This is a genomic window from Streptomyces sp. KR55 (assembly GCF_052245645.1).
In the GTDB taxonomy this organism is placed as follows: domain Bacteria; phylum Actinomycetota; class Actinomycetes; order Streptomycetales; family Streptomycetaceae; genus Streptomyces; species Streptomyces flavusporus.
In genome coordinates, this window is the sequence record NZ_JBQQCE010000018.1 from 1 (window position 1) to 40,672 (window position 40,672).

Here is a 40,672-nt window from a genome sequence, read left to right on the forward strand (position 1 = left end):
GGCGGACGGGGTGGCCGCGGGGGTTGCCTCGGCCACGTCGGCCGCTGCCTCCGCGGGAGCGGCCTCCACCGACTTGCGGGTGCGGCGGCGGCGCGGCTTCTCCGGCGTCTCGGGGGCATCCACGGTGGCCGGGCCCTCGGCCGTCGCCACGGCGGTCTCCGCGGCCTCGGGCGCCGTGGGCTCGGCCGCTGCTATGGCCGTCGCCTCCGCCGGGGCGCCGCTACGGGTGCGGCGCCGACGGCGCAGGGTGCGCGGCGCGGCGGCCTCCTCGGCGGGGGTGTCCGTCTCCGGCGTGACCCCGGTGGTCTCGGTCGCGTCCAACGGGGTCCCGCTGCGCGTACGGCGGCGGCGTCGCGGCGTACGGGAGGGACGCTCGCGGTCGGCGGAACGGGACTCGTCCCGGCCACCCCGGCCACCGCGACCGCGCGGACCGCGGCCGCCCGGCTCGCCCAGGTCCTCCAGCTCCTCCGCGTCGAGCCCGGCGCGCGTACGCTCCGAGCGCGGCAGGACGCCCTTGGTGCCCTCGGGAATGCTGAGGTCGGCGAACAGGTGCGGGGACGTCGAGTACGTCTCCGGCGGGTCGTTGAAGTTCAGCTCCAGCGCCTTGTTGATCAGCTGCCAGCGCGGGATGTCGTCCCAGTCGACCAGCGTGATCGCCGTACCGGACGCGCCCGCGCGGCCCGTACGGCCGATGCGGTGCAGGTACGTCTTCTCGTCCTCGGGAGACTGGTAGTTGATGACGTGCGTCACGCCCTCGACGTCGATGCCGCGGGCGGCGACGTCGGTGCAGACGAGGACGTCGACCTTGCCGTTGCGGAAGGCGCGCAGCGCCTGCTCGCGGGCGCCCTGGCCGAGGTCGCCGTGGACCGCGCCGGAGGCGAAGCCGCGCTGCTTGAGCTGGTCGGCGAGGTCGGCCGCGGTGCGCTTGGTGCGGCAGAAGACCATGGCCAGTCCGCGGCCGTCGGCCTGGAGTATGCGGGCGACCATCTCGGGCTTGTCCATGTTGTGCGCGCGGTAGACGTGCTGCGAGATGTTCGCGACCGTCACACCCTCGTCGTCCGGCGCGGTGGCGCGGATGTGCGTGGGCTGCGACATGTAGCGACGGGCCAGGCCGATCACCGCGCCGGGCATCGTCGCCGAGAACAGCATCGTCTGGCGGCGCGCCGGAAGCATGTTGATGATCTTCTCGACGTCGGGCAGGAAGCCCAGGTCGAGCATCTCGTCGGCCTCGTCGAGGACCAGGCACTTGACGTGGTTCAGGTTGAGCTTCTTCTGGCCGGCCAGGTCCAGCAGTCGGCCCGGGGTGCCGACGACCACGTCGACGCCCTTCTTCAGGGCCTCGACCTGCGGCTCGTACGCCCGGCCGCCGTAGATCGCGGTGACGCGCACATTGCGCACCTTGCCCGCGGTCAGCAGGTCGTTGGTGACCTGCGTGCACAGCTCGCGCGTGGGGACGACGACCAGGGCCTGGGGGGCGTCGGTGAGCGCCTCGGGCTTGGCACGGCCGGCTTCGACGTCGACGGGAACGGTGACGCGCTCGAGGAGCGGAAGGCCGAAGCCCAGCGTCTTTCCGGTGCCGGTCTTGGCCTGGCCGATGACATCCGTGCCGGAGAGGGCGACGGGGAGGGTCATCTCCTGGATGGGGAACGGGGTGACGATGCCGACGGCTTCCAGGGCCTCGGCGGTCTCGGGGAGGATCCCGAGCTCTCGGAACGTCGTAGTCAGGGTGCTGCCTCTTCTGTGTGTGCGGTGCGAGGCGAGCGCGGGGGTCGTGTCTGACCGTGCCGGGGACGTCGGCTGCCGCGGGGGCGAGCCGTAGGACACGGGACCTCTGCCAACGCTCAAGAGCCTGCGTACCGCTGAGGGCCCCTCCGATCGTCGTACGCACACTTGCGTACGGTCAGGGAGGGCTGTCGGGTCGGAGCCGATCGGGCCACCGACCGGGCATCCTCATACGTGCGGCCTGTCGAGGTACGACAAATTCGGTCGTACCAGCAGGCGCATTACCACCATACCCCGGATTCGCGCACATGCGATGGCCGATTCGGTCACGTAGTCGTCGTCACACCCGTGGACGCAGTCCTTCGCGTCGTCGTGGTCACACTGATTGACCAGGGACTTCCTCCGCGCGGCAAGCGGGCTATTGTGCGCTTCATGACGACCTCTGACAAGCCTGACAACGCAGCCGAGACCCCCGACGCCGCCGAACACACCGGGGTCGCCGCCCAGGACTGGGCGACCGCCTCCGCCGATCCGCAGTACCGGGCCGCGGTCGTGGACCTGCTCGGTGCGCTCGCCTACGGGGAACTCGCGGCGTTCGAGCGGCTCGCGGAGGACGCCAAGCTGGCGCCGACGCTGGAGGACAAGGCGGAGCTGGCGAAGATGGCGTCGGCCGAGTTCCACCACTTCGAGCGGCTGCGCGACCGGCTCACGGAGATCGGCGAGGAGCCGACGGCGGCCATGGAGCCGTTCGTCGCCGCGCTGGACGGCTTCCACAAGCAGACCGCGCCCTCGGACTGGCTGGAGGGGCTCGTCAAGGCCTACGTCGGCGACTCGATCGCCAGCGACTTCTACCGCGAGGTCGCCGCACGGCTGGACTCCGACACCCGCTCCCTGGTGCTGGCCGTGCTCGACGACACCGGGCACGCCGGCTTCGCCGTCGACCGGGTGCGCGCGGCCATCGACGCCGACCCGCGGGTGGGCGGGCGGCTCGCGCTGTGGGCGCGCCGGCTCATGGGCGAGGCCCTGTCGCAGTCCCAGCGGGTGGTCGCGGAGCGGGACGCGTTGTCCACGATGCTCGTGGGCGGTGTCGCCGACGGCTTCGACCTCGCCGAGGTCGGCAGGATGTTCTCCCGCATCACCGAGGCACACACCAAGCGGATGGCGGCCTTGGGGCTCGCCGCCTAGATCTGAGGCTCTGGGGCCGGCCGCCTGGGTGCGAGGTCGCCCGCGACCGCGACCGCGGCCTCGGCGTCGGCTCAGGCCGTCGCCGAGCGTCGGCGGAGTCTTCCCGCCGGGCGCAGCAGCAGCGACAGGGAGGCGGCGGAGAGGACCGCCGCGCCGACCAGGATCGGCAGGAAACCGCCGGCCTCCAGCGCGCTGTGGGTGACGAAGGCGCCGAAGAGGGCTCCGGCGACGCCGGTCGACAGGACGAGCGGGCGGGCGGGGAGGCGATGCGGCAGGCGCACGGCGTAGACCCATGCGAGGGCCAGGCCGAGGATCGCGGAGCTGAGCGCTTCCAGGAGCATGTCAGGGTCCTCCCCCATAGCCGGCCTGCCCGAAACGGTCGTAGCCCGTCTTACCCCTGACCTGCGGAATGCAATCCTCCCCTGTGAGCGAGATGTGCTCCGTTTGTGGAGGCGAACGCAGGGCGGAAACGACAGGGCCCGGCGGCTTCTGCAAGCCGCCGGGCCCTGTCGTTCGCGTCTGTCCGCAGCGTCCGCTACAGCGCGCCGAAGCCCACCTTGCGCGGGGCCGGCTCGCCGAGCTCGACGTAGGCGAGACGGTCGGCCGGGACCAGGACCTTGCGGCCGTGCTCGTCCACAAGGCTGAGCAGCGTTGACTTCCCGGCCAGCGCCTCGGCCACCACGCGCTCGACCTCCTCGGAACTCTGACCGCTCTCCAGAACGATCTCGCGCGGCGCGTGCTGAACGCCGATCTTGACCTCCACGGCTATGTCCCTCCGAACGGTCAGTGAAGTGCGCGGGCGTCCGCGCCGTACCAGCACACATTAGCCCGGCGAGGGGACGCGCACCCTCCGCGCAAGAACGCCAGGAGCGAACAGTGCACGGGAACAAAACGTCCCGCCCTCCGGCCGGCCTCAGTGCTGCTGCTGCTCGTTGCCGTGCAGCGGGAAGCCCGCGATACCACGCCAGGCCAGCGAGGCCAGCAGCTGAACCGCCTGGTCGCGCGGGACGCTGCGGTCGCTGTGCAGCCAGGAACGGGCCACCACCTGGGCGAGGCCGCCGAGGCCGGAGGCGAGCAGCATCGACTCGGCGCGCGACAGCCCGGTGTCCTCGGCGATCACGTCGCAGATCGCCTCGGCGCACTCGTTCGTGACCTTGTCGACGCGCTCGCGCACGGCGGGCTCGTTCGTCAGGTCCGACTCGAAGACGAGGCGGAAGGCGCCGCCGTCGTCCTCGACGTACGCGAAGTACGCGTCCATCGTGGCTCGTACGCGCTGCTTGTTGTCGGTCGTCGACGCGAGCGCGCCCCGTACGGACTGGATCAGGGACTCGCAGTGCTGGTCCAGCAGGGCCAGGTAGAGGTCGAGCTTGCCCGGGAAGTGCTGGTAGAGCACCGGCTTGCTGACGCCGGCGCGCTCGGCGATGTCGTCCATCGCGGCCGCGTGGTAGCCCTGGGCCACGAAGACTTCCTGGGCGGCGCCCAGAAGCTGGTTCCGACGGGCACGGCGCGGCAGGCGCGTACCCCGCGGGCGTGCCGCCTCTGTCTGCTCGATGGCTGTCACGCCGCCTCCCAAAATCGTCCACATGCGGTGTGCGCCGCGCGGCCATCGTACTTTTCGGTAACCGTGACGTGCGCGCTGAGAGCGCAGAATTTCACGGACCGGACGGCTACGAAAGCCGCATAGAAGGTTTCGAACCGGTGCAGAGCGGGCAAAAGTGCGCCTCGTTCCTCCTCAAGCACTGGGTGTCCGCACGGGTCACCGGTAGTCGTCCTCGTCGAGGGAGACGACCCGGGCCTGCTCCACGAGGTCGGCCTCGTTGGCCCGGGCGGGGTCGACGCCGGTCAGCGGGTCGTCACGGTCCGGGGTGACGTCCGCGTGCTGCTCGGCCGCGTCGACATCGGGGGCCTCGACGTCGTACTCCAGGGCTTCCTCGGTGTTCTCGTCCTCGAAGGTCTCGGGATCGGTCGGGTCAATGGCCATGGTGGGCTCCCTTTCTACGAACGTCCCTGGAAGAAGCAGGGGCCACACGCGGGTGCCCTCTCTACGAGCCTAGGAGACACCCGATCCGGACGCTATGCGATCCGCGTCCGGAACGTCACGCGCTGCGCATCCGCCGGTCTGTGCAGATACGGTGCCGTCCTGCGTGTCTGTGACGGCGAACACATGAACCACGACGTGATCACCTCGTAACATTGCCGCATGTCTTCGACCGAGCTGCCGTATGTGCCCAGCACCAACGTGCTCCCGAAGGTGGCGCCCGTCAGGGTCGCGGAGGGCGAGCGGCTGCGATCGGTCCAACTGCCCGGCATCACACTCACGGTGCGTTCGAGGCCTCCCGCGCGCGAGGGACTGCCACCCGCGCTCTACGTCCACGGCCTCGGCGGTTCCTCGCAGAACTGGTCGGCACTGATGGAACTGCTCGACGCGGACGTCGACTGCGAGGCCGTCGACCTGCCGGGCTTCGGCGACTCCCCGCCACCGGACGACGGCGACTACTCGGTCACTGCGCACGCGCGCGCGGTCATCCGTTACCTCGACGCTTCCGACCGTGGTCCGGTGCACCTTTTCGGCAACTCCCTCGGCGGCGCGGTCACCACCCGCGTCGCCGCAGTCCGGCCCGATCTCGTCCGGACGCTCACGCTGGTGTCGCCCGCGCTGCCGGAGATCCGGATCCAGCGCACCGCCGTACCGACCGCACTGCTGGCAGTGCCCGGCGTGGTCTCGCTCTTCACCCGGTTCACCACCGGCTGGACGGCGGAACAGCGGGTCCGGGGCGTTGTGACGCTCTGCTACGGCGACCCCGGGCGGGTGTCGCACGAGGGCTTTCGCAACGCCGTGGAGGAGATGGAACGGCGCCTGCTACTGCCGTACTTCTGGGACGCGATGGCGCGCTCCGCGCGCGGAATCGTCAACGCGTACACCCTGGGCGGCCAGCACGGGCTGTGGCGCCAGGCCGAACGCGTCCTGGCCCCCACACTCCTCGTCTACGGCGGCCGGGACCAGCTCGTCCGCTTCCGTATGGCCCAGAAGGCCGCCCGCACCTTCCGCGATTCCCGGCTTCTGACCCTCCCGGACGCCGGGCATGTGGCGATGATGGAGTACCCGGAGACGGTGGCGACGGCGTTCCGTGAGCTCCTTGCGGAGGTGGGGTCCGACGGCGCTCCCCCGGGGGCGTCCCGGGCGTCCGCCGACGGGGCCGAGTCCGCGAGCACGGGGAGCTGAGGCGCGAGGTGGGACGCCACAGCCGCCGCGGCCCGGCACCCAAGGGTGCGGCCGCGGACAAAGGGGCTCGTCGGCTGGCACCGGGGCCCTCGGGAGGTCGACAGACGCCGATGCCCGACGGTACGCCGGCGGGTGGGATTCCGCGGATGGCGGACGGCTCGGCGGGGTATGCGGTGCCGCGTTATGCCGAGGGCACGTTGGCGCATGGTGTGCCTCGTCTGCCCGACGGCACTCCCGCGCATGGGTTTCCCCGACTGCCGGACGGCACCCCCGCCCACGGCACGCCCCGTTTCCCCGACGGCACGCCCGCTCACGGCATCCCCCAGGTCCGTGGCGGCCACCCCGAGCAGCGTGAAGGGGGCGGTGGCTGGGGTGAGTTGAGGGGTGGGCCCGGTGGCGGTCAGGGGGTCGCCGTCGGACCGGGGGTTCCACGGCAGCGGTACCTGCCCCCGGGGCCGCGTCAGGAGTACGTCGACGCGTTCGACGAGGACGACGACGTCTTCACCCGTCGTACGCCCGCCTCCTCCACCCTCGCCGAGGACCCGTACGCGTCTGTCACCAGCTGGGACACCGACACCCGGACCGGCACCGACGCCGGCATCGACGACGACGCGCCGCCGACCGGCGAGCCCGTCCCGGCCAAGGGTGCCAAGGGCCGCACGTTCACCGGGATCGCGGCCGCCGCCGTGACCACCGTGCTGGCCGTGATCGTCGCCGGGCAGGTCACGGACGCGGGCGACGACACCGGCGTACAGTCGCAGTCCGCCGCCGACCAGGCCCGGGACGCCCGGGATTCCGCGTCGCGCGGGGACGGGCGGCCGACGCCCTCCGATTCGCCGAGCGCGGTGCCGCTGACGTACGAACAGAAGATGGGCAGGACGTACGAGCTGAGCGCGACGCTCGACGGCTCGGGGAAGTTCGACGCGATCGCCGGGATCGACAAGGCGCCGGGCGTGGGGCAGAAGTACACGTATCGCGTGGACGTGGAGCAGGGTCTCGGCCTCGACGGGGAACTCTTCGCGCAAGCCGTGCAGAAGACGCTCAACGACGACCGCAGCTGGGCCCACAACGGCGGCCGTACCTTCGAACGGATCCACTCCGGCACACCCGACTTCGTGATCACCCTCGCCAGCCCCGGCACCACCGCCGACTGGTGTGCCAGGTCCGGCCTGGACACCACGGTCGACAACGTCTCCTGCGACTCGGCCGCCACCGAGCGCGTGATGATCAACGCCTATCGCTGGGCGCAGGGTTCGAAGACGTACGGCGACGAGATCCACGCCTACCGGCAGATGCTGATCAACCACGAGATCGGCCACCGTCTCGGCTACCAGCACGTCACCTGCGACAAGGACGGCGAACTCGCCCCCGTCATGCAGCAGCAGACGAAGTTCCTCGATCACGACGGGATCAGTTGCAAGGCCAATCCATGGCCGTACCCGGGCAGTTGAGCACGCTCCGCGGAACGTGGCCCTCCGTGCCCGAGTGATCTCCTAGCGCGACGAAACGCGCCCTGCGCGGGAAAGTTACGTCCGTTCACCCCTTTTGGTGGCGCGATGGACAACCGTCCGTCGCGCCACCGGCTTGTCCGCATACGTTCGTCTCGCTGCGAGTCGCCGGACAACGGTGGCTCCCCATACGGGAGATCGGGGGTGCACATGCGCATCGGACTGCTTACCGAGGGTGGCTATCCGTATGTGAGCGGTGACGCCAGGCTCTGGTGCGACCGGCTCGTGCGCGGGCTCGCGCAGCACGAGTTCGACGTCTACGCGCTCAGCCGCAGCGAGCGGCAGGAGGACGAGGGCTGGATCCCGCTGCCGTCGCAGGTCGTCCGGGTGCGAACGGCACCGCTGTGGACTGCCGAGGAGGACCGGGCGGTGGTGGGCGACGGGCGGGCGTACGGGCGCCGCGCTCGCCGGCGGTTCGCCGAGTGCTACGGGGAGCTGGCGGGCGTCCTGTGCGCGGGCGCCCCGGGGGAGGCGTCGGCGGATGCGCCCGCCGCTGAGGCGGACCGTTTCGCCAACGCCCTGTACGGGCTCGCCGAACTCGCCCGCGAAGAGGGCGGCCTGGTGGGGGCGCTGCGCTCCGAAGCGGCCGTGCGCGCCCTGGAACGCGCCTGTCGCGCGCCGGGAGCGCCGCGTACGGCGCACGAGGCGCGGGTGCCCGATCTGCTCGCCGTCGCCGCGCACCTGGAACGCGCCCTGCGCCCCCTCTCGCTCGACTGGTACGAGGACGACGGGCTCGGCTCCGTCGACCTGTGCCACGCGGCGTCCGGCGGCGCGGCGGCCCTGACCGGGCTGCTGGCCCGTCACTTCTTCGGCGTACCTCTGCTGGTGACCGAGTACGGGGTGCAGCTGCGCTCGCACTATCTGGCCGCCGCCACGGAGTCCTCGCCCGCCGTACGGTCCCTGCTCGCCGCCTTCCACGGGCGGCTCGCCGCCGAGATCTACCGGCAGGCCGACTGCATCACGCCCGGCAACGCACACGCCCGCCGCTGGCAGGAACGCTGCGGCGCCGACCGTACGAAGCTGCGCACCGTGTACCCCGGCATGGACGCCGCGCCCTTCGCGGAGGCGGGGGAGTCGCCGGAGCTCGCAGAGCCCGACACGCTGGTCTGGGTCGGCCGCGTGGAACCGACCAAGGACCTGGTCTCCCTGCTGCACGCCTTCGCGGAGGTCCGGGCTCTCCGCAAGGGCGAGCCGGGCGCGCCCCGGACCCGGCTGCGGATCGTCGGCGCTCCTGCCGGTGCCGAGGGCGCGGACTACCTCACCCACTGCAGGGTCCTCGCCGCACAGCTCTTCCCCGACGAGGCGGAGGGCCCGCACGCCGTCGGCGACAACCCCGTCTCCTTCGAGGAGATCGGCGGCCCCGACGCCCCGACCCTCGCCGACGCCTACGCCTCCGGCGCGGTGATCGTCCTGTCCAGCGTCGTGGAGGGCTTCCCGATCGGCCTCGTCGAGGCCATGCTCTGCGGCCGGGCGACGGTGTCCACGGACGTCGGTGCGGTCGTCGAGGTCATCGGCGGGACGGGGCTCGTGGTCCCCCCGCGCAACCCACGGGCGCTTGCCGAGGCGTGCGTGGCGCTGCTGCGCGACCCCGAGCGCCGTGAGCGCCTGGGTGCCGCCGCGCGCGCCCGAGCGCTCGAACTGTTCACCGTCGAGCAGAACGTCGCGGCGTTTCACGGCATTTACCTGGAGATCGTCTCGCGCTGCCCCGTCCCCCGCGTCGTCCTCGGCGACACCGGCGAGCCCCAGCCGTTCGCCGTCCCCGCAGAGGCCCGCGTCGCCGGCCGCTGGACCGACGCCGCAACGCGCGTCGTGGCACGCGGTGGTCCCAGCTGGGCGGCCGGCCCCCCGGTACGCGCCACACTCTCCGTGCCCGCCACAGGAGCAGCCCGATGAACGACCTGGAGAACCTCGACCGCCCCCGCACCCCGGCCGGCCCCGGCGTCGAGGCGCGGCAGAAGGCTCGCGTCGGTGAGGCGCACGGTGGCGCAGCCGAGGGTGAGGCTGCCGCCCCCGGACGGGACGCCGTCGGCACTCCCGTCGCCCACCGTGGCGCCGCCGACCCCGTGAAGGCCCTGATGCACCGTCATCGTGAACTCTGCGAACGGGCCGTGGACCCCCTGGAGATCGCGGCCGGCCTGGAGGCACACGGTGTCACCGACCGCACCGCCGCACGCTTCCGCCACCGGGACGTCTTCTCCCTGGCAGAGGAAATGTACGCCCGTGTCCCGCGCGACGGAGACCCGTCTCGGCGCCCCACACCGACCACAGGTACCCGGCCGCGCGCGGACTGGATCGTCCGCACCCTGCTGCCCGGCACGCTCTGCGCCGCGACCCTGGCAGGCCTGCACCTCACCCACGGCCGGGCACGCCTCGTGCTGGCCGCCGTCGGCACCCTGGCCGTGGCCCTGGCCCTGCGCGCGGCTTTGTCCCGCGGCCCCCTGAGCACGAACCGCACTCCGCCGGGCCCGCACCCGGCACCCGGCGCCCGGACATGGACCTGCTGGCTCGTCGCCTATGCCGTCCTCGGCGACGGACTTCTGCAGGCCGCCGCCTCCGGAGGCCCCGACGGCCTTCCCACCGGCGCCGCGGACAGCCCCTGGCCCCTCACCACCGCCCCCCTCCTGGCCCTCACCCTGGCCTGCGCCCCCGCGGCCTGGAGCGCCCAGCTCTTCGCGGCACGGGCGCGCCACAAACTGACGGCCAGCCGTGGACTCGAGGAGTTCGCCGCCTCCGTACGCCCCCTGCTGCTCGGCACGTTCACGCTGTTCCTGGCCGCCCTGACCGGCCTCCTCGCCCTCAGCGCCGCCACCGTGGACGACCCCGCAGCCCCCTTCCAGACCCTCACCCTCGGCGCCCTCCTCTTCCTCGCCCGGCTCCTCACCATCCATGGCTTCACCTACGCCCCGGCCGTGCTCCTCACCGCGACGGCCACGGCCGAGGCCACAGCCCTGGCCACGCTCTTCGCCGGCCGCCTCCCCCACTGCGACGTCCTTGCCACCCCGGCCCAGACCCTCCTGGACACCTGGGGTCCCGGCAGCATCCCGACCCTCGCCTGTGGAGCAGCGGCCCTCGCCCTGCTGCTGCACGCCTTCCGCAGACTGACCCGCGCCTCGGCGCACGGACGAACGGACGGCCCGTCGTGACCCCGGCAGGCGCCGCATCCGCGCCCACCGCAGGCGGCCTCCCGCCGATGCCGCACGACAGACCCGCTTCACCCCTCGCCGCAGGCGCCCGGCCCGGACGCCGGAGGCAACCGCACCACCCCTTCGAAGGAGAACACCGCATGAGTACCTCCCGATCCGCCAACCTGGCCCCGGGAGCCGCCCGATGAGAGTTCTGCTGATCGGAGCCAATGGCTACCTGGGCCGCTTCGTCGCCGACCGTCTGCTCGCCGACCCGGCCGTCCAACTCACCGCACTCGGCCGCGGCGACGACGCCGACGTCCGATTCGACCTCGCGTCCGGCAGCCCCGGCGCACTCACCCGCTTCCTCGACGCTGTCCACCCCGGCGTCGTCGTCAACTGCGCCGGCGCGACCAGGGGCGGCGCCCGCGAACTCACCCGCCACAACACCGTCGCCGTCGCCACCGTCTGCGAGGCCCTGCGGCGCAGTGGCTGTGGCGCCCGCCTCGTCCAGATCGGCTGCGCCGCCGAGTACGGGCCCAGCCAGCCCGGTTCCTCCACGGCGGAGGATGCGGTTCCGCGGCCCGGTGGACCCTACGGAGTCAGTAAACTCGCCGCCACCGAACTGGTCCTCGGCTCCGGCCTGGACGCGGTCGTCCTCCGCGTGTTCTCCCCGGCAGGCCCCGGTACTCCCGCCGGCTCCCCGCTCGGCCGCCTCGCCGAGGCCATGCGGCGTGCCATGCAGACCGGCGACGGCGAACTCAAGCTCGGCGGCCTCGGCGCCCAGCGCGACTTCGTCGACGTCCGCGATGTGGCTCGGGCCGTCCACGCGGCCTCCCTCTCGGCAGCGCAGGGCGTCATCAACATCGGCTCCGGCCGCGCGGTCCGGCTGCGCGACGCCGCCGCGATCCTCGCCCGTGTGGCCGGCTACGGCGGCGCCCTGCACGAACTCGACGGCCCACCCGGCCCCCTGAGGCCGTCCATCGGCCACCCCAGAGAACCGCTCGGCCACCCCCGCCACGAACCCCTGGGCCACCGCAGCGACTCCGACCACACGGTCCACTCGGCCCCCGTCGCGTACCCCTATCCGGACGGCTGCGGCAGCTGGCAGCAGGCCGATGTACGCACCGCCCGCGACCGGCTCGGCTGGCGTCCCCGGATCAACCTCGAGGAGTCCCTCGCCGACATCTGGATGGAGGCGGCATGTCGTATCTGACCAGCACCAAAGCGGCCACGGCGGGCACCGATGTCCACACCGGCTTAGGCATCCCCGGCTATGCGCACCCCCTTCTCGCCCCCACCGAGTGGGGCGAACTCACGCGCCCCGGCGCCCCCTTGCACTGGGTCGTCCTCAATGTCGCCGACGGTCCCGGCGCCCGCCCCGACCCCCACTGCCTGGAGGCGGCAGGCCGCCTCCGCAATGCGGGGGTCCGCGTCCTGGGGCACCTCGACACCATGTACGGCGCCCGCGGCTTCGCCGAGGCGATCTCGGACGCCCGCCGGTATCTGGACTGGTACCAGGTCGACGGCTTCCTCCTGGGCCGCTGCCCGGCCGAACGCACCGGCCTCCCCGAGATCCGCCGCACGGTAACCACCCTGCGCGCGCTGCGTGACGATGCCCACATAGTCCTCGGCCACGGCACCCACCCGTATCCCGGCTACGCCGAGAACGCCGACCAGCTCGTCACGTTCTCGGGTCCCTGGAGCGGCTACCGCTGGTCGCAGGCGGCCGAGTGGACCGCCGACTATCCGCCCGAGCGGTTCTGCCACTTCGTGCACGGAGTACCCCGCGGCCACCTCGACGAGGCGCTGCGCGTCGCGCGCTGGCAGGGCGCCGCGACGATCTACTTCACCGACCGCACGGACCGCGGCGGCCGCATGGACCCCTGGGAGAGCATGCCCGGCTACTGGGACGAAATCGTCTCGCGGATCGGAACGGGTGTCTCGGAATGAAAAAGGCCGTGGCAGTGTTACGGGGAGAACAACCGTAGTGATTGACCGACCAACGGAGTCCCCGTGTCGCTGCCACCCCTGGTCGAGCCGGCTTCCGAGCTCACCGTAGACGAGGTTCGCAGGTACTCCCGCCACCTGATCATCCCCGACGTCGGGATGGACGGGCAGAAGCGGCTGAAGAACGCCAAGGTGCTGTGTGTGGGCGCGGGCGGCCTGGGCTCGCCGGCCCTCATGTACCTGGCCGCGGCGGGCGTCGGCACCCTCGGCATCGTGGAGTTCGACGAGGTCGACGAGTCGAACCTGCAGCGCCAGATCATCCACAGCCAGGCGGACATCGGCCGCTCCAAGGCGGAGTCGGCCCGCGACAGCGTGCTCGGCATCAACCCGTACGTGAACGTGATCCTTCACGAGGAGCGGCTCGAGGCCGACAACGTGATGGACATCTTCAGCCAGTACGACCTGATCGTCGACGGCACCGACAACTTCGCGACCCGCTACCTCGTCAATGACGCGTGCGTGCTGCTGAACAAGCCGTACGTGTGGGGCTCGATCTACCGCTTCGACGGCCAGGCCTCGGTGTTCTGGTCCGAGCACGGCCCCTGCTACCGCTGCCTCTACCCGGAGCCCCCGCCCCCCGGCATGGTTCCCTCCTGCGCCGAGGGCGGCGTCCTGGGCGTGCTGTGCGCGTCGATCGGTTCCATCCAGGTCACCGAGGCCATCAAGGTCCTCACCGGCACGGGTGAGCCGCTGGTCGGCCGCCTGATGATCTACGACGCCCTGGAGATGCAGTACCGCCAGGTCAAGGTCCGCAAGGACCCCGACTGCGCGGTCTGCGGCGATAACCCGACCGTCACCGAGCTCATCGACTACGAGGCCTTCTGCGGCGTCGTCTCCGAGGAGGCCCAGGCGGCGGCCGCCGACTCGACGATCACTCCCAAGCAGCTCAAGGAGTGGATCGACGACGGCGAGAACATCGACATCATCGACGTCCGTGAGATCAACGAGTACGAGATCGTCTCGATCCCGGGCGCCAGGCTCATCCCGAAGAACGAGTTCCTCATGGGCACCGCCCTGGAGAGCCTCCCGCAGGACAAGAAGATCGTCTTGCATTGCAAGACGGGTGTCCGCAGTGCGGAAGTCCTCGCGGTCCTGAAGTCCGCGGGCTTCTCCGACGCCGTCCACGTCGGCGGCGGCGTCATCGGCTGGGTCAACCAGATCGAGCCGCACAAGCCGGTCTACTGACCCGGCCCTGCTTCCCGTCCGGCGGGGGCTTCGCGCACCACGGGTGCCCGGAGCCCCCGTCGGCGTCATGAGCAGACCTTGCCGTCCTTCGGCACCGTTCCGTTCAGCACATAGGCGTTCACCGTGGAGTCGACGCAGTCGCTCCCGCTCCCGTAGGCACCGTGCCCCTCGCCCTTCCAGGTGAGCACCACACCGACCCCCTTGCCCAGCTCGTCCGCCATCCTGCGGGCGCCCTCGTAGGGAGTCGCCGGGTCGCCGGTGTTGCCCACCACGAGGATCGGCGCCGCACCCGGCGCGCTCACCTCCGGGCTGTCGAACTGCCCGGCCACCGGCCAGTCGTGGCACCAGCCCGCCGTGTCCCAGCCCAGGAACGCCCCGAACACCGGCGAGATCTTCTCGAACTCCGCGAGCAGCCCCTCCGCCTCGTCGGGCGTCGGCCGCTGCTTGTCGTCCAAGCACGATATGACCCGTTGTGAGTGGGTCGTCGTGGTGTAGCGGCCCGACGCGTCCCGCTCGTTGTAGGCGTCGGCGAGCGCCAGCAGCTCGGAGCCGTTGCCCTGCTCGGCCGCCTCCAGGGCGCTGGTCAGAGCGGGCCAGCTGGACTTGCTGTACAGCGGCAGGATGATGCCGGTGAGCGCGAGTGCCTGGGTCAGCTTCCGATCGGTCGACGTCGGCAGCGGCTCCGCGTCGATCCGCTCCAGCAGGTCGGCGATCTTCTGCGAGCCCTGCTGTGGGTCCTGGCCCGTCGACTCGAGGTAGTCGTCGAGCGCGCGCTGGAATCCCAGGGTCTGGTTCCTGGCGTGGCCCACCGCGTCGGCGCTGGGGTCGACGACCGCGTCCAGGACCAGTCGTCCCACGTTCTTCGGGAACAGGTGGGCGTAGACGCCGCCGAGTTCGGTGCCGTACGAGATGCCGAAGTAGTGCATCTTCCGGTCGCCGAGGACCTGCCGCATCAGATCCATGTCGCGGGCGGTGTCGGTGGTGGACACATGCGCCATCAGCTTCCCGGCGGACTCTTCGCAGCCCTTGCCGAAGGCTGCGGCGTCCTGGAAGTACGCCGTCTTCTCGGCCGGGGTGTCCGGGGTGGGGTCCACCGCCTCGGCGGCTTGGATCTCCTTGTCGCCGCGGCAGCGGATGCCCTCGCTGGCGCCCACCCCGCGCGGGTCCCAGCTCACCAGGTCGTACCGCTCGTGGAGCACCGAGACGGTGGAGGAGTACGCCGGCAACGTCGACACGCCCGAGCCGCCGGGGCCGCCGAAGTTGAACAGGAGGGAGCCGATGCGGTCGTCACCGGTCGCCTCGGCACGGATCAGCGCCAGATCGATCGTCGTGCCCTCCGGCTTCGACCAGTCCAGGGGCACCTTGAGTGTCGCGCACTGCCAGTCGTCGCCCGGCGGAGGGGCGTCGGCGGTGGCCTTGCAGTCGCCCCAGTCGAGTTCCTGCGCGGTGAGGGACGGGGGCAGCCCGGACGTGGATTCGCCCGACGAACCGGTGGGTGAGGCGGCCGTCCCCTTTCCGTCGTCGGACGAGCCGCTGCTGCAGCCCGCCGTGAGCAGCGCGGCGGCGACCGTCAGAGCCGTCCACCGTACGAAGCGTGCCATGAACACATCCCCCTCCAGGGCCGCCCGCACTTCGGTCGCGAACGGCAGTCCCGCCATGGTAGGCCGACCGCGCCGCGCCTGCCGCGACCTGTGGATAACCTTTTGACCTGCGGCTTTGTCGGGACCCGGGTCAGGTTCAGGAGCAGACGGTCCCGGCTGCCGGCACCTTCCCGTCCAGCAGATAAGCGTTCACGGCGCCCTGCACGCACTTGTTCTTGCTGTCGTACGCACCGTGCCCCTGCCCCCGGTACGTCAGCTCCACGCCGACGCCGTTGCCCAGTGCCTGGACCATCCTGCGCGCCCCCTCGTAGGGAGTGGCCGGGTCGCCGGTGTTGCCCACGACGAGGATCGGCGCCGCCCCGGGCGCACTGACGTCGGGGTGGTCGGCGGCGCCCTGCACCGCCCAGTCGGTGCAGCTGAGCATGCTCCAGGCCAGGAAGTCGCCGAACAGGGCGGAGGCGGCGCGGAACTCGGGCAGTTTCCGTTCCACGTACTCGGTGGTGTACCGCGGCTTGTCGTCGGCGCAGTTGATGGCGGCGTTGGCCGCGGTGAGATTGCTGTACTCGCCGTTCTGGTTGCGCCCGTTCAAGGAGTCCGACAGCAGGAGCAGGATCTGGCCGTTCCCGTCGTACGCCTGCTCGAGGCCCTCGGTGAGGTACTCCCAGAAGTCCTGCGAGTACAGCGCCTGGGCGATGCCGCTGGTCGCGGCGGTCTGGGTCAGCTCGCGGGGGAAGATGCCCGGGATCGGCTTGCTGTCCAGGTCCTTGAGCAGCTTCGCGATGCGGGCTTTGACATCCTGGGCGCTGTTCCCGACCGGGCAGTCCTCGACCTGTGACACGCAGTGCTCGGCGAAGTTGTCGAGCGCGAGCTGGAAGCCCTCGGCCTGCCCGAGGGAGCCCTGTTCGGGGGTCTCGGTCGGATCGACGACCGCGTCGAAGACGGCCCGGCCCACGTTCTCCGGGAACAGGTGGGCGTAGACGCCGCCGAGTTCGGTGCCGTAGGAGATGCCGAAGTAGTGCAGCTTGTCGTCGCCGAGGACCTGGCGCAAGAGGTCCATGTCGCGGGCCGCGTCCGTGGTGCGCACGTGCGGCAGTATCCGCTCGGAGTTCTTCTCGCAGGCGGCGTTGAACTCCTTGACGTTGTCGACGTGTTCGGTGCGCTCGGTGGCGTCGTCGGGGGTCGCGTCCTGCTGGAAGTAGACGTCGAGCTGCTGGTCGTTCTGGCACCACACCGGGGCGCTGCGGCCGACCCCGCGCGGGTCGAAGCTCACCAGGTCGTAGCGGGTGCGCAACGTCGCATAGTCCGCGCCGAACGCGGGCAGCGCGGTGACGCCCGAGCCGCCGGGGCCGCCGAAGTTGAAGATCAGCGAGCCGATGCGCTGGCTCTCCGCGCCGCTGGTCTGCGCCCGGATCAGCGCGATGTCGATGGTGTCCCCTTCTGGGTCGTCCCAGTCGAGGGGCGCCTTCATGGTCGCGCACTGCCAGTCGCCGCCGTCCGGCAGAGGCGAGGGGGCGTCGCCTCCGCCCTGGGCCTGGGCGGGCGCCGGGCAGGCCTTCCAGCTCAGCTCCTGGGCGGTGAGGTCCTCGTCCTGGGAGCCGTCGTCGCTGCATCCCGCCAGCACGGAGGACAGCAGCACGGCGGTGGCAGTCAGAGCGGCGGCGCGCAGACGGGAAAGGTTTGGCATGCATCCATCGTGCGGTCGCGTGGGGCCGGGCGCTCGGGGCGTGGGCCGTATGAGGGACGCGCGCGTGCGGGTGCGTTGTCGCGTACGCGCGCGTGCGTTTTGACTCAAAGGCGCGCGTGCGGGTGCGTCGTTGCGGTGCGGGACGCGCGTGAGTGTGCGCTGTGGCGTAGGAGCGCGTGCAGGGTTCCCCGCCGTGTACCCGCGATGTGGCCTACAGCGCGCCCTTGCGTGTCAGGTGGTTGAAGGCCAGCCAGCCCGGCAGCACCGGCAGCCACAGGGTCAGCAGGCGGAACAGCAGCACGGCCGGGGCGGCTACCTCGCTGGGCAGGCCGACGGCGATCAGACCGACGGTCAGGGTCGCCTCGACGGCGCCCACACCGCCGGGTGTCGGGGCTGCGGAGCCGAGCGCGTTGCCGGCGAGGAAGACCACGGCGACGCTGGCGATGCTGATGGAGGTGGTCTCGTCGCCGAAGGCGCGGATCGACGCGTCCAGGCACATCACGAAGCAGGCGGTGAGCAGCAGCATGCCGCCGATGCCGGTGACCAGCTTCTGCGGCCGCTGGAGCACGTCCAGCATGCGCGGTACGACACCAGCGAAAAGCGACCGCACGCGCGTGACGACGAATTTCCGCATGAACGGCACCGACGTCACCACGAGCACCAGCACTGCGACCGTCAGCAGACCCGCGATGACAGTCCGGGACGGCGACAGGGACGGTGTTTTTTCGGTACCGGTCAGATAACCGAAGGCCAACAGCATGAGGATGTGGCAGCCCAGCCCGAACAGCTGCGACGCGCCGACGCTGGCCACCGCCAGACCGGGCCGCACCCCCGCGCGCTGGAGGAAGCGCGTGTTGAGCGCGACACCGCCCACCGCGGCCGGCGCAACGATCTTCACGAACGACCCGGCGACCTGGGCCGCCACGGTCCGTGGGAACGGCACCCGTTCGGGCACGAACCCCAGCAGGCTCATCGCGGCGGCAACATAGCTGAGTGCCGAGAACAGCACGGCCGCGATGACCCAGCCCCACTCGGCGTTGGCCACGAGCGGCCCGAACTCGATGTGCGTGAGCTGCGTCAGCAGGAAGTACGCGCCGATGGCTCCGGCGATGAAACTGATCAGCGTGCGCGGTCGCACCCGCTCCAGCCGGGCCGGCTCGACCGGTGCCTGCGGCCTGATCCGCAGCACCTCGTGCCGGATCTGGGTGAGCAGATCGTCCTCGCGCGCCTCCTCCACGGCCTCGTCCATGGCCCGCTTCTCTGCCCTGGCCTGCGCGCGTACGGCCTTCTTGCCGGGCTTTGCCAGTACGACCGCGCTGTCGTCGTCCGCGGCCGCCCCTGCACGGGCCTGCCTGGACTGCCGCGACGCCTCCAGCACCGCCTCCCGCTCGCGCTCGGCGCGCTCCCGGGCCAGTCGCCGCAGGGTCGCGCGTGTGGAGCGGGTGAGCGCGATGGGCTGGAGCATCGGCAGGCAGTCGGCCACGGCGTCGGGGCCGAGCACCGCGACGGCGGAAGCCACTGCCCGCTCGGCGCCGACCCGCAGGGCGAGCGTCGTCATCAGCTGTGCGACGTCCATGCGCAGCAGCAGGTCCCCGGCCGCGATCTCGCCACCGCGCAGATCGGTGAGGATGACCGTGCCGGAACGATCCACCAGGATCGCGTCACCCGCGAGCCTGCGGTGTGCGATGCGCCGGGACTGCAGCGCCTGCACCTGGTGCCAGGTGCTGCGCAGCAGCTCGTCGGAGATCTCCTCCTCGGCCAGCGAGTCGAGGGTGCGGCCGCCGGTGTGCTCGTAGACGAGCATCACGGCGTCGGGGCCCAGTTCGGAGGTGGCGATCAGCTTGGGTGCGTTGGCGCCCGCCGCGATGGCCGCGTACGCCAGCAGTGCCTCCTGCTCCAGTGCCTGCCGCAGCGACTGGAGGCTGCGGCGGGTGGCGAAGCCGCGCAGCGTCAGGTTGCGCCACACCCGGTAGAAGAAGCCCTGTGCCTGTTGCTCCCGGTCGACCACTGTGACGTCCAGTGGTCGACCGTTCTCCAGGGTGACGAAGTAGCGTCGGCCGCGGTCGCCGTTGTCCGCGGCATCCGGGGTCTCCTCGCGCGACGCGCTCACCGGGTGGAAGCCGACCGTCCGCAGGCCCGCCATCAGGGTCCGACCGGTGGGACGGACGTTGGGCGAGCCGACCGCGTACAGCGTGCCGTAGGCGACGGTCCAGCCGATCAGCACCGTCAGGATGATCGAGAACGGTGTCGTGTAGCCGGTGACGAGCATGGAGAAGGCGTCGAGGAGCAGCACGATCCACAGCACGGCCCGCCAGCGCGGTCTGCGGGACATGCCGACGGCCGTCATGTACGCGATGACCGGGGCGAGATAGCCGTGCACCGGGTCGGTCAGGGCGTTGATGTCGCCGGGGGAGGGCTGGGTGAGCGCCTCCTGGATCGAGTCGGGGGCGGCCCGGGCGACCCACAGGTCGGTGGCGAGCGTCACCCCGTGTGCGAGGACCGCCGCGAGCACGCCGTCGGCGATGCGCAGTCCGTCCCGCTTGATCAGCCGTTCGATGGCGAACGCGACCGGAACCAGGAGGATCGCGATGCTGGACGCCAGTCCAGCGATCTTGATGAGCAGGTCGGGTGCCTGACCGGTGCCCTTGTTGATGTCCTGTTCGAGGCCCGAGGTGGTGCCGTGCGCGAACGCGGCGATGGCGATCAGCACGACGATGGCGAGCACGCCGACCAGGAGTCGCATCAGGTCGGAGGGGCGGTGCACGCGCGCGGGGAGCAGCGGTTCGTCGCCCTCGACCTCGTCGATGAGGGTCTCGTCGGCGCGGGCCGCGCCCTTCCCGCTCGGCGGATCGGCCTTCGTCACCGGCTTCTCGTTCGCGTCGGCGGTGTCCGGGCGCGCTGACGCATCAGAGGTGCTCTCCGCGTCCTCGGGCCGCACACCCTGCTGCTTCATCGTCTCTTCTTGATCTCGTATCACCAGTCACCGCCCGCACGATGGTGGCATGCCCCACCGACACACGGGGGCATCAGGGTGCAAATGCGGGAGCGCACAGTCTGCCCCACGGGCCGCTCCACGGCGAGGGTCACGCACAGTGGCGAGCAGGTCACCTTGTCGGTGCCGTGCGGCAGGATGGGGCGAATGAGCGAGGAGAGTCTTCCTGGGGACGCCCTGCCGGAGTACGCCGAGCGGGTCCTCGAGGTCGCCGAACTGATCCCGGCCGGGCGCGTCATGACGTATGGCGACGTCGCGGAGTGGTTGGAGGAGGGAGGCCCCCGCCAGGTCGGCCGCGTGATGGCTCTCTACGGGGGAGCCGTTCCGTGGTGGCGCGTCGTCCGCGCGGACGGCGTTCTGCTTCCCGGGCACGAGCTGGAGGCGCTCGGCCACTACCGCGCGGAGGGCACACCGCTGAAGGAGGCGAGCCGCGCCGCGGAGGGTCACCTGCCGCGCGTCGACATGAGACGCGCGCGGTGGGACGGCGGCGAACGCGCGGAGGGTCACATCTGACAGCTTCCGCCATTGGGCGCGTCCGTGTGTGACGCGTGATCCGTACGAGCGAAACAGTGCACGTCCGTGGCATGACGTACGTTTGTGAGACAAGAGACATACGAGCCACGTGAGTCGCGAGGGAAGAAGCGGAAGCCCTGCTTCCGCCCCTTTCGTCGGCGTAGCGTCGGCTGCGCGTGTCTCCCTCATCCCGCGGTCACCGCCCGCCTCGCGCGTCGGACGGCCCACCCGTCACCCGACCACCACCACCCCCGACGACGGCGCTCCGCGCCGGCACCGAGAGACTGCACACCCACCAGGACCGGCGAACCACGTGAGCTCCTCTTCCTCCATCCAGCGCCCGTCGCACCTGCAGGTGCGACAGGGGAGCCGTGGCGCTTACCGACTGGTGCGTACCCCGCCGGTCCGAACGGGTCCCCCTCGTCTGGACGCGGCACAGCGCGCGGTGGTTGACCATGAGGCGGGACCTCTGCTCGTCCTCGCGGGCCCGGGAACCGGCAAGACCACCACGCTCGTGGAGTCCGTCGCGGCCCGCATCGCGCGCGGAGGGGATCCCGAGCGGATCCTGGTGCTGACGTTCAGCCGCAAGGCCGCCGTCGAACTGCGCGACCGCATGGCGCTGCGGATAGGGGCGGCCCGCGCGCCCCAGGCGACCACCTTCCACTCGTTCTGCTACGCCCTCGTGCGCGCCCACCAGGACAGCGACCTGTTCGTCGAGCCGTTGCGGCTGCTGTCCGGGCCCGAGCAGGACGTGACCGTCCGCGAGCTGCTCGCCGGCCAGCCGGACCTCGAGCGGCTCGGTCTCGCGCACGTGCGCTGGCCGGACGAGCTGCGCGCCTGCCTGACCACCCGCGGCTTCGCCGACGAGGTCCGTGCGGTGCTCGCCCGCAGCCGCGAGCTGGGCCTGGGACCGGACGCCCTGGACGCCTTCGCGCGGCGCATCGGCCGCCCCGACTGGCGGGCCGCGGCAGCCTTCCTCGCCGAGTACCTCGACGTGCTCGACCTGCAGGGCGTGCTCGACTACGCCGAACTGGTCCACCGCGCAGTGCTCCTCGCCCGCCGCCCCGAGGTCGCCCAGCGGCTCACCGCGCAGTACGACGCCGTGTTCGTGGACGAGTACCAGGACACCGACCCCGCCCAGGTCCGTCTCCTGCACGCCCTGGCCGGCGAGGGGCGCACCCTGGTCGCCTTCGGCGACCCCGACCAGTCGATCTACGCCTTCCGGGGCGCGGACGTGAACGGAATCCTGGACTTCCCGCGCGCCTTCCCGCGCGCGGACGGCCGCCCGGCCCCCGTCGAGGTGCTGCGGACCTCCCGCCGTTCCGCTGCCGCCCTGCTCGCCGCGACCCGGCTGCTGACCCAGCGCATGCCGCTGACCCGCCTCCCCGCGGACAAGGTGCGCGCCCACCGCGAGCTGGCTCCGGTGCGCGACGGCGGCCGCGTCGAGGTCTACACGTACCCGACGCCCGGCACCGAGCTGGACAACATCGCCGACATCCTCCGCAGGGCCCATCTCGAGGACGGCGTCCCCTGGAGCGACATGGCCGTCCTGGTGCGCGCCGGATCGCGCACCATCCCCACGGTCCGCCGCGCCCTCACAGCCGCCGGCGTGCCCCTCGACATCGACGGCGACGACATGCCGCTGCGCCACGAGCCGGCGGTGGCCCCGCTGCTGACGGCGCTCCGGGCGGTCGCCACGGCGGAGTCGGGCCGGGCAGGCAACGACCTGCGCACCCCGGAGCGGGCGGAAACCGCGGAGTCGGCGGATCCCGAAGAGACCGAACAGCACACCCCCTGGCTCGACACCGAAACCGCCCTCACTCTCCTCACCTCCCCCCTCGCCGGCATGGACGCCGCCGATCTGCGCCGCCTCGGCCGTGCCCTGCGTGAGGAGGAGCGGGCCGCGGGCAATCCGGTGCCGCCGCCGTCGGACGAGCTGCTCGCGCGAGCGCTCGCCGAACCCGAACGCCTGGTGGCACATGATCCGGCGTACGCGCGCGGTGCCCAGCGCCTCGGCGCGCTGCTGCGCACAGCGCGCGAGCGCCTGGCGGGCGGCGGTACGGCCGAGGAAGCGCTGTGGGACCTGTGGCAGGGCACGCCCTGGCCCACGCGCCTGGAGCGGGCCGCCCGGCGCGGCGGTGCCGCCGGACGCAACGCGGACCGCGACCTGGACGCCGTGTGTGCGCTGTTCGCGACCGCGGCCCGCGCCGAGGAACGCTCCGGCGGCCGCGGCGCCCTCAACTTCCTGGAGGAGTTGGAGGCCGAGGACATCGCCGCCGACACCCTCACGCGGCGTGCCGTACGCCCCGCCGCCGTGCGGCTGATGACCGCGCACCGCTCCAAGGGGCTCCAGTGGCGTCTGGTCGTCGTCGCGGGCGTCCAGGAGGGCCTGTGGCCGGATCTGCGCCGCCGCGGCTCCCTCCTCGAGGCCGACCGCATCGGCCGCGACGGACTCGCCGAACCACTCACCCCGGGTGCACTGCTCGCCGAAGAGCGCCGCCTGTTCTACGTCGCCGCCACACGCGCGCGTGAACGCCTCGTCGTCACCGCGGTGAAGGCCCCCGCCGACGACGGCGACCAACCCTCCCGCTTCCTGACCGAACTCGGCGTCGAACCCAAGGACGTCACGGGCCGCCCGCGTCGCCCCCTGTCCGTCGCCGCGCTCGTCGCCGAACTACGCGCCACGACGGTCGACCCCCGAGTCTCCGACGCCCTGAGGGAGGCCGCCGCACGCCGACTGGCCCGGCTCGCCGCGCTCGCCGACGAGGACGGCCGCCCACTCGTCCCGTCCGCGCATCCCTACCGCTGGTGGGGCATGTTCGAGCCGACCGAGTCCAAGGTGCCGCTGCGCAACCGCGACCAGCCCGTCGTACTCTCCGGAAGCGCCCTGGACCAGCTGGCCAACACCTGCGCCCTGCAGTGGTTCCTCGGCCGCGAGGTGAAAGCCGACGCGCCCGCCACAGCCGCCCAGGGCTTCGGCAACGTGGTGCACGTCCTCGCCGACGAGGTGGCCTCCGGGCGCACCCCGGCCGACCTCACCGTCCTCATGGAACGCCTGGACTCGGTGTGGGACGCGCTCGCCTTCGACGCGCCGTGGAAGTCGACGCAGGAGAAGGAGCACGCGCGCGTGGCGCTCGAACGCTTCCTGAAGTGGCACATCATGGACCGCACCGGGCGTACGCCGGTGGCGAGCGAGCACGACTTCGACGTCACCCTCGAAGCGGGCGACTACGAGGTACGCATCCGCGGCTCGATGGACCGCGTCGAGGCGGACGGCGAGGGCCGCGCCTACGTCGTCGACTTCAAGACCGGCAAGCAGGCGCCCAGCGCGGCCGACGTGGCCCGCCACCCCCAGCTCGCGGTCTACCAGTTGGCCGTCCGCGAAGGTGCCGTCGACGAGGCCTTCGACGGTGTGCGCCCCGAGCCGGGCGGCGCCGAACTGGTCCAGCTGCGCCAGGGCGCCGCCAAGCGGGACGGGGGCGAGACCCTGCCCAAGGTGCAGGCCCAGGAGCCCCTTGAGGGGGAGTGGGTCGGCGAGCTGCTGGCCACCGCGGCAGGCAAGGTGTTAGACGAACGGTTCACCCCGACGACCGGCCAGCACTGCACGCACTGCGCGTTCCGGGCGTCGTGCAGCGCGCGGCCCGAGGGGCGACACGTGGTCGAGTGACGTACGGCACCATGGGCGTTGACCTGCGCTTCTCCGGTCCCGGGAGCCGATGACGGCATCTGCTGTCAGTGCCCGCCGCTAGCCTCTGAGCCGTGCCCGCCCTTATCACCGATCCCGAGCAGCTCAAGGAGCTCCTCGGGATTCCGTTCACCCCGGAGCAGACGGCCTGCATCACCGCGCCGCCCGCCCCGCAGGTGATCGTGGCCGGAGCCGGATCCGGCAAGACCACGGTGATGGCGGCCCGCGTGGTGTGGCTGGTCGGCACCGGCCAGGTCGCCCCTGAACAGGTGCTCGGCCTCACCTTCACCAACAAGGCCGCCGGTGAACTCGCCGAACGCGTCCGCAAAGCCCTCGTCAAGGCCGGTGTGACCGACCCGGACGCCATCGACCCGGACAACCCGCCCGGCGAACCGGCCATCTCCACATACCACGCATTCGCGGGCCGCCTCCTGACCGACCACGGTCTGCGCATCGGGCTCGAACCGACCTCCCGCCTCCTCGCCGACGCCACCCGCTACCAGCTCGCCGCGCGCGTGCTGCGCGAAGCCCCGGGCCCGTACCCGGCGCTGACCCGCTCCTTCGCGGACCTCGTCAGCGACCTGCTCACCCTGGACTCCGAACTCGCCGAACACCTCGTACGCCCCGAAGACCTGCGCACCTGGGACGCCGAACTGCTGCACACCCTGCAGCGCGTCAAGCTCACCAACGCCGACCTGCGCAAGGTCCCCGAGACGGCCGCCGCCCGCCGGGAACTCACCGAACTGGTCCTGCGCTACCGGGCCGCGAAGCGCGAGCGCGACCTGCTCGACTTCGGCGACCAGATCGCCCTCGCCGCGCACCTCGCCCAACTCCCCGACGTCGGCCGCATCCTGCGCGACGAGTTCCGCGTCGTCCTCCTCGACGAGTACCAGGACACGTCCGTCGCCCAACGCGTCCTCCTGGCAGGGCTGTTCGGCGGCGGCACCGGCCACCCCGTGACCGCCGTCGGCGACCCCTGCCAGGCCATCTACGGCTGGCGCGGCGCCTCCGTCGCCAACCTGGACGACTTCCCCGACCACTTCGCCCACACCGACGGCCGCCCCGCCACCCGCCAGGCACTCAGCGAGAACCGCCGCAGCGGCGGCCGCCTCCTGAACCTCGCCAACAGCCTCGCCGAGCCGCTGCGCGCCATGCACGCGGGCGTGGAGGCCCTCCGCCCCGCTCCCGGCGCCGAACACGACGGCATCGTCCGCTGCGCCCTGCTGCACACCCACGCCGAGGAGATCGACTGGATCGCCGACTCCCTCGCCCACCTCGTCCGCACCGGCAAGGAACCCGGCGAGATCGCCGTCCTGTGCCGCACAGCCACCGACTTCGCCGAAATCCAGGGCGCGCTCGTCGCCCGCGACATCCCCGTGGAGGTCGTCGGCCTCTCCGGACTGCTGCACCTGCCCGAGGTGGCCGACCTGGTCGCCGTCTGCGAGGTGCTCCAGGACCCGGGCGCCAACGCCTCCCTGGTCCGGCTGCTGACCGGCCCCCGCTGGCGCATCGGCCCGCGCGACCTCGCCCTCCTGGGCAGGCGCGCCCGGCTACTCGTGTCCCACGCGCGCGTGGACACGGACGACGACCCCGACCGTCGGCTCGCAGAAGCAGTCGAAGGCGTAGACCCGGCCGAGGTGATTTCCCTCGCCGACGCTCTCGACACGTTCCTGGAGACCCCACTGGAGGGCGGCGGGGACGACGACGGCCTGCCCTTCTCGCCGGATGCGCGCGTACGGTTCGCGCGCCTCGCCGCCGAACTGCGCGACCTGCGCCGCTCCCTGTCCGACCCGCTCATGGACGTACTGCACCGCGTCCTCGCCGTCACCGGCCTGGAGGTCGAACTCTCGGCGTCCCCGCACGCCCTGGCCGCCCGCCGCCGCGAAACCCTCTCCAACTTCCTGGACATCGCCGCCTCCTTCGCCGCGAACGAGAGCGAGGCGAGCCTGCTCGCCTTCCTGGGCTTCCTGCGCACCGCCGCCCAGTACGAAAAGGGCCTCGACAACGCCCTCCCCGGCGGCGAGAACACCGTCAAGGTGCTCACCGCGCACAAGTCCAAGGGCCTGGAGTGGGACGTCGTCGCCGTGCCCGGCCTGGTCACCGGGACCTTCCCCAGCAGCCAGGGCCGCGAGAAGTGGACTGCCCAGGCCAAGGTGCTGCCCCACGAACTGCGCGGCGACGCCGACACACTGCCCGACATCCAGACCTGGGACTCACGCGGCATGAAGGCCTTCCACGAGGCCGTGAAGGACCACCAGCGCATCGAGGAACTCCGCCTCGGTTACGTCACCTTCACCCGCCCCCGCTCCCTGCTCCTCGGCTCCGGCCACTGGTGGGGCCCCACGCAGAAGAAGCCCCGCGGACCGTCCGACTTCCTCCAAGCCCTCCACGACCACTGCGCCGCCGGTCACGGCGAGATCGAGGCATGGGCGGAGGAACCCGCCGAGGACGAGGAGAACCCGGCCCTGCACCAGGCCACCGCCGAGCAGCGCTGGCCACTGCCCCTGGACGACACGGCACTGGCCCGACGCCGCGCGGCCGCCGCGACGGTCCTCGCCCACCTCGACGACCTCGCCTCCCACGACAGTGGCCAACCCGCCGCCGTACACGACCCCGACACCCACGACGACCCGGACTGGCCCCTGCCACCGGACGACGAGATCCCCCATGAGGGCGAGATCCCTCACGGACACGAAATCCCCTATGAGGGCGAGATCCCATACCCGGATGAAACCGAGGAGGACCCGGCCGACTGGGACTCCTGGGACACGCACCGCCCAACGGAGCAGCACCGCCCGACCGTCCCGCACCAGGCGACGTCCCCGGACCTCCACACCACGCACGGCGCACGCCCACACCCCCCGGAGCCCGAGCCGAGCCCGCTCACCCCCGAAGAGGCCCGCACCGTCGCCTCCTGGGACCGCGACCTCGACGCCCTCACCGGAGAGCTCCTCCGCGCGCGCGAGTCCGTCACCGAGGTCTCCCTGCCGGCATCGCTGACCGCCTCCCAGCTGCTGCGCCTCGCCGCCGACCCGGACGGCTTCGCCCAGGAGCTGGCCCGCCCCATGCCACATCCACCCCAGCCCGCCGCACGCCGCGGCACCCGCTTCCACGCCTGGGTCGAGGCACGCTTCGAAGAACTGACCCTGCCCATGCTGGAGCCGGAAGAGCTGCCCGGCAGCGAGGCCGAGATCGCCGACGAACGCGATCTGGAGGCCCTCAAGGAAGCCTTCGAACGCACCGAGTACGCCCACCGCACGCCCTACCGCGTCGAAGCCCCGTTCCAGCTCGCCATCGCCGGCCGCGTCGTACGGGGCCGTATCGACGCCGTCTACCGGGACGGCGACGGCGAGCAGGCGACGTACGAGATCGTCGACTGGAAGACCGGCCGCACCCCGACCGCCGACCCCCTCCAGCTCGCCGTGTACCGACTCGCCTGGGCCGAGCAGCAGGGTGTGCCCCTGGAATCGGTCACCGCCGCCTTCGTGCACGTACGCACCGGCGAGGTCGTACGCCCCGACGACCTCCCGGACCGCGCCGCACTGGAACAGCTGCTGCTGGACGAGCCGCCCGGTGACGAACCGCACGACCGGACTGTCACTGCGGGCCGATAGGCTCGTGACCATGAGCCAGACCCCGGACAGCGCCGTCCGCACGTACATCGACCAGCACGCTGCCGCCTTCCTCGACGACCTCGCCGAGTGGCTGCGCATCCCGTCGGTGTCCGCCCAACCCCACCACGCGCCCGACGTACGGCGCAGCGCCGACTGGCTCGCCGGCAAGCTCAAGGAGACCGGCTTCCCGACCGCCGAGATCTGGCAGACGCAGGGCGCACCCGCCGTCTACGCCGAGTGGCCCTCCGACGACCCCACCGCACCCACCGTCCTCGTCTACGGCCACCACGACGTGCAGCCCGCCGCCCGCGAGGACGGCTGGGACAGCGAGCCCTTCGAACCCGTCGTCCGGGAAAACCGCCTCTACGCGCGCGGGGCCGCCGACGACAAGGGCCAGGTGTTCTTCCACACACTCGGCGTCCGCACCCACCTCGCCGCCACCGGCCGCACCACCCCGGCCGTCAACCTCAAACTGCTCATCGAAGGCGAGGAGGAGTCCGGCTCCCCGCACTTCCGGGCCCTCGTCCAGGAGCACGCCCACCGGCTCACCACCGACGCGGTGATCGTCTCCGACACCGGCATGTGGTCCGAGGACACCCCCACCGTGTGCACGGGCATGCGCGGCCTCGCCGAGTGCGAGATCCGGCTGCACGGCCCCGACCAGGACATCCACTCCGGCTCCTTCGGCGGCGCCGTCCCCAACCCGGCGACCGCCGTCGCCCGCCTCGTCGCCGCCCTGCACGACGAGCACGCGCGCGTGGCGATCCCCGGCTTCTACGACGGCGTCGTCGACCTCACCGACCGGGAGCGCGCACTCCTCGCCGAACTGCCCTTCGACGAGCAGCAGTGGCTCCGCACCGCCAAGTCGTACGCCACCCAGGGCGAGGCCGGATACACCACCCTGGAGCGCATATGGGCCCGCCCCACGGCCGAGGTCAACGGCATCGGCGGCGGCTACCAGGGCCCCGGCAGCAAGACGATCATCCCCTCCACGGCCATGGTGAAGCTGTCCTTCCGCCTGGTCGCGGGCCAGGACCCCGACCACATCGAGAAGGCCGTCCGCGCCTGGGCGGCCGACCAGGTCCCCGCCGGCATCCGGCACGACATCACCTTCTCCGCGGCCACACGCCCCTGCCTGACGCCACTGGACCACCCGGCCCTGCAGTCCGTCGCCCGCGCCATGAGCCGCGCTTTCGGAACACCCGTCCGCTACACCCGCGAGGGCGGCTCCGGACCCGCCGCAGACCTCCAGGAAATCCTCGGCGCACCCGTCCTCTTCCTGGGCATCTCCGTCCCCTCCGACGGCTGGCACGCCCCCAACGAGAAAGTCGAGCTCGACCTGCTCCTCAAGGGCGCCGAGACCACCGCATACCTGTGGGGCGACCTCGCAGAGCACTGGCGTCATGAGCCCTGACCGATCCACACCGCACGGAGCCCCGTCCCGAACGGGGCACACTGGAGGAGCCGCGCCGCACCACGGAGCCCCGCCACACCCGGTCGCCTCCCGCCGTACGTCCCGCTGAACCGCCGCCGCATCAACCGTTCCACCGGGGGAGTTGGAAGCACCCGTGACCACCTGGACCGACCACACCGCCGACCGACCCATCTCGCTCACCGCCCCCAGCGGAATCGACCGTGCCGCACACCACCGCCTCGACGAGGCCTGGCTCGCGGCGGCGTGGAGCCACCCCACAACCCGCTGCTTCGTGGTCTCCGGCGGTCAGGTCCTCATCGACGAGACAGCCGACGGCCGCACCGAACTCGTCATGAGCCCGTCCTTCGAAGCCCCGCTCACCGAGGCCCACCGCTACTTCCTCGGCATAGACGAAGGCGGTGTCTCCTACTTCGCCCTCCAGAAGGACGCCCTGCCCGGCCGCATGGACCAGTCCGCGCGCCCCGCCGGCCTGCGCGAGGCCGGCCTGCTGCTCTCCCCCCGCGACGCCGGCCTCATGGTGCACGCGGTCGGCCTGGAGAACTGGCAGCGCACACACCGCTTCTGCTCCCGCTGCGGCGAACGCACCGTCATCGCAGCGGCCGGCCACATCCGCCGCTGCCCTGCCTGCGGCGCCGAGCACTACCCCCGCACCGACCCCGCCGTGATCATGGCCGTCACCGACGAGGACGACCGCATCCTGCTCGGCCGCCAGGTCCACTGGCCCGAAGGCCGCTTCTCCACGCTCGCCGGCTTCGTCGAGCCCGGCGAGTCCATCGAGCAGTCCGTACGCCGCGAGGTCCACGAAGAGGCCGGCATCACCGTCGGCCAGGTCGAGTACGTCGCCAGCCAGCCCTGGCCCTTCCCGTCCAGCCTCATGCTCGGCTTCATGGCCCGCGCCACCTCCACCGACATCGACGTCGACGGCGACGAGATCCACGAGGCCCGATGGTTCTCCCGCGACGAACTGCGCGCCGCCTTCGACTCCGGAGAAGTGCTGCCGCCCTACGGCATCTCCATCGCGGCCCGCCTGATCGAACTCTGGTACGGCAAGCCACTGCCGACCCGCACCGCCTTCTGACCACACAACGAAGGGGTGGCCGCCCCGGTAAGGGACGGCCACCCCTCCGAGTGAGCCGGTTACGCGCCGATCTTCTGCTTGACCTGTGCCAGCGACGGGTTCGTCAACGTCGACCCGTCCGGGAACAACACAGTCGGGACGGTCTGTAGACTTCCCGCTACGTGAGGGCGGCCAGGGAGGGCCGCCCCTTGTGGGGGAGGGAAGAGCGTGAGCGAGAAGCCCAGGGCTCTTGGCGTGGTCCGTCTGTCAGTCGGCAACGAGAACCAGACGGGGGAGGAGACGCAACGCACCCGCATCAGCAAGCGTGCGGATGCGGAGGAAATGGAGTTGGTCGACTTCGCCGTCGACATCGACGTGTCGGCGTCCATCTCGCCGTGGGTACGCCCGTCCCTGGGCGACTGGCTCAACAACAAGAAGGACCAGTTCGACCACATCATCATCCTGAAGATCGACCGCATCGCGCGGTCGGTCCGCCACCTCTCGGACATCATCGAGTGGTGCGAGGCGAACGGTAAGGGCCTCATCTCCTGCGAGGAGGGATTCGACCTCTCGAAGCCGTGGGGCAAGACCATCGCCAAGATCCTGGCTGTGGTCGCAGAGGCCGAGCTGGACGCCATCAAGGCCCGCAACAAGGCTTCCCGGGAGACCATGCGGAAGACCGGCCGCTGGCCGGGTGGCCTTGTCCCGTTCGGACGTAGAGCAGTGAAGGGCGACGCAGGCTTCACTCTGGAACTCGACCCCGAGTACGGCCCGACGCTGATCGAGATGATCCGGCGCTTCATCGAGAAGCCGAGCTTCTCGGCCGTCGCCGACTGGTTGAACGAGCAAGGCGTACCCACGGCTCAGGACATCGCTCGCATCCGCGCGGCGGCAGGCGAGAGCACAACTCGGCTGGCCGATCCGAAGCCTCGGGGAGCCAGGTGGACGCCGACCACAGTGCAAGCCGTACTGATCAGCCGCTCCCTGCTCGGGGAGTACGTACGCGCCAGTGGCGCCGTAGCCCGCAACGACGACGGCACACCTGTCATGCGCTCTGAGCCGGTACTGAACGAGGAGGAGTGGACGAAGCTGTCGGAAGCCGTCGCCTCGGTCAAGTACAAGAAGCAGAAGGGCTCTACATCGCCGACGGTGGGCGTGACGTTCTGCCTGTTGTGCGGGAGCGCCCTCTACTTCGTGAAGGGCGACCCGGCCAAGGGCAAGCGCGAGCGGTACCGCTGTCACGGCAACAAGAGCAAGGGCATCCAGGCATGCCCGAAGCAGAGGTTCTGGGCCGAAGACCTGTACCCCTGGCTGGAGTCGACCCTGTTGGGCGAGATCGGCCACCTGGAACGGATGGAGTCGAAGACGACCATCGACGACAGCCGTGCGGCGAAGCTCGCCGTGATCGACGGCAAGATGAACCAGCTCCTGAAGGAACTCCAGCAGGACGAGCTCAGCGCCGTCGCGTACGCCTCGCAAGTCGCCAGCCTTGCCCAGGATCGAGAGAAGGTCACCAACCAGGAGGGGCCGAAGCCGGTGACCGTGTGGACGGGTACGGGCGAGAGCTACGCGGAGTGGTGGGAGCGGTCGAGTGTCGACGAACGGCGTGAATGGCTGAAGAAGCACAAGGTCAAGGCGTACTTCGGACATGACGTCCTGGCCGTCGATCCCGGCGACCTGATCGAGAACATCAAGCAGCAGGGCATCACGTACTGGGATGTGCCCTCCAGGTCTTCTCAGGTGCTCTCACCGATCACGCCGATCTCGTTGCCGGGAAAGCCGTACGAGAAGCCGAAGCCGCTTACGGGTGTGGAGTGGGAGATTGTCAGCCGCTGGGAGGACTTCGAAGCGGAACGGGCAGCGCAGCAGGCGAAGGCCGAGGAGAAAGCGAAGGGCGCAGAGGGAGCCGAGAGGGTTCTGACCTCTGCCTGATGCAGGCTGAGCAACCGAGGAAGGCCCCCGACCTGGGGGCCTTCTGTCTTCCGGTCAGAAGGGCGGCGGCTCGTGCCCCGCTTCTTGAAGCCGGTCGGTCAAGGCGTCGTAATCGAAGTCCACCGGCAAGGGAGCTGCGTACGCGTCTCCGAACCAGCGTCGACGCTGTTCCTCTTGCTTGACCTTGCCAAGATCTACGAAGGACAAGGTGGGGGCCGAAGGCCCCCCAAGGGAGCCAGCCCCTTCGTCTTCCTGCTGGGGGCCGCTTACGCGGCCCACCTTCGCCGGCTGCTTGCGCCCTTCGATTTCGCCCTGTCGGCCACCTACGGGGGCCGCTCTTCGCCTACCGGCTTGCTCTTCGCCGCTGACTCCTCACTCCTACCGCCGTCGCTCTTGAAGGTATGTAGGTTGTATGGCTCCTCAGCCATATCCCCCTGCTTCGGCAAGGTGAGTCGGTAGATCACCGGACCGTCCGGCACCTTGCCCGTCTTCGTAAGCCAGCCAGCCTTACGCAGCCTGCCAACGATCTTGTTGACCGTCTGCTCCGGAGCCTTCCCGCCGTAGCCGAGTTCCCTGGCGATCGTCCCGTTCGACGGGCACACGTTCTCGCCTGTCTCGTAGTCCGCGTACAACGCCATGGCGACGCCGACCAGCTTCTCTGCGTGCTTCATGTTCGAGCGCACCAGCGCACGACGCCATACGTGCTCTTGTATCGCGGGTTCCCCTTCTCTCAAAACGCACAAGGACCTCAAAATCTACAGGCCCCCTGCCGCAAAAGAGCAGGTCACCGCATGTGAAGCGCCTCTCAGAAGGACCCCGAAACCGTGGCAGAATTTGAGCCGCCAAGACATGGCGGTCGGGCAAGGCCCCCTTGGGGGGTCATACCCCCACCCCTTCGCCGTCGCCGTTGTCACGGGCGTGACGACCATGGCGCTGTCGGCGTTGTCCCTGTCATGACTGCGAACGAGTGGCTGGAGTACTGGCTGGCGCGAGCGCCCATGCTCAGCGAGGAGCAGGCGAACGAGATCCTCAGCCTGATGGGGCTGGAGCAGGAGCCAGCTGCCAGGGGCTACGACCAGAGCGTCTCGTAAACCAAGGTTTGTGAGACGACGCGGCAGGCGCCCCGGAAGGGGGCGCAGCACTGTTCAAAACCCGTCTCGAAACCTCCGTCTCAGGCTTGACCTTTTGAGACGAGTTCTGAGGCAGTCCGTGTCATGACGACGACCACGATCACCGGTCAGCTCATCGGATACGCCCGCGTCTCCACTGATGACCAGGAAGCACAGCTCCAGCGCGACGCACTGACGGCCGCTGGTTGTGCCCGGATCTTCGAGGACAAGGCCAGCGGGAAGAACACCAACCGGCCAGAGCTCACGGCCGCGCTGGACTACGCCAGGCCCGGCGACACCCTGTGCGTATGGAAGCTGGACCGGTTCGCCCGTTCCCTCATCGACCTTGTGACCATGGTCGACACCCTTCGAGAGCGGGGCATCGGGTTCAAGGTGCTCACGGGTGCGCTGGCCAACATCGACCCCGGTACGGCGGACGGCCGTCTCATGCTTCAGGTGGTCGGGGCCATGGCGGAGTTTGAGCGCAGCCTGATCAAGGAGCGCACCCGCGCAGGGCTGGACGCAGCCAAGGCGCAGGGGCGTACCGGCGGACGGCCGACTGTGGTCGATGAGGACGTGCTCACCGTGGCCCGTGCGAGGAGAGCCAAGGGCGAGAGCGTGAGCGCCATCGCCAAGGCTCTCGGGATCTCCCGAGCCACGCTCTACCGCCATCTTGGAGAGAGCGCCTGAGACAGGCGCACAGCCCCTTACGACAGGCCCTCGGCTCACGCCGGGGGCCACTGTCATGCATGGGTGTCTGACGCCGTCCGACAGGCGTAACGATGCCTGCCCCTGCCGACCACGGGGGGAGTCGACAGAGGCAGGCACAGGGGGTGCAGGTCGCTCGAACCGCTCCCCCCTCCGGCGCTCCTCGGTCGTCGTGCTCGCCGTCCCTCAGTGCGCCGGGGGCCTGTCAGTCACTCGTCCCGGACCACCATCGCGAACGACGTACAGACACGCCGGAAGCCCTTGTGTCCGCTCCGGCCCGTGTGGCTCATGCACTCCACGTCGACCGCCGTGCCGTCCGTCGAGGGCGTGGCCATCCACTTGCAGTGAAGGCACTCCGCTTCGAAGGTCATGTCAGTGTCCGGGTGCTGCGTGATCCTGTGTTTCACGTACCGCATGACGGAGCGCGCCATCACTCGGCCCCGTGGTCTTCCCGCAGGTGCGTACGGAGTACGACGTTCGCGTCTGACGCCTTCGAGTAGTCCCCAACCGATCGGGCGTTGGTTCGAGTCACCGCGATACCGAGGCACTCGCGGCAGCCTGCCACGGGGTCCGGCTCCCGGGCTGGAGCTGTCAGGTGCACTGGCTCCGCCATCGTCGTCTTCGGTGTGCTCATCCTGTACGGCCTCCCCGCCTGGATCTCGCTGCGATCCATCCTTGGGGCTCCAGCGAAGTGGCCCTACGTTCTTTCCTGTTGAGGCAAGAACTCGTCTCGGATGCTCTCGACCAGGGCGCGCATGTCATCGCCGAAGAGCGCCACGTCGGCGAACCGCTCGAAGGTGTCGACGTACGTCTGTATGTCCCTGGGGTCCCGTGTCGTGATCTCCGAGTGGAACGTCTCGACGATCACAAGCCGGTCATCGTGGATGCTGAAGCACGTCAAGGGGAAGTCCGGCATCCGACCAGTCAGGGGCACCACCCCAACGGTCACGTTGGGAAGGCGGGACAGGGACACGAGCCGATCAAGTTGTACCGCCATCACGACTGGCTCACAGATCAGCCACCGTAGGACGTGCTCACAGATCACGAAGGAGAACGACCGACCTTCTTCGTAGAGCGTCGCCTGCCGTTCCATCCTCGCTGCCACCGTCCGAGCCCTGGTCTCGTCCGGCAAAGCTGGGGGCAGGGAGAACACCGCTGTGGCGTACTCCGGGGTCTGGAGGAGTCCAGGGATGAGTTGCCCCTGAAACAGCCTGAGAGCGGCTGTGTTGGCCTCGATGGCCTTGATGGTGTTCTGGTGCTTCCAGGGGCCCATACGGCGAAGCAGGCGCCACGCTGTGGCCTCGGTGACTTCGGCTCGGGCAGTTGCGAGGAACTGTTCCTTCACTGCGTCCGAGACGCCGAACGCGGACAGGATCAGGTCGACGTCTTGAACGGTGGGCAGGGTCCGGCCGTTCTCGATCTTCGAGAGCTTCCCTGCGGACATGGAAGCCCTGCGGGCTACCGCGTCACCGGTCAGTCCCGATGCTTCCCGCAGTGCCCGCAGGGCTCTCCCGATCGACTCCGTGGTCAGTGATGCCGCTCCCAGTAGGCCGCGAACGGCACGGCGTGGGTGAGCGCCAGGGCGCGGTAACCCTGGTACTCCCTCAGTCGGTCGGTAGGCAGGAGTTCACCGCCGATGAACTTGCCCTCGGGGGTGTAGTGCATGCGGTACACGTCACGGCCGTCGAAGAGCCAGAAGTCGTGATCGGGCAGGCCGGTCACCTTCTGCTCGGCAAGGTCGATGATCCCGATGGACTCCCCGGCCTTGATGTTGCCGGGGTAAGCCGACAGCTCGTAACGCAGGTAGTCAGTCAGAGGGGAGCGTAGGACATGAACGCGGGACACGCTCTTGCCCTTGTCGGTCATCGAGCGCACCCATGGGTTGTCGCTCCACTCCGGGCCCAAGTCCTCACCCGCGAGGAACCGAGAGATCTCCTCCCGCTCCTCCTCCACGTCATACACGTCGAGCGTCTCCAGCCGGAACGCGGTCCGCTCGAAGGTCTCGAAGAGACGGCCGAACTCCTCACCGCTGAGCACGGAAGAACTCCTCAAGTACGGCGGCCGGGACGATGACGGCCGTCTCTCCCTCGGGGAGATCGAGCTGTGCCAGCCGCTCAGGGTCGGTGATCACGTAACCCTGCACCACGTAGTCCTTGCCATCGTCCGTGCCCCACAGCGTCGGGCACGTGCCGTTCTTGCACTCCGGGTCTCCCGACAGCTTCCGCAGCGGCGCGCCCACGGCTTCCCCCTCAGGTCGACAGTCCTTGTCGCGTTCGATGCTTCTGGTCTTCGGTCAGCACGGTCAAGATCCCCGGCTTTCCAAAACGGGAAAGTCCCCGGAGCGCGCAAACCCCCGATCAGCTCCAGGCCGATCAGGGGTCGCGTGTTGTGAGGGTCAGGCGCCGAGTGCCTGCTTCACCTGGGCAAGGCTCGGGTTCGTCATGACGACCTCGGCCCCACCGTTGGAGGGAACTACCTGAACAGTGGGCACCGTCTGGTTGCCGCCGTTCGCCTTCTCCACGAACGCCGCGGACTCCGGGTCCTGCTCGATGTTGATCTCGGTGTACGCGATGCCCTCGCGGTCCAGCTGGCTCTTCAGCCGACGGCAGTAGCCGCACCACGTGGTGCTGTACATCGTCACAGTGCCCGGCATGTCTCTCGCGCTCCTCGGCGGGTCGGGGACGGATGGTCGCAGAGGGGGAACGTACGCGAACGGTCCGCCATTCCCGCCGGGGGTATGCGGCAGGACGTGACGCCTGCCGCATTAGTACGACTGCAGGGGTTCGCCTGTGGACAACCGGCTCACCTGTCTCCGGCGACCTGGCAGCATGGCCGTGTGACAGCAGCAACGCACTCCACCCTCTTCCCGCAGCACCCCGGCAGTGCTCAGTACTCGGCTCCGCCGAGCGGGGCCGACGCGGTGCTCGAAGGGCTCGACCCCGAGCAGCGCGAAGTCGCCACCGCGCTGCACGGCCCGGTGTGCGTGCTTGCAGGCGCAGGCACCGGCAAGACCCGGGCCATCACCCACCGCATCGCCTACGGCGTACGCGCCGGCATCCTGCAGCCCTCCAGCGTGCTCGCCGTCACCTTCACCAACCGCGCCGCCGGCGAGATGCGCGGCCGCCTCCGCCAACTCGGCGCCACCGGCGTCCAAGCCCGCACGTTCCACTCGGCCGCACTGCGCCAGCTCCAGTACTTCTGGCCGAAAGCAGTCGGCGGCTCCATGCCCCGGCTCGTCGACCGTAAGTTCCAACTCGTCGCCGACGCGGCCGCCGCCTGCCGTATCCGCCTCGACCGGGGCGAGCTGCGGGACATCACCGCCGAGATCGACTGGTCCAAGGTCACTCAGACGGTCCCCGCCGACTACCCGCTCGCAGCCGCGAAGGCCGGCCGTGAGGCCCCACGCGACCCGGCCGAGATCGTCCAGCTCTATTCCACCTACGAAGACCTCAAACGCGACCGCGCCGTCATCGACTTCGAGGACGTCCTGCTGCTGACCGTCGCCATCCTCCAGGACCGGCACGACATCGCCGAACAGGTCCGCGCCCAATACCAGCACTTCGTCGTCGACGAATACCAGGACGTCAGCCCCCTCCAGCAGCGACTGTTGGAACTCTGGCTCGGCGACCGGGACAACCTGTGCGTCGTCGGCGACGCCAGCCAGACGATCTACTCGTTCACAGGAGCAACCCCCGACCACCTGCTCGACTTCCGCACCCGCCACCCCGGCGCCACCGTCGTCAAACTGGTCCGCGACTACCGCTCCACACCCCAGGTCGTCCATCTCGCCAACGGGCTGCTCGCCCAGGCCCGTGGCCGCGCCGCCGACCACCGGCTGGAACTCGTCTCCCAGCGCCCCCCGGGCCCCGAGCCCGTCTACACCGAACACACCGACGAGCCCGCCGAGGCCGAGGGCGCCGCCCGCCGCATCCGCGAGCTCCTCGACGCCGGCGTCCCGGCCGGTGAGATCGCCATCCTGTTCCGCACCAACGCCCAGTCCGAGACCTACGAGCAGGCCCTCGCCGACGCCGGGATCCCCTACCAGCTGCGCGGCGCCGAACGGTTCTTCGACCGCCCCGAAGTGCGCAAGGCAGGCATCGCCCTGCGCGGAGCGGCCCGCTTCGGCGGTAACGACTCGCTCCTCGACGAGGCCGTCGACCTGCCCTCCCAGGTCCGGGCAGTGCTGTCCGGCGAGGGCTGGACGACCACGCCCCCCGCCGGATCCGGCGCCGTCAGAGAGCGCTGGGAGTCCCTCGCCGCGCTCGTGAACCTCGCGCAGGACTTCGCGGCAGCCCGGCCCGACGCCACCCTGAGCGACCTCGTCGCAGAGCTCGACGAACGCGCGAACGCCCAGCACGCACCCACCGTGCAGGGCGTCACCCTCGCCTCCCTGCACTCCGCCAAGGGCCTGGAATGGGACGTCGTCTTCCTCGTCGGAGTCGCTGAAGGCATGATGCCGATCACCTACGCGAAGACCGACGAACAGATCGAGGAGGAGCGCCGCCTCCTCTACGTCGGCGTCACCCGCGCACGCTCACATCTCCACGTCTCCTGGTCTCTCGCCCGCTCACCCGGCGGCCGCCCCAATCGGCGCCCCAGCCGCTTCCTCGACGGACTGCGTCCGGGATCGGCCGCGACCGGGGGTCGCAGCGGGGCCGGGGCCTCTGGTGGCATCGAGCGCGGTCACGGCGGCAGCGGCACAGGTCCCGCCGCACCGAGACGGACCCAGCGCACCCCGGCCCGCTGCCGGGTCTGCGGACGCACCCTCACCGACGCCGGTGAGATGAAGCTGATGCGCTGTGAGGACTGCCCCTCCGACATGGACGAGGGGCTCTACGAGCGGCTGCGGCAGTGGCGCGAGGTCCAGGCACGGCGCAGCGGCCAGCCGGCGTTCTGCGTCTTCACCGACAAGACGCTGATGGCGATCGCCGAGGCCGCCCCTGACGACGAGGGCGAACTGGCTCGAATCCCGGGGGTCGGAGTGCGCAAGCTCAACCGCTACGGGACCGACGTTCTGGCCATCTGCGCAGGCCACGAGCCAGAGGGAGAGGAAGACGGGGACTGATACCAACTCGTCGAAAAAATAGTTTGCGCATGCCCCAGCAATCCCCATAGGTTCTTAGCCACGGGAACAGCGGCCTTCTCGGAGGCCCTGATGCCGTGTTGTACTTGCATATCCGTCGGACTGGCTCACCCCAGTCCCCCGAGACGCCGAGAGGAGGCGAGTCCAGTGATCAGCATCAAGAACAGCACCACCAGCATCGTCAAAATGACCGATCGCTCGGTCGCCTCCGTGTGCATGCTCGGCGTCTCCAACCTGGGCACCGGTCTGTCCGGCATTCGTGCCGTCCGTCCGGCGTCCTCCCTGTCTCTCGCGGGACTTCCCGTCCGCGAGCGCAATGAGCGACCGACCAAGGCACTGGAAGCGGCAGTAGTGGCACAGGCCAAGGCCTATGCCTTTACGGCGACCGGTGCCGGATTCCGGAAGCAGACGACGCAGCACCACCTGATGTGGGCCTTCCGTGGGCCAGAACCCTGGAGTGATCCAGCCTGATCGGCGATCAGGCCGGCGCCTTCAGGGCCGCGGAACCCCACTCGGGATCCGCGGCCCTTCTGTTTGTCCCGAACGGGATGACAGAGCGAAGGGGCCTCGGGACAAGAAAAGAACCCGGTACCAGCCGCCACCCGGTCCAACAGGACCGGAACGACCAGACGAGGAAGACGACACCGTGCAACTCGAAGCGCACGCCCCGTCCGTACCGCCTTCCGAAACGATCCCCCCGCCCGGCCTCACGGAGGACTCCACCTTGACCCCGCTCACCGCGCTCACCGCGCTCGACGACGCCATCGAGAACCTCGGCGTCCCCGTCCCCTGCCGCTCCTACGACCCGGAGGTCTTCTTCGCCGAGTCGCCGGCGGACGTGGAGTACGCCAAGTCCCTCTGCCGTACCTGCCCGCTGATCGAGGCCTGCCTCGCCGGCGCCAAGGAACGGCGTGAGCCCTGGGGCGTCTGGGGTGGCGAGCTGTTCGTCCAGGGTGTCGTCGTCGCCCGGAAGCGGCCGCGTGGCCGCCCGCGCAAGAACCCGGTCACGGCATGAACACCGCAGGAACGATCGACCGCCCCCTCACGCACGACCCCCAGAAGCAGGCCCCGATGAAGCCGTCCACCAACGAGCCCACCGGCTCCGCGACATCAGACGTCACCACCACCGGCGCGAACGACTCGCGCCAGAACAGGACCCGCGAGATGCAACTCATCCCAGAAGCCCTGGCCCGTGCGCATATGCACGACCGGCTGCACGAGGCGCACCAGGAGCGCCGGGCCCTGCGCCTGGTGGCTGCGCGCCGGATGCAGCGCCGGGCCGAGCGGGCCTCGAGGCGCGCCCG

The 40,672-nt window shown here is 70.6% G+C and carries 34 protein-coding genes and 1 pseudogene; 20 read left to right on the forward strand and 15 right to left on the reverse strand.

Going from position 1 to position 40,672, the window contains the following annotated elements; genetic code table 11:
• Positions 1–1,824, reverse strand: a 1,824-nt coding sequence (locus ACTWQJ_RS04480) for a DEAD/DEAH box helicase (RefSeq protein WP_443305289.1), incomplete at its 3' end; no start/stop codon positions are given.
• Between the two features lie 321 nt (positions 1,825–2,145).
• On the opposite strand from ACTWQJ_RS04480, the gene ACTWQJ_RS04485 reads away from it, so the two are divergent.
• On the forward strand, positions 2,146–2,907 hold the full coding sequence (locus tag ACTWQJ_RS04485) for a ferritin-like fold-containing protein (protein ID WP_443305316.1): 762 nt from the start codon (positions 2,146–2,148) through the stop codon (positions 2,905–2,907).
• 71 nt (positions 2,908–2,978) lie between these two features.
• Here the strand turns inward: ACTWQJ_RS04485 and ACTWQJ_RS04490 are convergent, their stop codons facing one another.
• The 4 genes from ACTWQJ_RS04490 to ACTWQJ_RS04505 all read right to left on the reverse strand — a co-directional run bounded on the left by ACTWQJ_RS04490 (position 2,979) and on the right by ACTWQJ_RS04505 (position 4,888).
• Positions 2,979–3,248 carry a hypothetical protein gene (locus ACTWQJ_RS04490; RefSeq protein WP_443305290.1) on the reverse strand — a complete coding sequence of 90 codons (270 nt, stop codon included), beginning with the start codon at positions 3,246–3,248 and terminating at the stop codon, positions 2,979–2,981.
• A 194-nt stretch (positions 3,249–3,442) separates the two neighbouring features.
• A complete protein-coding gene (locus tag ACTWQJ_RS04495; RefSeq protein ID WP_385510725.1) occupies positions 3,443–3,670 on the reverse strand; it encodes a DUF3107 domain-containing protein in 228 nt (75 codons plus the stop codon).
• A 150-nt stretch (positions 3,671–3,820) separates the two neighbouring features.
• Positions 3,821–4,468 (reverse strand): TetR/AcrR family transcriptional regulator, encoded by a 648-nt coding sequence (locus tag ACTWQJ_RS04500; protein WP_409469842.1) that lies wholly within the window; start codon positions 4,466–4,468, stop codon positions 3,821–3,823.
• Between the two features lie 195 nt (positions 4,469–4,663).
• Complete coding sequence (locus tag ACTWQJ_RS04505; protein WP_443305291.1) at positions 4,664–4,888, reverse strand: hypothetical protein; 225 nt, start codon at positions 4,886–4,888, stop codon at positions 4,664–4,666.
• A 219-nt stretch (positions 4,889–5,107) separates the two neighbouring features.
• Here ACTWQJ_RS04505 and ACTWQJ_RS04510 point away from each other — a divergent pair, with 219 nt between their 5' ends.
• From ACTWQJ_RS04510 to moeZ, 7 genes are all read left to right on the forward strand, one after another.
• A complete protein-coding gene (locus ACTWQJ_RS04510) occupies positions 5,108–6,130 on the forward strand; it encodes an alpha/beta fold hydrolase (RefSeq protein ID WP_443305292.1) in 1,023 nt (340 codons plus the stop codon).
• 8 nt (positions 6,131–6,138) lie between these two features.
• Positions 6,139–7,581 (forward strand): DUF3152 domain-containing protein, encoded by a 1,443-nt coding sequence (locus ACTWQJ_RS04515; RefSeq protein ID WP_443305293.1) that lies wholly within the window; start codon positions 6,139–6,141, stop codon positions 7,579–7,581.
• A gap of 207 nt (positions 7,582–7,788) precedes the next feature.
• Positions 7,789–9,531 carry a DUF3492 domain-containing protein gene (locus ACTWQJ_RS04520; RefSeq protein WP_443305294.1) on the forward strand — a complete coding sequence of 581 codons (1,743 nt, stop codon included), beginning with the start codon at positions 7,789–7,791 and terminating at the stop codon, positions 9,529–9,531.
• A complete protein-coding gene (locus tag ACTWQJ_RS04525) occupies positions 9,528–10,781 on the forward strand; it encodes a hypothetical protein (protein WP_443305295.1) in 1,254 nt (417 codons plus the stop codon). Before ACTWQJ_RS04520 ends, ACTWQJ_RS04525 begins: the two co-directional genes overlap by 4 nt.
• 184 nt (positions 10,782–10,965) lie before the next feature.
• A complete protein-coding gene (locus ACTWQJ_RS04530) occupies positions 10,966–11,976 on the forward strand; it encodes an NAD-dependent epimerase/dehydratase family protein (protein WP_409469836.1) in 1,011 nt (336 codons plus the stop codon).
• Positions 11,964–12,713, forward strand: a complete 750-nt coding sequence (locus ACTWQJ_RS04535; RefSeq protein WP_443305296.1) for a spherulation-specific family 4 protein — start codon at positions 11,964–11,966, stop codon at positions 12,711–12,713. Before ACTWQJ_RS04530 ends, ACTWQJ_RS04535 begins: the two co-directional genes overlap by 13 nt.
• A gap of 63 nt (positions 12,714–12,776) precedes the next feature.
• Positions 12,777–13,955, forward strand: coding sequence for an adenylyltransferase/sulfurtransferase MoeZ (moeZ, locus tag ACTWQJ_RS04540; protein WP_443305297.1), 1,179 nt, complete (start codon positions 12,777–12,779; stop codon positions 13,953–13,955).
• A gap of 65 nt (positions 13,956–14,020) precedes the next feature.
• Here the strand turns inward: moeZ and ACTWQJ_RS04545 are convergent, their stop codons facing one another.
• The 3 genes from ACTWQJ_RS04545 to ACTWQJ_RS04555 all read right to left on the reverse strand — a co-directional run bounded on the left by ACTWQJ_RS04545 (position 14,021) and on the right by ACTWQJ_RS04555 (position 20,193).
• Positions 14,021–15,556 (reverse strand): alpha/beta hydrolase, encoded by a 1,536-nt coding sequence (locus ACTWQJ_RS04545; RefSeq protein ID WP_443305317.1) that lies wholly within the window; start codon positions 15,554–15,556, stop codon positions 14,021–14,023.
• Between the two features lie 136 nt (positions 15,557–15,692).
• The gene (locus tag ACTWQJ_RS04550) at positions 15,693–17,240 is read right to left on the reverse strand and encodes an alpha/beta hydrolase (protein ID WP_443305298.1); all 1,548 of its coding nucleotides are present in this window, start codon (positions 17,238–17,240) and stop codon (positions 15,693–15,695) included.
• Between the two features lie 211 nt (positions 17,241–17,451).
• Complete coding sequence (locus tag ACTWQJ_RS04555; protein WP_443305299.1) at positions 17,452–20,193, reverse strand: lysylphosphatidylglycerol synthase transmembrane domain-containing protein; 2,742 nt, start codon at positions 20,191–20,193, stop codon at positions 17,452–17,454.
• Positions 20,194–20,379: 186 nt separating this feature from the next.
• On the opposite strand from ACTWQJ_RS04555, the gene ACTWQJ_RS04560 reads away from it, so the two are divergent.
• From ACTWQJ_RS04560 to nudC, 5 genes are all read left to right on the forward strand, one after another.
• Positions 20,380–20,745 carry an MGMT family protein gene (locus tag ACTWQJ_RS04560; RefSeq protein ID WP_443305300.1) on the forward strand — a complete coding sequence of 122 codons (366 nt, stop codon included), beginning with the start codon at positions 20,380–20,382 and terminating at the stop codon, positions 20,743–20,745.
• Positions 20,746–21,058: 313 nt separating this feature from the next.
• Positions 21,059–24,412, forward strand: coding sequence for an ATP-dependent helicase (locus ACTWQJ_RS04565; RefSeq protein WP_443305301.1), 3,354 nt, complete (start codon positions 21,059–21,061; stop codon positions 24,410–24,412).
• A gap of 92 nt (positions 24,413–24,504) precedes the next feature.
• Entirely contained in the window at positions 24,505–28,044 is a 3,540-nt protein-coding gene (locus ACTWQJ_RS04570) for an ATP-dependent helicase (protein ID WP_443305302.1), read from the forward strand.
• Between the two features lie 10 nt (positions 28,045–28,054).
• A complete protein-coding gene (locus ACTWQJ_RS04575) occupies positions 28,055–29,458 on the forward strand; it encodes a dipeptidase (RefSeq protein WP_443305303.1) in 1,404 nt (467 codons plus the stop codon).
• A 154-nt stretch (positions 29,459–29,612) separates the two neighbouring features.
• The gene (nudC, locus tag ACTWQJ_RS04580; protein ID WP_443305305.1) at positions 29,613–30,557 is read left to right on the forward strand and encodes an NAD(+) diphosphatase; all 945 of its coding nucleotides are present in this window, start codon (positions 29,613–29,615) and stop codon (positions 30,555–30,557) included.
• A 59-nt stretch (positions 30,558–30,616) separates the two neighbouring features.
• On the opposite strand, the pseudogene ACTWQJ_RS04585 reads toward nudC, so the two are convergent.
• Positions 30,617–30,712, reverse strand: a pseudogene (locus ACTWQJ_RS04585) (NrdH-redoxin); the annotation flags it as partial.
• Positions 30,713–30,764: 52 nt separating this feature from the next.
• On the opposite strand from ACTWQJ_RS04585, the gene ACTWQJ_RS04590 reads away from it, so the two are divergent.
• Positions 30,765–32,468 carry a recombinase family protein gene (locus ACTWQJ_RS04590; protein ID WP_443305306.1) on the forward strand — a complete coding sequence of 568 codons (1,704 nt, stop codon included), beginning with the start codon at positions 30,765–30,767 and terminating at the stop codon, positions 32,466–32,468.
• Between the two features lie 323 nt (positions 32,469–32,791).
• On the opposite strand, the gene ACTWQJ_RS04595 is transcribed toward ACTWQJ_RS04590, so the two are convergent.
• On the reverse strand, positions 32,792–33,139 hold the full coding sequence (locus tag ACTWQJ_RS04595; protein ID WP_443305307.1) for a hypothetical protein: 348 nt from the start codon (positions 33,137–33,139) through the stop codon (positions 32,792–32,794).
• Positions 33,140–33,421: 282 nt separating this feature from the next.
• Between ACTWQJ_RS04595 and ACTWQJ_RS04600 the strand changes: the two genes are divergently transcribed.
• Both ACTWQJ_RS04600 and ACTWQJ_RS04605 read left to right on the forward strand, forming a co-directional pair.
• Positions 33,422–33,559, forward strand: a complete 138-nt coding sequence (locus tag ACTWQJ_RS04600) for a hypothetical protein (protein ID WP_443305308.1) — start codon at positions 33,422–33,424, stop codon at positions 33,557–33,559.
• A 123-nt stretch (positions 33,560–33,682) separates the two neighbouring features.
• Positions 33,683–34,267: a recombinase family protein gene (locus tag ACTWQJ_RS04605; protein ID WP_443305309.1), complete on the forward strand. Its 585-nt coding sequence runs from the start codon at positions 33,683–33,685 to the stop codon at positions 34,265–34,267.
• A 227-nt stretch (positions 34,268–34,494) separates the two neighbouring features.
• Here the strand turns inward: ACTWQJ_RS04605 and ACTWQJ_RS04610 are convergent, their stop codons facing one another.
• The 5 genes from ACTWQJ_RS04610 to ACTWQJ_RS04630 all read right to left on the reverse strand — a co-directional run bounded on the left by ACTWQJ_RS04610 (position 34,495) and on the right by ACTWQJ_RS04630 (position 36,938).
• Entirely contained in the window at positions 34,495–34,716 is a 222-nt protein-coding gene (locus ACTWQJ_RS04610) for a DUF7848 domain-containing protein (protein WP_443305310.1), read from the reverse strand.
• A gap of 266 nt (positions 34,717–34,982) precedes the next feature.
• Positions 34,983–35,831: a helix-turn-helix domain-containing protein gene (locus ACTWQJ_RS04615; RefSeq protein WP_443305318.1), complete on the reverse strand. Its 849-nt coding sequence runs from the start codon at positions 35,829–35,831 to the stop codon at positions 34,983–34,985.
• Positions 35,813–36,322 (reverse strand): DUF6879 family protein, encoded by a 510-nt coding sequence (locus ACTWQJ_RS04620; RefSeq protein ID WP_443305311.1) that lies wholly within the window; start codon positions 36,320–36,322, stop codon positions 35,813–35,815. Before ACTWQJ_RS04620 ends, ACTWQJ_RS04615 begins: the two co-directional genes overlap by 19 nt.
• Positions 36,309–36,524: a hypothetical protein gene (locus ACTWQJ_RS04625; RefSeq protein ID WP_443305312.1), complete on the reverse strand. Its 216-nt coding sequence runs from the start codon at positions 36,522–36,524 to the stop codon at positions 36,309–36,311. Before ACTWQJ_RS04625 ends, ACTWQJ_RS04620 begins: the two co-directional genes overlap by 14 nt.
• 156 nt (positions 36,525–36,680) lie before the next feature.
• Positions 36,681–36,938, reverse strand: a complete 258-nt coding sequence (locus ACTWQJ_RS04630) for a mycoredoxin (RefSeq protein WP_443305313.1) — start codon at positions 36,936–36,938, stop codon at positions 36,681–36,683.
• Positions 36,939–37,121: 183 nt separating this feature from the next.
• Here ACTWQJ_RS04630 and ACTWQJ_RS04635 point away from each other — a divergent pair, with 183 nt between their 5' ends.
• The 4 genes from ACTWQJ_RS04635 to ACTWQJ_RS04650 all read left to right on the forward strand — a co-directional run.
• Positions 37,122–39,350 carry an ATP-dependent DNA helicase UvrD2 gene (locus ACTWQJ_RS04635; RefSeq protein WP_443305314.1) on the forward strand — a complete coding sequence of 743 codons (2,229 nt, stop codon included), beginning with the start codon at positions 37,122–37,124 and terminating at the stop codon, positions 39,348–39,350.
• Positions 39,351–39,515: 165 nt separating this feature from the next.
• Positions 39,516–39,839, forward strand: coding sequence for a hypothetical protein (locus ACTWQJ_RS04640; protein WP_129802263.1), 324 nt, complete (start codon positions 39,516–39,518; stop codon positions 39,837–39,839).
• A gap of 175 nt (positions 39,840–40,014) precedes the next feature.
• Positions 40,015–40,383: a WhiB family transcriptional regulator gene (locus tag ACTWQJ_RS04645; RefSeq protein ID WP_019072119.1), complete on the forward strand. Its 369-nt coding sequence runs from the start codon at positions 40,015–40,017 to the stop codon at positions 40,381–40,383.
• Positions 40,380–40,672 (forward strand): hypothetical protein (locus ACTWQJ_RS04650; protein ID WP_443305315.1); only part of this gene is annotated, 293 nt, incomplete at its 3' end. The genes ACTWQJ_RS04645 and ACTWQJ_RS04650, both read left to right, overlap by 4 nt.

Excerpts from the sequence above, each read along its gene's own strand:
- ACTWQJ_RS04490 (WP_443305290.1), bottom strand. The coding sequence starts at position 3,248 with ATGCTCCTGGAAGCGCTCAGCTCCGCGATCCTCGGCCTGGCCCTCGCA.
- ACTWQJ_RS04505 (WP_443305291.1), bottom strand. The coding sequence starts at position 4,888 with ATGGCCATTGACCCGACCGATCCCGAGACCTTCGAGGACGAGAACACC.
- ACTWQJ_RS04510 (WP_443305292.1), top strand. The coding sequence starts at position 5,108 with ATGTCTTCGACCGAGCTGCCGTATGTGCCCAGCACCAACGTGCTCCCG.
- ACTWQJ_RS04520 (WP_443305294.1), top strand. The coding sequence starts at position 7,789 with ATGCGCATCGGACTGCTTACCGAGGGTGGCTATCCGTATGTGAGCGGT.
- ACTWQJ_RS04525 (WP_443305295.1), top strand. The coding sequence starts at position 9,528 with ATGAACGACCTGGAGAACCTCGACCGCCCCCGCACCCCGGCCGGCCCC.
- ACTWQJ_RS04530 (WP_409469836.1), top strand. The coding sequence starts at position 10,966 with ATGAGAGTTCTGCTGATCGGAGCCAATGGCTACCTGGGCCGCTTCGTC.
- ACTWQJ_RS04535 (WP_443305296.1), top strand. The coding sequence starts at position 11,964 with ATGTCGTATCTGACCAGCACCAAAGCGGCCACGGCGGGCACCGATGTC.
- ACTWQJ_RS04545 (WP_443305317.1), bottom strand. The coding sequence starts at position 15,556 with ATGGCACGCTTCGTACGGTGGACGGCTCTGACGGTCGCCGCCGCGCTG.
- ACTWQJ_RS04550 (WP_443305298.1), bottom strand. The coding sequence starts at position 17,240 with ATGCCAAACCTTTCCCGTCTGCGCGCCGCCGCTCTGACTGCCACCGCC.
- ACTWQJ_RS04555 (WP_443305299.1), bottom strand. The coding sequence starts at position 20,193 with ATGAAGCAGCAGGGTGTGCGGCCCGAGGACGCGGAGAGCACCTCTGAT.
- ACTWQJ_RS04560 (WP_443305300.1), top strand. The coding sequence starts at position 20,380 with ATGAGCGAGGAGAGTCTTCCTGGGGACGCCCTGCCGGAGTACGCCGAG.
- ACTWQJ_RS04575 (WP_443305303.1), top strand. The coding sequence starts at position 28,055 with ATGAGCCAGACCCCGGACAGCGCCGTCCGCACGTACATCGACCAGCAC.
- ACTWQJ_RS04595 (WP_443305307.1), bottom strand. The coding sequence starts at position 33,139 with ATGAAGCACGCAGAGAAGCTGGTCGGCGTCGCCATGGCGTTGTACGCG.
- ACTWQJ_RS04600 (WP_443305308.1), top strand. The coding sequence starts at position 33,422 with ATGACTGCGAACGAGTGGCTGGAGTACTGGCTGGCGCGAGCGCCCATG.
- ACTWQJ_RS04605 (WP_443305309.1), top strand. The coding sequence starts at position 33,683 with ATGACGACGACCACGATCACCGGTCAGCTCATCGGATACGCCCGCGTC.
- ACTWQJ_RS04610 (WP_443305310.1), bottom strand. The coding sequence starts at position 34,716 with ATGGCGCGCTCCGTCATGCGGTACGTGAAACACAGGATCACGCAGCAC.
- ACTWQJ_RS04630 (WP_443305313.1), bottom strand. The coding sequence starts at position 36,938 with ATGCCGGGCACTGTGACGATGTACAGCACCACGTGGTGCGGCTACTGC.